The sequence below is a fragment of the Pseudomonas putida genome, assembly GCF_025905425.1.
Taxonomy (GTDB): domain Bacteria; phylum Pseudomonadota; class Gammaproteobacteria; order Pseudomonadales; family Pseudomonadaceae; genus Aquipseudomonas; species Aquipseudomonas putida_AF.
This window is the reverse complement of the sequence record NZ_CP109603.1, coordinates 3,154,771-3,211,060: the sequence shown is the minus strand read 5'-3', so window position 1 is coordinate 3,211,060 and position 56,290 is coordinate 3,154,771. Positions and strand designations below refer to the sequence as shown.

Sequence of the window (56,290 nt, the reverse complement as noted above, 5' to 3'; positions counted from 1 at the left end):
GGCCGATGACGGCCTTGTACCAGAGCGGTGACTGGCCCAGGAAATTGTGGGCGAGCGCGCCGGCCAGGGAGCGTGACATGAATATGTATCCTTATAATTCGGCGATGGCGCACGGTGCCGGATCGTGCCGCCTTAGGCAAGGTTTGCGGTCCTGCTTTTGGCATAAGTGCGGCACAAGCGCGGCCTGGTGGCTGGGTTAACATCCTGCGTCATCAACCCTTCCTCTGCAGGAGTGCCGCCCGTGAACCAATTGGTCCTCGAACCCGAGACGTACAGCGCCTTCAAGGTCGACCTGACCGATAACATCGCCCACGTCCAGATCAATCGCCCCGAGAAGATCAACGCGATGAACGCCGCCTTCTGGGAGGAAATCATCGACATTTTCCAGTGGGTCGATGACACCGATGCAGTGCGTGCCGTCGTCATCAGCGGCGCGGGTAAGCATTTCTCTGCGGGCATCGACTTGATGATGCTGGCTTCGCTGGCTGGCCAGATGGGCAAGGACGTCGGCCGTAATGCGCGCTTGCTGCGCAGCACCATCCTGCGTCTGCAGGCGTCGTTCAACGCCGTCGACAAATGCCGCAAACCAGTACTGGCGGCGGTTCAGGGCTACTGCATTGGTGGCGCCATCGACCTCATTTCGGCGTGCGACATGCGCTACTGCAGCCAGGATGCGCAGTTTTCGATCAAGGAAATCGACATGGGCATGGCCGCTGATGTCGGCACGCTGCAACGTTTGCCACGTATCATTGGCGACGGCATCATGCGCGAGCTGGCATTCACCGGGCGCAACGTCGAGGCCGATGAGGCACTGCGCATCGGCCTGGTCAACCGGGTCTATGATGATCAGGCCGCGCTGCTTGACGGGGTCTTTGCCATCGCCCGCGAGATTGCCGCAAAATCGCCGATCGCCGTGGCCGGCACCAAGGAAATGCTCAGCTACATGCGTGACCATCGCATTGACGATGGCCTGGAATACATCGCCACCTGGAACGCCGCGATGCTGCAGTCCGAAGACCTGCGCGTGGCCGTGGCGGCGCACATGAGCAAACAGAAACCGACGTTCGCCGACTGACAGTTCGGGGGGCGCGCAGCAAGGAACCCCCGACATGTCAGCACGCTGGACTACCGCAGTACTCGACCCGCAGATCACCGGGGGCTGGGCCGTGGCCCACAGCCCGGAAGGGTTTTTGGTGGACGACAACGGCGCGCTGTTCCCCCGCGAGTGGCTCAAGCGCCAGGACCTGGACGTGCTGTGTGAGCATGGCATTGGCCACTTCGATGGCGAGCCGGTGTTTCTGTTCGAACTGCGCAGTGCCACCGACCTGCCGGGCTGCGGCTGGCGCGGCCTGCGCGCGTTCATGCTTGAAGGCGACTTCGACCTGTACAAGGTGCTGGGTTATGCCGCGCAGATCGGTACCTGGGCCCGCGAGCACCGTTTTTGCGGCAGTTGCGGCCAGGCGATGACGCAAATCCATTGGGAGCGGGCAATGTACTGCCAGGCGTGCGACTTGCGCAGCTACCCGCGCATTTCGCCGAGCATGATCGTGCTGGTCACCCGCGGTGACGAGATCCTGTTGGCGCGTTCGCCGCGCTTCGTCACCGGTGTCTACAGCACCCTGGCGGGCTTTGCCGAACCGGGCGAGTCGGCCGAGGATTGCCTGGTACGCGAAGTGCGTGAAGAGGTGGCGGTCGAGGTGCAGAACATCCGCTACGTCGGCAGCCAGTGCTGGCCGTTCCCGCATTCAATGATGCTGGGGTTCCATGCCGAGTACGCGGGCGGGGAGATCGTCATGCAGCCGGACGAAATTGAGGACGCCCAGTGGTTCAGCGTGCATGACTTGCCGCCGCTACCGGCCGGGCGATCCATCGCCCGCTACCTGATCGATTTATACGTGGCTGAGCGATTAGGCCTGCCCGAACCAGTGCTGCCACGCTAGGCGCACGGTCAGCGCCAGCACCACGGTAATGAACACCGGGCGGATGAACTTGCTGCCGCCGCTGATTGCCGTGCGTGCGCCGAAGAAGGCGCCGACCATTACCGACAGGCCCATGGCCAGGCCGACGACGTAGTCCACCTGCCCTGAAATGATGAACACCGTCAGCGCCGCGATGTTGCTGACGAAGTTCATGCTGCGTGCTACACCGCTGGCGCGCACCAGGTCGATGGGGTAGAGCAGCAGGGTGCTCACGGTCCAGAACGCGCCGGTGCCGGGGCCGGCCACGCCATCGTAGAAGCCCAGGGTGAAGCCTTGGGGGAGCTGCCATTTCTTCTTGATCGGTGCATCGGCATCCAGCGGCGCCTTGGGCGTGCCGCCGAACAGCAGGTAGATGCCGCAAGCGAAGACCACCACCGGGAGCATCTTGTTCAGCCACTCGGCGGGCAGGTAGTGGGCGATCACCGCGCCCAGAGAGGCGCCTACCAGGGTCGCGAACAGTGCCGGGCGCCATTGTGCGGGGTGGAACAGCTTGCGCTTGTAGTAGGTGAAGCCAGCTGTGGCCGAGCCGAAGGTCGAGCTGAGCTTGTTGGTGCCTAGCACCAGGTGTGGCGGCATGCCGGCTGTGAGCAGGGCCGGGGTGGTGAGCAAGCCGCCGCCGCCAGCGATGGCGTCGATGAAGCCGGCGACGAAGGCGACCAGGGCCAGGATGAGTAGGGTGAGGGGTTCTACGGAGAGTTCGAAGGGCATGGGAGGTTTTCAAGCGGGAGGGCAGGGTTGAGACAAGTGATCTGATAAAACGGACATGATATCCCTGGTACCTGTGGCTGTCAGTCTTTGAATTTGCGTCCTTACTCAAGTCCAAACCTAGCTTCTGAGGAACAGAGTGCTCACTGAGGTGGGTGTGCCTATGAATGACGTATCTCTGACCTTGCCGTATGTGGAGGCGTTAAGCCGTCAAGCCTGCGTTCGAACTTGTCGAGCATTGACACTGTCCCTGCATAATGAATTCCTTCTTCAGTCTCCAGATACTTAGAATGGTCAAAATCGTAATTGATGGGGCCGTGCAATGGGCCTTGTTCGTCACCTTTTTGCTTGCGCCACTTTTCTTCGGCTGCCGTTTGGTAGTCGTTACGCATTGTCTCAAGCTTCGTTTTTTTGTAGATCGCTTTGAGGGTGCCAATGGTTACGTTATCAGCATCAACGAGAGCGGAATACTTTTCGAGCTCAGGATGCTCTGCGATTGCATCTCTGGCTTTATCGATATAGTGGATTCTCGGTTTCGAAAACGTAGCCTTGACCGTTTTCCATTTTTGTTGGATACGACTAAACATATGCCCCGAAGGATCGTGGCGATTCACTGGGTCACCCAAACAATAGGCATAGGCGTTGTGTGTGCGTGTCGTAAACGGACTCAGACTATCTGCTGATAAAAATCGCGATAGCCTTGGATTATAAACGCGATAGCCGTTACCCAGCAGATAGCAGTTTGTAGCGTCATCGTAGCGCTGCCCGGCGAATCCCATAAGAGAGGCAGTGCCGTGGCGGGTCTTGCTGTGTCCGTATGCTGTATACGCGAGCGCGTGAGTGCTGTCGCGATGGGAGTTGTTCAATACCGAAGATTGTAAATCCACGGCCAATAATGAAATCCTGGCCGAGCGTCCTTCTGAGCGCTGCTCTGCCAATAGCGTGTTTGAAACTGAAAACACCGTCACTGCATGATCACTGGCAATTTGCGAAGCCAGTTGTCCATTCTTGTAGAATAAATGCTGCTTTCTGTTCTGAGACATGGTCAGCCTGCGGCACGGAGCGTAATTAACTGAAGCTACCCTCAGGCAAAGTGGGCTGGCGCGCAACTGGTAGAATTGCCAGTTGCATACAGGCGCAAGATAAGTGTGGCGACAGTGTTAGCGCCTTCGCGGGCAAGCCCGCTCCCACATCAGACCTGTGGAGGGCCTGTGGGAGCGGGCTTGCCCGCGAAAGGGCCGGTACAGGTGATCACATCAACTACGGATAAACGCCAGCAAATCTGCATTGATCACATCGGCATGGGTAGTCGGCATACCATGCGGATACCCTTTGTAGGTTTTCAGCGTGCCGTTAGGCAGCAGCTTGGCCGACAACGGGCCTGAGTTCTCGTAAGGCACGATCTGGTCATCGTCACCGTGCATCACCAGCACCGGCTGACGGATGCCTTTGAGGTCTTCGGTGAAATCAGTCTGGGAAAACGCCACGATGCCGTCGTAATGCGCCTTGGCACTGCCGATCATGCCCTGGCGCCACCAGTTGCCGATGATGCCTTCCGAGGCTTGCACACCCGGCCGGTTGTAGCCATAGAACGGCCCGGCCGGTACATCGCGATAGAACTGCGCGCGATTGCTGGCGACCTGGGCCTGGAAGCCGTCGAACACCGACTTGGGCAGGCCGCCGGGATTGGCGGGAGTCTGTACCATCAGCGGTGGCACGGCGGCGATCAGCACGGCCTTGGCCACTGGGTCGGCGGGATGCCGAGCCATGTAGCGCACGACTTCACCGCCACCGGTGGAGTGGCCCACATGCACCGCGCCCTGGGTGCCGAGGTGTGCGACCACGGCTGCCACATCGTCGGCATAGTGGTCCATGTCATGGCCATCCCACACCTGGCTGGAGCGCCCGTGGCCTCGGCGGTCGTGGGCAACCACGCGAAAACCTTTGCCCAGGAAGAACAGCATCTGCGCGTCCCAGTCGTCGGCACTCAGCGGCCAGCCGTGGTGGAAGTGGATGACCGGCGCATCGCGCGGGCCCCAGTCCTTGTAGAAGATCTGAACGCCATCCTTCGTGGTTACGTAGCTCATGGTCGCGTCTCCTCTGTGCAGGGGGATTGCCAAGTGAGCTATTGAGAATAGGAGAGATTTCTGTGTTGTCAGTACTGGCCTCTTCGCGGGGCAAGCCCGCTCCCACAGGTCTACTGCCGTCTCTAACCTGGTAGTAAACCTGTGGGAGCGGGCTTGCCCCGCGAAAGGGCTGGCACTGGCAATCAAGCCATTACAGGAACCAGCGGTACTCCCTGGCGCTGACCGCGCTGAGCATGTCCTTGGGGAAGTCGATGCCGCTACCACGGTCTTCGTTCAAGGGTGCGATTGGCGTCTTCAGGCATGGTCGCGCATCCTGTACCACGCCTTGGCGGCGGCTTCCAGGGGGGCCGCCAGCAGGTCACCGCCAGGGAAGCGGCCGTTGTCGATGCCTTGGTACAGCGTCAGCAGGTCGTCGTTGCCGAGGATCGCATCGCTGACAGCCCGTGCTGCGGCCAGCGTCGGCAGCACGCCATGGCCGGAAAAACCCTGCAGCCAATAGCGCTGCCCTTCGCGCCCGACGTCTGGGGTGCGCTGCATACTGCAGTCGATATGGCCGCCCCAGGCATAGTCGATGGCCACCCCAGCCAGTTGCGGGAACACCCGTTCGAGGTAGGGGCGGGTGGCACCGGCCACATCCTTGGGGATGCCGCCCAGGTAGGTGCAGCCGCCGCCGAACAGCAGGCGGTTGTCGGGGGTAAGGCGGAAATAGTCGGGCACGAACTGGTTGTCGATCGCGCAGCTGTTGCGTGGCAGCAACGATTTGGCGAAGTCGGCTTCCAGTGGCGCGGTGGCGACCTGATAGGAACCGACGGGCAGCAAGCGGCGCGACAGGGCCGGGTCGAGGCGGTCGATGTAGGCATTGCAGGCCAGTACCAGGATTTGGCTGCGCACCTCGCCCTGTTCGGTACGGGTTACATAACCGTCGCCGGTCTGCTGGTAGCTGAGCACTTTGCTTTGCTCGAAAATGTGGCCGCCGGCTGCCTCGATGGTACTGGCCAGGCCCTGGGCCAACTTGAGTGGGTTGAGGTGGGCGCCTTTGGCGTCATACAGCGCGGCTTGGTAGCGCGGGCTGTCGATCCACTGGGGCAGCTCATCGCGACCGATCAGGCGCAGGGCGTCATAGCCCCACTTTGCCTCGGCATCGTGCAGGGCTTCTTCAAGCATCTTCACGCGGCGCGGGAGTACGGCTGTCCACAGGCTGCCAAGCCGATAGTCGATATCGAAGCCATGACGTTGCGGCAGTTCACGCATTTCGTCGGCGGCCCAGCACATGCTGTCCCACAAGCGCCGGGTGCGTTCAACGCCAAGTGCCTTTTCCAGCGGCGGCATGTCGCACGACCAGCCCAGCAATGCCTGGCCGCCGTTACGCCCGGACGCAGCCCACGCCACTCGGCTGGCTTCCAGCAGCGTTACACGCACGCCGGCCATGGTCAGGCGCAGAGCGGTATGCAGGCCACTGAAACCTGCGCCGACGATGAGCACGTCGGTGTCGTGGTGGCCTTGCAGGGTAGGGCGCAGGGGGATGCGGGTGGGGTAGGTCTGGGCGTAGTAGGTGGCGATGTGTTGCGCGGATTGCTTGAACATGCCGATGCCTCATGAAAATTATTGTGATTATTTTCATGAAAATTTAGCATGTAAATTTCACGACGCCAATTTGTTGGTCGGGTTTTATGATTTACCTGTGTTTTGGTGCTGCCTGTGCTGGCCTTTTCGCGGGCAAGCCCGCTCCCCCAGATACAGCACAGGCTTCAGGTGCGTGTAGGGCCTGTGGGAGCGGGCTTGCCCGCGAATAGGCCCTGCAATGGTTTCAGGTCGCAGCCTTTTTCCGAGGTTGCCTTGGCTTGCCTGTGGTCGCTTTGCTTCCAGTGGTTTTACTCTTCCCGCTGGCTCGGCGCTTCTTCTTCCAAGGTGGCGCTGCCCCTGCCGCCGGCCCGGTAATGGTCATGCGCATGCCGCTGCAGCGCTCGACCAGCTTGCCCATCCAGGCCGACTGCCGGGCGACGAACTCTTCCAGGCTCATTTCACCGCTTTGCACCATGTCCAGTGCCTGCTCCCAGATGGCCGTGGTACCGGGGTCGGCGATGGCGCGTGGCACGGCGTCGATCAGGCTGAAGGCCGCGGGCGTGGCGGACAAGGCCTTGCCGTTTTTTACCAGATAGCCGCGGTCGAGCAGGCCCTGGATGATGCTGGCTCGGGTCGCCTCGGTGCCGATGCCGGTGGTTTCCTTGAGCTTCTGTTTCAGCCGCGGGTCATCTACCAGCTTGGCGACGTTCTTCATCGCCTTGATCAGGTCACCTTCGGTGAATGGCTTGGGCGGCTGGGTCCACAGGTCCTTGAGGTGCAGGCCCTGCACGTTGCAGTCCTGGCCTTCGCGCAGGGCTGGCAGAACTTGGGCTGGCGGCGCCTCGCGGCCTTTGGCCGGGGTTAGCGCCTCGGGCAAGGCACGGCGCCAGCCAGGCTCGACGATCTGCTTGCCCACCGCGCGCAGGGCGTGGCCCGCACACTGGAAATCGGCTTGGGTGCGGTCGTACTCGTGGTTGGGCAGGAACTGCGCCAGGTAGCGGGCACGGATCAGGGTGTAGACCGCCTTGTACTTGGCGGGCAGGCGCGCGGGGTCGCTGGCGGCAGCGGTGGGGATGATGCCATGGTGGGCACTGACCTTGGCGTCGTTCCAGGCGCGGGAGCGCCGCTGTGGCTCCAGGTGCGCCTGCAGCGGCGCGAGGCTTGCATCGGCACGCTGCAGGGCGGCGAGGATGGCGGGGGCCTCGGCATGCTGGCTCAGCGGCAGGTAGCCGCAGTCGCTGCGCGGGTAGGTGATCAGCTTGTGGGTTTCGTACAAGGCCTGGGCGATATCGAGGGTTTCCTGGGCGCCGAAGCCGAACTTCTTCGAGCACAGCTCCTGCAGGGTACCCAGGTCGAAGGGCAGCGGGGCGGCTTCGCGCACGCGTTCGGTCGCTACCTTGGCCACTCGGGCAGTGCCTGCATTGCCCATGTCGGCGGCAGCCTGTTGCGCCAGTGCCTGGTTCAGGCATCGACCCTGGTCGTCACAGGCATCTTCCGGGGCCCGCCACTGAGCATTGAAACCTTGGCCTGCATGTTCGAGTTGCACGTCGATGGCCCAGAACGGCACCGGCACGAAGTCAGCGATGCTGCGATCACGGTCCACCACCAGTCGCAGGGTCGGGGTCTGCACCCGGCCTACGGGTAGCACCCCTTGGTAACCGGACTGACGGCCGAGCAAGGTGAACAGCCGGCTCATGTTCATGCCGATCAGCCAGTCGGCGCGGGAGCGGCCCAGCGCCGAGTGATAAAGGCTGAAGGTTTCCTGGCCGGGCAGCAGGCGCGCCAGGGCTTTACGGATGGAAGCGTCGTCGAGGGCCGACAGCCACAGGCGCTGGATCGGCCCGCGGTAGCGGCAGTGTTCGACCAGCTCGCGGGCGATCATTTCGCCTTCGCGGTCGGCATCGGTGGCAATCACCAGCTCGCGAGCTTCACCGAGCAAGCGCTTGACGGCCTTGAACTGGCTGGCAGTCTTGGGCTTGACCAGCATCTTCCACTTTTCGGGAATGATCGGCAGGTCGGCGAGGTTCCAGCGCTTGTAGCGTTCGTCGTAACTGTCCGGCGGGGCGGTTTCGAGCAGGTGGCCGATGCACCAGGTCACGCAGACATCGGTGCCTTGCCAGCAGCCGTCGGCCTTGCGCGTGGCGCCGAGCACTTTGGCGATGTCTTTTGCCTGGGAGGGTTTTTCGCAGAGGAACAGGCGCATGGCCGAGCACGCTTCATCGGGGGTGATGGGCACTAGGATGCGCAAGCAGGGGCGCGGAGGCAAGTTTTATCTGGATGGATGTACAGGTTTTTGTCAGTGGAGATGTATTGTCTTTGCTGGCCTCTTCGCGGGGCAAGCCCGCTCCCACAAGTCCTCCACTGCATTCAAGATCAGTGAAAGACTTGCGGGCTTGCCCCGCGAAGGGGTCAGTGAAACCACGGCTTATGGATCAGGCGATTTCGCGAGAGTCGCGCACCATGTCCACATGCGGGATGCCGGCTTCAAGGAACTCTTCGCTGACCACACGAAAGCCCAGGCGTTCGTAGAACGGCGTGGCGTGCACCTGGGCGCTGAGCGTTTGCTGCTTCAGGTCACGATGCTGAGCTTCGACGATGACCGCATTCATCAGCGCGTCGCCCACCTTCAGCCCGCGCCAGTCCTTGAGCACCGAGACCCGGCCGATGGTGCCGTCGGGCAGCAGGCGGGCAGTACCGATCGGGTAGTCGCCCTCAAGGGCCAGGAAGTGCACTGCGCTTGGATCATCCGAATCCCACTCGAGCTCCGGCGGAACGTGCTGTTCGGCAATGAACACCGCCTCACGGATACGGCGGATGTCGGCGTTGTCCTTATGCCAGTCGGCGAGGCGCACACGAATTTTATTCATTGGCGAATCCCAGGCTTCCTTGTTTGATCAACTGCTGTACCAGCATAAGGCCATCTTCATCCTCCAGCCACTCTGCAAGGTTTTCGATGTGTAACGCATCTGCGGCACAGACCAGCTTCAGCAGTTCACGCAGTTTGGCGGGCAACGGGCAGCTGCGGCCGCTGGCAAACAGCATCAGGTCGTCGTTGAGCTCGGACCAGGCCATGCGCGCGCTTGGGTTGCGGATCAGGATGGCGCCATCTTCCAGGGCTTCGATCAGCTCCTTCTCGCTCAGCTCTTCACCTGCGACCTGCTCTGGGTAGCGCGGCTCGGTCATGAACTGGCCGAACCAGGTCAGCAGCAGGTCTTTGTCACCCATGTGCTTGTCGAGCAGGCCTTTGAGGCGGTCGAGGGCATCGTGCTGGATCTGGTGCGGGTCGCTGACCGGCTGGGCGTCGGCATCGCTGTAGCGCTCTTCGTCCGGTAGGAACTGGCTGAGGAAGTCGGTGAAGTGGGTCAGCACTTCGGCGGCGCTTGGTGCACGGAAGCCGACCGAGTAAGTCAGGCAGTCATCCACGGCCACGCCGTAGTGCGCCAGGCGGGGTGGCAGGTACAGCATGTCGCCCGGCTCCAGGGTCCACTCATCGCTCTGCTCGAATTCAGCCAGAATGCGCAGGTCTGCGTGCTCCAGCAGCGGGCTCTCGCTGCTGCACATCTGGCCGATTTTCCAGTTACGCTGACCGTGGCCTTGCAGCAGGAACACGTCATAGTTGTCGAAGTGCGGGCCGACGCTGCCACCTGGGGCGGCGAAGCTGATCATCACATCGTCGATGCGCCAGCTGGGCAGGAAGCGGAAGTTCTCCAAAAGCTCGGCCACTTCCGGGACAAACTGGTCCACGGCCTGCACCAGCAGGGTCCAGTCCTTTTCCGGCAGTTCAGCGAAGGTGTCTTCGTTGAACGGGCCGCGGCGCAGCTCCCACGGGTGTGCGCCGTGCTCCAGCACGATACGCGACTCGACTTCTTCTTCCAGCGCTAGGCCGGCCAGTTCGTCGGGTTCGATCGGGCTGATGAAGTCGGGGAAGGCCTGGCGTACCAGCAGGGGCTTCTTCTGCCAGTAGTCGCGCATGAATTCGCGGGCCGAGATGCCGCCCAGCAGCTGCAGTGGAGTATCAGGATTCATGTTCAACCTATTGAAAAAACGTAATTTTCGTCCGGGAATAAAAACGCCCGGCTAAGCCGGGCGTTGAACGCGACGGTCAGCTTAGATGCGTTTGGCCTGCGCTGCCGCGTTACCGATGTAGGTGGCAGGGGTCAGTTGCTTGAGCTCGGCCTTGGCGTCGGCTGGCATATCCAGGCCGTCGATGAAGGTCAGCAGCGCTTCAGGGGTAATGCCCTTGCCACGGGTCAGCTCTTTGAGCTTCTCGTAGGGGTTCTCGATGTTGAAGCGGCGCATGACCGTCTGGATCGGCTCGGCCAGCACTTCCCAGCAGGCGTCCAGGTCGGCGGCGATGCGTGCGGTGTTGACTTCCAGCTTGCCGATGCCCTTGAGGCTGGCTTCGTAGGCGATGACGCTGTGAGCGAAGCCCACGCCCAGGTTGCGCAGCACGGTGGAGTCGGTCAGGTCGCGCTGCCAGCGCGAGATCGGCAGCTTGCTGGCCAGGTGCTGGAACAGCGCGTTGGCGATACCCAGGTTGCCTTCGGAGTTTTCGAAGTCGATCGGGTTGACCTTGTGCGGCATGGTCGACGAGCCGATTTCACCGGCGACGGTCTTCTGCTTGAAGTAACCCAGGGAGATGTAGCCCCACACATCGCGGTCGAAATCGATGAGGATGGTGTTGAAGCGGGCGATCGCGTCGAACAGCTCGGCGATGTAGTCGTGCGGCTCGATCTGCGTGGTGTACGGGTTGAACTGCAGGCCCAGCTCGTCTTCGATGAAGGCGCGGGCGTTGGCTTCCCAGTCGATCTGCGAGTAGGCCGACAGGTGGGCGTTGTAGTTGCCTACGGCGCCGTTGATCTTGCCCAGCAGCGGCACGGCGGCTACCTGGGCGATCTGGCGCTCCAGGCGGTACACGACGTTGGCCAGCTCTTTGCCCAGGGTGGTCGGCGAAGCCGGCTGACCGTGGGTGCGCGACAGCATCGGCACGTCGGCCAGGGCGTGGGCCTGGGCGCGGATGGCGTCGGCGATCTGGCGCATCAGCGGCAGCAGCACGTCGTCACGGCCGGCGCGCAGCATCAGGGCGTGGGACAGGTTGTTGATGTCCTCGCTGGTGCAGGCGAAATGGATGAACTCGCTGACCTTGGCCAGTTCAGGCAACTGGGCGGCCTGCTCTTTGAGCAGGTACTCGATGGCCTTGACGTCGTGGTTGGTGGTGCGCTCGATTTCCTTGACGCGTTCGGCGTGCTCGAGCTTGAAGTCGGTGGCCAGGGTGTCCAGCAGGGCGTTGGCTTCGGCGGAGAACGCCGGCACTTCGCTGATCTGCGGGTGGGCGGCCAGGCGCTGCAACCAGCGCACTTCGACCAGGGCGCGGAAACGGATCAGGCCGTATTCGCTGAAAATGGGGCGCAAGGCCTGGGTTTTGCCGGCATAACGGCCGTCTACAGGGGAAACCGCAGTGAGCGAGGAAAGCTGCATGGGGTGTTCTCGGACAGTCAGGCTTTTGGAAGGGCGCATATCATACATGAAAAATGCGCCCGGGTCGGGTGGCTGACCAAAGGTCGGGCCTATTTGATGCTGGTGGCAAACCCTGTGGGAGCGGGCTTGCCCGCGAACACCGGCGAAGCCGGTGCCATCCACCGAGTCGCCTGCTTCGCGGGCAAGCCCGCTCCCACAAGGATCAGCGCAGCCCCTCAGCTGGCGCTGCGCATCATGTCGTACAGTTCGTTGAGCAGCTTGCGACGGCTGAACACCAACTGCCAGCGATGGCCGCCAAGCTGGCGCCACAGGCGCGCGGCACGGATGCCGGCCAGCAGCAGGGCGCGGATTTTCGAGGCGTTGCTAGCCTGCTGCAGGAAACGCATGTCGCCGTGCACCTGGATACGCTGGCGCAAGGTACTCAGGGTGTCCTGGTACAAGGCTCCACTGGAAGCGATGACGTTTTCATGAACCAGGCCGAAATGGTCAGCTTGCGACTGGATTTGCGGCAAGCGGTTGCCGATGGTATCGAGCAGGTCGCCGCGCTTGGCCAGTTGGCGTTCCAGGCCCAGCATCGACAGGGCATAGCGCAGCGGTTCACGCTGCAGGCTGCTGGGGTCGCGCTCCAGTGCGCCGACCAGTGCACGGTAACCGTCGCGCAGGTTGAGGTCGTCACCGCCGAACACCTCCAGGGTGTCCTTGGGGTCGCGCACCAGCAGGCTGCCCAGCATGCAGCCGATGTTGGCCTCGCTGGCCTGGCCGGTGCGGGCGATGCGGTCGACCAGCACGGCGGCCTGGAACACGCCGCCCAGGGCAATCAATTGCTCCTGCAGGTTGCTCATGCGCGCGGGCTCCAGGGCTCTGCGGCCTCGATCACGCCGCCGCCCAGGCACACCTCACCGTCATAGAACACCACCGACTGGCCTGGGGTGACAGCGCGTTGCGGTTCGTCGAACACGGCACGGTAACCGCTCTCGGTCAGCTCCAGGGTGCAGAGCTGGTCGCTCTGACGGTAGCGCACCTTGGCTGTGAGCTTGCGCGGGCTGCTGAGGTCGATCGGGTTGACCCAGTAGATGTCCGAGGCGAGCAGGGCGCGGGAGAACAGCCAAGGGTGTTCATTGCCCTGGCCGACCACTAGCACATTGCGGGCCAAGTCCTTGTGCAGCACGTACCACGGCTCGTCGCCGGCGTCCTTCAGGCCGCCAATCCCTAAGCCCTGGCGCTGGCCGATGGTGTGGTACATCAGGCCATGGTGACGGCCGATCACTTCGCCGTCGGTGGTCTGAATTTCACCGGGCTGAGCCGGCAGGTACTGCTTGAGGAAGTCGCTGAAACGGCGTTCGCCGATGAAGCAGATACCCGTGGAATCCTTTTTCTTGGCCGTGGCCAGGCCATGCTTTTCGGCAATGGCGCGCACTTCGGGTTTTTCCAGCTCGCCGACCGGGAACAGGGTGCGGGCGATTTCCTTGCCGCCGACGGCATGCAGGAAGTAGCTCTGGTCCTTGTTCGGGTCCAGGCCCTTGAGCAGTTCGGTGAGTTCGCCGGTGTCGCGACGGCGCACGTAATGGCCGGTGGCGATCAGGTCGGCACCCAGCGACAGGGCGTAGTCGAGGAACGCCTTGAACTTGATTTCGCGGTTGCAGAGGATGTCCGGGTTGGGCGTGCGGCCGGCCTTGTATTCTTCGAGGAAGTGCTCGAACACATGGTCCCAGTACTCGGCGGCGAAGTTGGCGGTGTGCAGCTTGATGCCGATGCGATCGCACACGGCCTGGGCGTCGGCCAGGTCTTCGCGGGCGGTGCAGTATTCGGTGCCGTCGTCCTCTTCCCAGTTTTTCATGAACAGCCCTTCCACCTGGTACCCCTGCTCCATGAGCAGAAGGGCGGAGACGGAAGAGTCCACGCCGCCGGACATGCCGACGATGACGCGGGTCTTGGCGGGGTCTTTGAGTGCTGGGCTGGTCATGGCTACCGATGTGTATCAGAGGGGAAAAACGCCGATTCTATCAAACCCTAGGCCGCGCGTCAGTCGCGCAGCAGGGCGAGGCTGTGCAGGGGGCCTGCGAGGTAGTCGTCGATGCAGCGTGGCACCAGCTCGCTGCGCCAGCGCGTTGGGTCGGCCAGCAGTTCGTCGCGGGTCATCCAGACGGCGCGAACGATGTCGCTGTCCAGGCTCAGGTCGGCGTGGTGGCGTACGGGGCGGGCAGCGAAGCAGATGCGCTGGTAGGTGACGCCATTGCTTGGGGCGGTGTACAGGTAGATGCCAACGACGCCGGTCAGTTCGACTTCCCAGGCGGTTTCTTCGAGGGTTTCGCGCAGGGCGGCCTGGGGCAGGGTTTCGTTGGGCTCAAGGTGGCCAGCGGGTTGGTTGAAGACGTGCTGGTCGGCTTTGAATTCTTCGACGAAGAGGAATTTGCCTTCGTGCTCGACGACGGTAGCGACGGTGATGTGGGGTTGCCAGGTCATGCTTGTCTCCCATTTGATCGCTGGGGCCGCTTTGCGGCCCTTCGCGGGCAAGCCCGCTCCCACCGGTACTGCACAAGGCGCAGGTTTTGCGCGGTACCTGTGGGAGCGGGCTTGCCCGCGAAGGGCTGCGCAGCAGCTCCAATCCCAGAAAGCACAAACCCCGGTGCGTGGCCGGGGTTTGTGGGGTTACTTCAAGCGAACCTTACAGGGCGGCAATGGCGCTGTTGAAGGTTTGGCTCGGGCGCATCACCTTGGCAGTCAGCTCGGCATCCGGGGCGTAGTAGCCACCGATGTCGGCCGGCTTGCCCTGAACGGCGTTGAGCTCGGCGACGATGGTCGCTTCGTTCTCGGCCAGGGCTTTTGCCAGCGGGGCGAAGCGCGCCTGCAGGGCGGCGTCGTCAGCCTGAGCGGCCAGGGCTTCGGCCCAGTACAGGGTCAGGTAGAAGTGGCTGCCGCGGTTGTCGATACCACCGACTTTGCGCGAAGGCGACTTGTTGGTGTCGAGGAACTTGCCGGTGGCTTGGTCCAGGGTGTTGGCCAGGACCTTGGCACGCGGGTTGTCGTAGGTGTTGCCCAGGTGCTCCAGGGAAGCGGCCAGGGCCAGGAATTCACCCAGCGAGTCCCAACGCAGGAAGTTCTCTTCAACCAGCTGCTGCACGTGCTTGGGTGCCGAACCGCCAGCGCCGGTTTCGAACAGGCCACCGCCGTTCATCAGCGGGACGATCGACAGCATCTTGGCGCTGGTGCCCAGCTCCATGATCGGGAACAGGTCGGTCAGGTAGTCGCGCAGCACGTTGCCGGTCACCGAAATGGTGTCCTTGCCTTCGCGGATGCGGGCCAGGGAGAACTTGATGGCATCGACCGGTGCCAGAACACGGATGTCCAGGCCGGCGGTGTCGTGATCTTTCAGGTACTGCTGCACCTTCTCGATCATCACACCGTCGTGGGCGCGAGCCGGGTCCAGCCAGAACACCGCTGGGGTGTTGCTCAGGCGGGCACGGTTGACGGCCAGCTTGACCCAGTCCTGGATCGGCGCGTCTTTGGTCTGGCACATGCGGAAGATGTCACCGGCTTCGACGTTCTGCTGCAGCACGACCTGGCCTTTGCCATCGACCACACGTACCACGCCATCGGCCTGGATCTGGAAGGTCTTGTCGTGGGAGCCGTACTCTTCGGCTTTCTGCGCCATCAGGCCAACGTTCGGCACGCTGCCCATGGTGGTCGGGTCGAAGGCGCCGTTGACTTTGCAGTCTTCGATGGTGGCCTGGTAGATGCCGGCGTAGCAGCGATCCGGGATGACCGCCTTGGCATCTTGCAGCTCACCTGCGGTGTTCCACATCTTGCCCGAGTCACGGATCATGGCCGGCATCGAGGCGTCGACGATGACGTCGCTCGGCACGTGCAGGTTGGTGATGCCTTTGTCGGAGTTGACCATGGCCAGGGCCGGGCGAACGGCGTACAGGGCCTGGATGTCGGCTTCGATCTCGGCCTGCTTGTCAGCTGGCAGGTCCTTGATGCGGGCGTACAGGTCGCCGATGCCGTTGTTGGCGTTGAAGCCCACTTCAGCCAGTGCTGCGGCGTGCTTGGCCAGTACGTCGTTGTAGAACTCTTCGACGATGACGCCGAACATGATCGGGTCGGAGACCTTCATCATGGTGGCTTTCAGGTGGACCGACAGCAGTACGCCGGAGGCCTTGGCATCGGCGATCTGCTCGGCGATGAAGGCTTTCAGGGCCTTGCGGCTCATGGTGGCGCAGTCGACGATCTCGGCAGCCTTGACCGCAGTCTTGGCCTTGAGGACGGTGGTGGTGCCGTCTTTGGCGACCAGCTCGATGCGCAGGCTGTCGTCAGCCTCGATCAGTGCGGCCTTTTCGCTGCCGTAGAAGTCGCCTTGGGTCATGTGGGCAACGTGCGACTGCGAGTCGGCGGCCCAGGCGCCCATCTTGTGCGGGTGCTTGCGTGCGTAGTTCTTGACCGACAGCGGCGCGCGGCGGTCGGAGTTGCCTTCGCGCAGTACCGGGTTCACGGCGCTGCCCTTGATGCGGTCGTAACGGGCGCGGGATTCTTTCTCGGCCTCGGTGGACGGCTCGTCGGCGTAATCAGGGATGTTGAAGCCCTTGCCTTGCAGTTCCTTGATCGCGGCCTTGAGCTGCGGTACCGAGGCGCTGATGTTCGGCAGCTTGATGATGTTGGCTTCAGGGGTGGTAGCCAGTTGGCCCAGTTCCGCCAAGTGATCGCCTACTTGCTTCTCGGCGCCCAGTTGCTCCGGGAAAGCCGCGAGGATACGGCCAGCCAGGGAAATGTCGCGAGTTTCGACGGCGATGTCAGCCGAGGCGGTGAACGCTTCGACGATCGGCAGCAGCGAGTAGGTGGCGAGGGCGGGGGCTTCGTCGGTGAAGGTATAGATGATCTTGGAACGGGTGGGCATGCGGGTTAACTCTCTATGTGCTGAGCGTACTCGAGTCTCGAGGTGCGCAGGGTAGGCGCTTCGCCCTGGCGACGCCATGAGCGGAAAGTCGAGAGGCTGCGAGCGGTGATGGTGGATGCATCAGTCGAGCGTCAAGTGCTGAACTGCGGTAACAGCCCAGGCTTCGTGGCCATTCATGGCCAAGGGCGAGCCGCATTTTCCTAGGGTTCGCCCCGGTGACCCTTCGGTCGCGGCGCAGTATATCAAACCAATCGGGCTATTCAGCAAGGCGAAGTGACATCGGCGCCATTTATAAGACCAAAGACGTAGGGGCAATGTGGTGTGTTGTCGCAGTGCTTGCAGGTCGGCGGATGTGGTTTAGGCTCAGTGGGATCGCAGGATGTCCAATCACACCCGATAGCGGAGTAGTGCAAGCATGGGATACCAGAAAATCAAGGTTCCGACCGACGGCGCCAAGATCACCGTCAATGCAGACCATTCGCTCAATGTGCCTGACAACCCCATCATTCCTTTCATCGAAGGCGATGGGATCGGCGTCGATGTCTCGCCGGTAATGATCAAGGTGGTGGATGCCGCCGTGCAGAAGGCCTACGGCGGCAAGCGCAAGATCGCCTGGATGGAGGTGTACGCGGGCGAGAAGGCCACCCAGGTTTATGACCAGGACACCTGGCTGCCGCAGGAAACCCTCGACGCGGTGCGTGAGTACGTGGTGTCGATCAAAGGCCCGTTGACCACGCCGGTCGGTGGCGGCATCCGTTCGTTGAACGTGGCCTTGCGCCAGCAGCTTGACCTGTACGTGTGCCTGCGCCCGGTGGTGTGGTTCCAGGGCGTGCCGAGCCCGGTGAAAAAGCCTGGCGATGTGGACATGGTGATCTTCCGCGAGAACTCCGAAGACATCTACGCGGGCATCGAGTGGAAGGCCGGGTCGCCCGAGGCGAACAAGGTGATCAAGTTCCTCAAGGAGGAGATGGGCGTCACCAAGATCCGCTTCGACCAGGACTGCGGCATCGGCGTCAAGCCGGTCTCCCGCGAGGGCACCAAGCGCCTGGTGCGCAAGGCCTTGCAGTATGTGGTGGACAACGACCGTGAATCGCTGACCCTGGTGCACAAGGGCAACATCATGAAGTTCACCGAAGGGGCCTTCAAGGACTGGGGCTACGAGGTAGCACGGGATGAGTTTGGCGCCGAGCTGCTCGACGGCGGTCCGTGGATGAAGTTCAAGAACCCCAAGACCGGCCGCGAGGTCGTCGTCAAGGACGCCATCGCCGACGCCATGCTCCAGCAGATCCTGCTACGCCCGGCCGAGTATGACGTGATCGCCACGCTCAACCTCAACGGTGACTACCTGTCCGACGCCCTCGCGGCGGAGGTCGGTGGCATCGGCATCGCGCCGGGCGCCAACCTGTCCGACACCGTGGCCATGTTCGAGGCCACCCATGGCACCGCGCCCAAGTACGCCGGGCAGGACAAGGTCAACCCAGGCTCGGTGATTCTGTCGGCAGAGATGATGCTGCGCCACATGGGCTGGACCGAGGCGGCCGACCTGATCATCAAGGGCACCAATGGCGCGATTGCCGCCAAGACTGTGACCTACGACTTCGAACGCCTGATGGACGGGGCGAAGCTGGTGGGCAGCTCGGGCTTCGGCGATGAGATGATCAAGCACATGTAAGGCAAGAGAAAACCGGTCGCCTGGCTAAAGAGACGACCGGTTTTTTCGTATACCGGCAGGGAGCAGTGGTTCAGGCTCTCGCGGTTTCGCTCGCGGTCTGGCCTTGGGCCTTGGCCGCCGTAGCGGTAACGGCCTCCTTGCCCTTTATATTGACCGCGTGCAGGCCTTTGGGGCCTTGAATGATGTCGAACTCCACGGTCTGGCCGGCCTTGAGCGTCTTGTATCCGTCCATCTGGATGGCCGAGTAATGGGCGAACAGGTCTTCGGATTTACCTTCCTCGTTGATGAATCCGTAGCCCTTAGCATTGTTGAACCACTTGACTTTACCGCTTGCCATCCCTATGTCCCTCTGCAAAGGACTCCATCACTGGAGTATCATCCACTTCATCCGCATACGAACCATGCGAAAAATCTGGTTGACTGCGCGGATCTTTATCGACCACGGTGGGTTCTTATTGGTTGTAACACCGTTTTGCCGATAGTCAAGGTCATGCGGCGCGTGCGCTGGAGGCTGACTTTGCGCTCAACCCACAACTTTAACCTGTCGATCATGATGAAATTCTTTCCATGCATGCACCTAGTGAGATTCGACTAACATTCAATCAGGATCGCCCGCAATCGAATGAGGAGGACGGCTCCGGTCTCGCTGTCCAGGAAGCCAAGCCGATCCTGCAGGCGCCACCCATGTACAAGGTGGTTTTGTTCAACGATGACTACACACCAATGGATTTCGTCGTCGAAGTGCTCGAGACGTTCTTCAGTCTGAACCGCGAGCTGGCGACCAAGATCATGCTGACCGTCCATACCGAAGGGCGGGCAGTGTGCGGATTGTTTACCCGTGACATCGCCGAAACAAAGGCCATGCAGGTCAACCAATACGCCAGGGAAAGCCAGCATCCGCTACTCTGTGAAATCGAGAAGGACGGTTAATCGCCGACCACTTGGGTATGAGGTGAAGCTATGTTAAACCGCGAGCTCGAAGTCACCCTCAATCTGGCCTTCAAGGAGGCTCGTTCGAAGCGTCATGAGTTCATGACCGTCGAACATCTGCTGCTGGCACTCCTTGACAATGAGGCTGCCGCGACCGTTCTGCGCGCCTGTGGCGCCAATCTCGACAAACTCAAGCACGACCTGCAAGAGTTCATCGATTCCACCACGCCCTTGATTCCGGTCAACGACGAAGACCGCGAGACCCAGCCGACCCTGGGCTTCCAGCGCGTGCTGCAGCGTGCCGTGTTCCACGTGCAAAGCTCTGGCAAGCGCGAAGTGACCGGTGCCAACGTGCTGGTGGCGATCTTCAGCGAACAGGAAAGCCAGGCTGTGTTTCTGCTCAAGCAGCAGAGCGTGGCCCGTATCGACGTGGTCAACTACATTGCCCATGGCATTTCCAAGGTGCCGGGCCATGGCCCGAACACCGACGGCGAGCAGGAAATGCAGGACGAGGACGGTGGCGAAACGTCATCGTCGAGCAACCCGCTGGACGCCTATGCCAGCAACTTGAACGAACTGGCACGTGCCGGGCGTATCGACCCGCTGGTGGGCCGTGAGCAGGAAGTCGAGCGTGTCGCCCAGATCCTGGCGCGTCGGCGCAAGAACAACCCGCTGCTGGTCGGTGAGGCCGGGGTGGGCAAGACGGCCATCGCCGAAGGCCTGGCCAAGCGTATCGTCGACGGTCAGGTACCTGACCTGCTGGCCCAGAGCGTGGTGTACTCCCTCGATTTGGGTGCGCTGCTGGCCGGCACCAAGTACCGTGGCGACTTCGAGAAGCGCTTCAAGGCGCTGCTCGGCGAGCTGCGCAAGCGTCCGCAGGCGATTTTGTTCATTGACGAGATCCACACCATCATCGGCGCCGGTGCGGCTTCCGGTGGGGTAATGGATGCGTCCAACCTGCTCAAACCGCTGTTGTCGTCCGGCGACATTCGCTGCATCGGCTCGACCACCTTCCAGGAGTTTCGCGGCATCTTCGAGAAAGATCGTGCATTGGCGCGGCGCTTCCAGAAGGTCGATGTCAGCGAGCCTTCGGTGGAAGACACCGTGGGGATCCTGCGCGGGCTCAAGGGCCGGTTCGAGAGCCACCACAACATCGAGTACAGCGACGAAGCCTTGCGCGCCGCCGCCGAGCTGGCCTCGCGCTACATCAATGACCGGCACATGCCGGACAAGGCCATCGACGTGATCGACGAGGCGGGTGCCTACCAGCGCCTGCAGCCTGAGGCAAACCGGGTCAAACGTATCGAAGTGCCGCAGGTCGAAGACATTGTCGCCAAGATTGCGCGCATTCCGCCTAAGCATGTCACCAGTTCCGACAAGGAGCTGCTGCGCAACCTGGAGCGTGATCTGAAGCTGACCGTGTTCGGTCAGGATCCTGCCATCGACTCACTGGCTACTGCGATCAAGTTGTCCCGTGCAGGGCTCAAGGCGCCCGACAAACCGGTCGGCTCGTTCCTGTTCGCCGGGCCAACCGGTGTCGGCAAAACCGAAGCGGCGCGGCAGTTGGCCAAGGCGCTGGGTGTTGAGCTGGTGCGCTTCGACATGTCCGAGTACATGGAGCGGCATACCGTTTCGCGCCTGATCGGTGCGCCGCCGGGCTACGTCGGGTTCGATCAGGGTGGCCTGTTGACCGAAGCGATCACCAAGCAGCCGCATTGCGTGCTGCTGCTGGACGAAATCGAGAAGGCGCATCCGGAAGTCTTCAACCTGCTGCTGCAGGTGATGGACCACGGCACGCTGACCGACAACAACGGGCGCAAGGCGGACTTCCGCAACGTGATCCTGATCATGACCACCAACGCCGGGGCTGAAACCGCGGCGCGGGCTTCGATCGGGTTTACCCATCAGGACCATGCGTCCGATGCCATGGAGGTCATTCGCAAGAGCTTCACGCCGGAGTTCCGCAACCGTCTGGACACCATCATCCAGTTTGGCCGCCTGAGCCACGAGACGATCAAGAGCATCGTCGACAAGTTCCTTATCGAACTGCAGGCCCAGCTGGAAGACAAGCGTGTACTGCTGGAAGTCAGCGATGACGCACGCGGCTGGTTGGCGGCCTCGGGCTACGATGTGCAGATGGGTGCGCGGCCAATGGCGCGGCTGATCCAGGACAAGATCAAGCGGCCGCTGGCCGAGGAGATCCTGTTTGGCGAGCTGGCCGAGCATGGCGGCGTGGTGCACGTCGACCTGCGCGATGGCGAACTGGTGTTCGACTTCGAGACCACGGCTGAGGTTGCCTGATAGCGGGGCCGCTATGCGGCCCATTCGCGGGCAAGCCCGCTCCCACAGGTGTCACATGCCCTTGTGGGGGCGGGCTTGCCTGCGAATGGGCTGCGGAGCAGCCCCTTGCAATCTTGAGTGCACAAAAAAGCCCGGCACTTGGCCGGGCTTTTTCATGGCTTGGGCTTAGCGCGCACGGTAAGTGATGCGGCCTTTGCTCAGATCGTAAGGTGTCAGTTCGACGCGGACCTTGTCGCCAGTGAGAATACGGATGTAGTTCTTGCGCATCTTTCCGGAGATGTGCGCGGTTACGACGTGCCCGTTTTCCAACTCCACGCGGAACATGGTGTTGGGCAGGGTGTCGACGACAGTACCTTCCATTTCGAAGCTGTCTTCTTTCGACATGCAGTTGAGCCCTCGGTATCCAGTGTTGGCCCGACGCATAACCGCACCGGGCAAAAAAGTGGCGTGGATTATGCCGGAAAATAGTGTTTCAAGCCAATGCTTTCAGTTGAGGGTGACCCAGCGCTGGTTGATCAGCAGCTCGATGGGGCGATACTGCGTCTTGTAATTCATCTTCTTGCAGTTCTTGATCCAGTACCCGAGGTAAACCGCCTCAAGATTCTGCCGCAGGGCTTCGGTGATCTGCCAGAGGATGGCGAATCGGCCCAGGCTGCGGCGCTCTTCATCGGGCTCGTAGAAGGTGTACACCGCCGATAGGCCGTTAGGCAGCAGGTCGCACACCGCCACTGCCAGCAGGCGCCCCGCCAGGCGGAACTCGTAGAACCAGCAGAACGGCAGGTCGCGCACTAGGAAGGTGGAGAACTGGTCGCGGCTGGGCGGGTACATGTCGCCGTCGGCGTGACGGATCTCGATGTAGCGCCGGTACAGGTCGAAGTACTCTTCCTTGAACGCCGGGCGGGCAGCGGTTACGGTCAGGTCGGCGTTACGCTTGAGGATGCGTCGCTGCTGGCGGTTGGGGATGAAGCGCGCCGCCGGAATGCGTGCCGGTACGCAGGCGTTGCAGTTCTGGCAATGGGGGCGGTACAGGTGATCGCCACTGCGCCGAAAACCCATCTCCGAGAGGTCGGCGTACACGTTCACGTCCATCGGCTGGCTGGGGTCGAGAAACAGCGTGGTCGCTTGCTCCTCGGGCAGGTAGCTGCAGGAGTGGGGCTGAGTGGCATAGAACTTCAACCGCGCCAACTCTGTCATGATCAACCCCCTCGGTGAGACTTTGCCTTTAAGTGTAAGCCAGCTATGAGAACTCGCCTAGCGAACCCAGGTGGCGCTGTTGGGCTGATCGAGGTAGCGCTCCAGGTACCCGGCAAACTCGGCGCGGCTGATGGCGCGGGCGCCAAGGCTGTGCAGGTGGTTGGTCGGCATCTGGCAGTCGATCAGCACAAAACCGGCCTGGCGCAGGTGCGTGACCAGGGTCACGAAGCCGACCTTGGAGGCGTTGTCGGCGCGGCTGAACATCGATTCGCCGAAAAACAGGCGGCCCATGGCCAGGCCGTACAGGCCGCCGACCAGCTCACCGTCCTGGCGTACTTCCACCGAGTGGGCATGGCCGCGTCGGTGCAGCTCGCAGTAGGCGGCGCGCATGGTGTCGGTGATCCAGGTGCCGCCGCTGTAGTCGCGTGGCGCCGCGCAGGCGGCGATCACGGCGGCGAAGTCGGTGTCGAAGCTGACCTGGTAGCGGCCCTGGCGGATGAACTTGGCCAGCGAGCGCGAGACGTGCAGCTCGTCTGGCAGCAGCACGGTGCGGGGGTTGGGTGACCACCAGAGGATCGGCTGGCCGTCCTGGTACCAGGGGAAGCAGCCGTGGCGATAGGCCTGCACCAGGCGTTCGGGGCTCAGGTCGCCGCCGGCGGCGAGCAGGCCGTTGGGTTCATGCAGGGCCTTTTCCAAGGGCGGAAAGGTCAGCGAGTCGCGGGTCAGCCAGGTGAGCATGGTCTATTGTGCGGTGGGGGAGGGGAGCGGCCAGCATGGCGTGGCTGAAAAGCAGGGTCAATCGTTGAAATCCATTCGCTGTGACTCCAGGTATTTTCCCGCACATTCATGTGGCCACAGGCACCAACCGGGACATTTGCTGTCATACCTGTGCAAAAACACAGCATAAGCCTTTGTCACAAAAGAAAATGCATGCTCAAATTGCAGCTAAGTGAAAGTAGCACCCTCAAGCCCATGTGCGGCGCGCCGTCATGGCGGCTAGCGGGCAGTAATGTTAAAAGTAGTGGTTCATTGGCCGGGCACCGGCCGATCACTATTGGACGCGCAGCACGCGCAGGAATAGACGCGTTTTGAAGAAATCCACCGCAACTCCAGCTCCCTTGCCAGTGCCTATGTGGCGGCAGCAGCTGCACTATCGCCTGAAGGAAGGTGCGTTGATCGCCGTCGGCGCCATGTGCCTGTACCTGTGGATGGCGCTGCTGACCTACGACACCTCCGACCCTGGCTTCAGCCACACCAGCAACGTTGACCAGGTGCAGAACGCCGCCGGGCGAGCGGGCGCCTACTTCGCCGATATCCTGTTCATGGTGCTGGGCTATTTCGCCTATATCTTCCCGCTGCTGCTGGCGATCAAGACGTTGCAGATCTTCCGCGAACGCCACCAGCCCTGGGAATGGAGCGGCTGGCTGTTCTCCTGGCGCCTGATTGGGCTGGTGTTCCTTGTGCTGTCGGGCGCGGCCCTGGCGCACATCCATTTCCACCCGCCGGCGAGCCTGCCGTTCTCGGCGGGCGGCGCCCTGGGTGAAAGCCTCGGCGAGCTCGCGCGCAGCCTGCTGAACGTGCAGGGCAGCACGCTGATGTTTATTGCCCTGTTCCTGTTCGGCCTGACGGTGTTCACCGACCTGTCCTGGTTCAAAGTGATGGACATGACCGGCAAGATCACCCTCGACCTGTTCGAACTGGTGCAGGGTGCTGCCAACCGCTGGTGGGAAGCCCGCAACGAGCGCAAGCGCCTGGAGGCGCAGTTGCGCGAAGTCGATGAGCCGAGCTTCAACACGGCGCCAATGGCCGCGCAGAAGCGCGAGCCGGTCAAGCCACAGCTGCGCGAGCGCAACGTCGAACGCGACGAAGCGCCGGCCCGGCCTGCTGCGCCGCGCGAACCTGTGGTGCCACGCGAGACCTTGGTGGCCCGCGAGGCGGTGGCGCCGCGTGAGCAACCCGCAGCCCCGGTGATCATCCCTCCCGCCCCGGTTAAGGCGCCGGAGCCAAGCAAGCGGGTGATGAAGGAGAAGCAGGCGCCCCTGTTCGTCGACAGCGCCGTGGAAGGCACGTTGCCCTCCATTTCCATCCTCGATCCGGCCGAGCAGAAGAAGATCGAGTACTCGCCAGAATCCCTGGCCGGCGTTGGCCAGTTGCTGGAAATCAAGCTCAAGGAATTCGGCGTGGAGGTTTCGGTGGACTCCATCCACCCAGGCCCGGTCATTACCCGCTACGAAATCCAGCCGGCGGCCGGCGTCAAGGTCAGCCGCATCGCCAACCTGGCCAAGGATCTGGCGCGATCCCTGGCCGTGACCAGCGTGCGCGTGGTCGAGGTGATCCCGGGCAAAACCACCGTGGGTATCGAGATCCCCAACGAAAACCGGCAGATGGTGCGCTTCTCCGAAGTGTTGTCGTCGCCATTGTTCGACGAATCCAAATCGCCCGTCGCGCTGGCGCTGGGGCATGACATTGGCGGCAAGCCGGTGATCACCGACCTGGCCAAGATGCCGCACCTGCTGGTCGCCGGTACCACCGGTTCCGGTAAGTCGGTGGGTGTGAACGCGATGATCCTGTCGATCCTGTTCAAGTCCGGGCCGGAAGATGCGCGGCTGATCATGATCGACCCGAAAATGCTCGAACTGTCGATCTACGAGGGCATCCCGCACTTGCTGTGCCCGGTGGTTACCGACATGAAGGACGCCGCCAACGCGCTGCGCTGGAGCGTGGCCGAGATGGAGCGGCGCTACAAGCTGATGGCCGCCATGGGCGTGCGTAACCTGGGCGGCTTCAACCGCAAGATCAAGGACGCCCAGGAAGCGGGCGAGGTCATTCACGACCCGCTGTACCGCCGCGAAAGCATGGACGATGAGCCGCCTGCGCTGAAGACCCTGCCGACCATCGTGGTGGTGGTCGACGAATTTGCCGACATGATGATGATCGTCGGCAAGAAGGTCGAAGAGCTGATCGCCCGTATCGCCCAGAAGGCCCGTGCCGCTGGTATTCACCTGATCCTCGCCACCCAGCGCCCGTCTGTGGACGTGATCACCGGCCTGATCAAGGCCAACATCCCGACTCGCATGGCGTTCCAGGTGTCGAGCAAGATCGACTCCCGCACGATCATCGACCAGGGCGGCGCCGAGCAGTTGCTCGGTCACGGTGACATGCTCTACATGCCGCCGGGCACCAGCCTGCCGATTCGTGTGCATGGCGCGTTCGTTTCCGATGACGAAGTGCACCGTGTGGTGGAGGCCTGGAAGCAGCGCGGCGCGCCGGACTACAACGACGACATCCTCAACGGCGTCGAAGAGGCCGGCAGTGGCTTCGAAGGCGGTGGTGGTGGCGGTGACAGCGACGATTCGGAAAGCGATGCGCTGTATGATGAGGCCGTGCAATTCGTGCTCGAAAGCCGTCGTGCGTCCATTTCGGCGGTGCAGCGCAAGCTGAAGATCGGCTATAACCGCGCCGCCCGCATGATTGAGGCGATGGAGATGGCCGGCGTGGTCACCCCGATGAACAGCAACGGCTCGCGGGAAGTGATTGCCCCGGGCGGCCCGCGCGATTGATGAACACCTTGCCGGGCGCCAACGGTGGCGCCCGGCCTTTTCAATGCTCAATGAGGATTACCATGCGCGCGATTCGCATGCTGTTGGTTTCTGCCCTTGCTCTGGGCAGCGTTTCGGCTTTTGCCGGTGAGCAAGATGTACAACGCCTGACCCAGCTGCTGGAAAAGTCGCAGACCATCGAGGCCAACTTTTCCCAGCTGACCTTGGGTGCCGATGGCACCAGCCTGCAGGAAACTTCGGGCAAGATGACAGTCAAGCGCCCGGGCCTGTTCTACTGGCACACCGATGCACCACAGGAGCAGGTGGTGGTGTCGGACGGCAAGAACGTCACGTTATGGGACCCGGACCTGGAACAGGCCACCATCAAGAAGCTCGACGTGCGTCTGAACCAGACCCCGGCACTGCTGCTGTCCGGTGACGTCTCGAAGATCAGCCAGAGTTTCGACATCGCCTCGAAAGAGCAGGGCGAAGTAATGGACTTCACCCTCAAACCGAAAACCAAGGACACCCTGTTCGACTCGCTGCGCGTGTCGTTCCGCAAGGGCCTGATCAATGACATGCAACTGATCGACAGCGTCGGCCAGCGCACCAACATCCTGTTCAATGGCGTAAAGGCCAACCAGGCGGTGCCGGACAGCACGTTCAAGTTCGATGTCCCGAAAGGCGCGGACATCATCCAGGAGTAAGCGGAGCCCGTGATGGACCTGTTTCGAAGCGAACCCGTTGCCCAGCCTTTGGCCGCTCGCCTGCGCCCGTCCAACCTGGACGAGTATGTCGGCCAGGAGCACCTGCTGGCGCGCGGCAAGCCGCTGCGCGAGGCGCTGGAGCAGGGGGCATTGCACTCGATGATCTTCTGGGGGCCGCCCGGGGTCGGCAAGACCACCCTGGCGCGGCTGCTGGCGCAGTTCTGTGACGCTCACTTCGAAACGGTCTCGGCGGTGCTGGCAGGGGTCAAGGAGATCCGCCAGGCGGTCGAGGTGGCCAAGCAACAGGCGGCTCAGTATGGTCGTCGGACCATTCTGTTCGTGGACGAAGTGCACCGCTTCAACAAGTCGCAGCAGGACGCTTTTCTGCCCTATGTAGAAGACGGCACGCTGCTCTTCATCGGCGCCACCACTGAAAACCCGTCTTTCGAGTTGAACAACGCCTTGCTCTCGCGGGCGCGGGTGTATGTGCTCAAGAGCCTGGATGAGCCGGCCCTGCGCAAATTGGTCGACCGTGCGCTCACTGAAGAGCGCGGTTTGGGCAAGCACAACCTGCGGGTCGGCGACGAGGCGTTCAAGATGCTCATGGCGGCCGCTGACGGTGATGGCCGGCGCATGCTCAATTTTCTCGAAAATGCCTCGGACCTGGCTGAAGATGGCAGCGAAATTGGCGTCGAGCTGCTGCAAAGCCTGCTCGGCGACAGCCGCCGACGCTTCGACAAAGGCGGCGAGGCCTTCTATGACCAGATCTCGGCGCTGCATAAATCGGTGCGCGGCTCCAACCCCGATGCTGCGCTGTACTGGTTCGCGCGCATGCTCGATGGTGGTTGCGACCCGTTGTACATCGCTCGGCGCGTGGTGCGCATGGCCAGCGAAGACATCGGCAATGCCGACCCGCGTGCCCTGAGCCTGTGCCTGTCGGCCTGGGATGTACAAGAGCGCCTGGGCAGCCCCGAGGGTGAACTGGCAGTGGCCCAGGCCATCACCTACATTGCCTGCGCGCCGAAGAGCAACGCGGTGTACATGGGCTTCAAGACCGCGCTGCGCGAAGCCGCCGAGCATGGTTCGCTGGAGGTGCCGCTGCACCTGCGTAACGCCCCGACCAAACTGATGAAACAGTTGGGCTATGGCGATGAATACCGCTATGCCCATGACGAGCCCGATGCTTATGCGGCGGGCGAGGATTACTTCCCCGACCAGCTTGAGCCACGCCAGTATTACCAGCCCGTGCCCCGCGGCCTGGAGCTGAAAATCGGCGAGAAGCTACGGTACCTGGCCGAGCTGGATCGCAGCAGCCCCCGGCAAAGGAGAAAACCATGATTGCAGTGATCGCTGCTGTCAGCGCCGGGGGGATTGCGGGTACGCTGCTGCGATTTGCCACCTCGAACTGGGTGGTTGCCCACTGGCCACGGCACTTCTATCTCGGTACGCTGGCGGTCAACCTGATCGGCTGCCTGCTGATCGGCCTGCTTTATGGCCTGTTTTTGCACAAGCCGCTGGTGCCGGTCGAGCTGCGCGCCGGGCTGATCGTCGGCTTCCTTGGCGGCTTGACGACGTTTTCCTCCTTTTCGCTCGATACCGTACGCCTCATGGAAAGCGGGCAGATGCCCCTGGCTTTGGGCTATACCGGTATCAGCGTGGTGGGCGGGCTGCTCGCAACCTGGGCCGGCCTGTCCCTGACCCGATTCTGAACCAACACCTACACATAACGAGAGAACGATATGCTCGATTCCAAACTGTTACGCGGCCAACTTCAGGAAGTGGCGGATCGCCTGGCCTCCCGTGGCTTCAGCCTGGATGTCGCGCGCATCGAATCACTGGAAGAGCGCCGCAAGGCCGTGCAAACCCGCACCGAGCAGCTGCAGGCCGAGCGTAACGCCCGCTCCAAGTCCATCGGCCAGGCCAAAGCCAAAGGCGAAGACATCGCGCCGCTGATGGCCGACGTCGAGCGCATGGCCAATGAACTGGCCGCCGGCAAGGTCGAACTGGACGGCATCCAGGCTGAGCTGGACGGCATCCTGCTGACCATCCCCAACCTGCCGGACGCCAGCGTACCGGTCGGTGCCAGCGAAGACGACAACGTCGAAGTGCGCCGCTGGGGCACCCCTACAGCGTTCGACTTTGACATCAAGGACCACGTCGCCCTGGGCGAGATCAGCGGTGGCCTGGACTTCGAGGCTGCTGCCAAGCTGTCCGGCGCCCGCTTTGCCGTGCTGCGTGGCCCGATCGCCCGCCTGCATCGCGCCCTGGCGCAGTTCATGATCAACCTGCACACCGGCGAGCACGGCTACGAAGAGCACTACACCCCGTACCTGGTACAGGCGCCGGCCCTGCAGGGCACCGGCCAGTTGCCGAAATTCGAGGAAGACCTGTTCAAGATCAGCCGCGAAGGCGAAGCCGACTTCTACCTGATCCCAACCGCCGAGGTGTCGCTGACCAACCTGGTCGCCGGCGAAATCCTCGATGCCAAGCAACTGCCGCTCAAGCTGGTTGCCCACACGCCATGCTTCCGCAGTGAAGCCGGCGCTTCGGGCCGTGATACCCGCGGCATGATCCGCCAGCACCAGTTCGACAAGGTCGAGATGGTCCAGGTTGTCGAGCCGTCCAAGTCGATGGAAGCCCTGGAAGGCCTGACGGGCAACGCCGAGCGTGTGCTGCAACTGTTGGAGCTGCCTTACCGCGTGCTGGCCCTGTGCACCGGCGACATGGGCTTCGGTGCAGTGAAGACCTACGACCTGGAAGTGTGGGTGCCAAGCCAGGACAAGTACCGCGAGATCAGCTCTTGCTCCAACTGCGGTGATTTCCAGGCGCGTCGCATGCAGGCCCGCTGGCGCAACCCAGAAACCGGCAAACCAGAGCTGGTGCACACCCTCAACGGTTCCGGCCTGGCAGTAGGCCGCACCCTGGTGGCAGTGCTGGAGAACTACCAGCAGGCCGACGGTTCGATCCGTGTGCCTGAGGTGCTCAAGCCGTACATGGGTGGTGTCGAGGTCATCCGCTAAATGGATTACCTGCCACTGTTCCACAAGCTGCAGGGCGGCCGAGTACTGGTCGTCGGCGGCGGTGAAATTGCCTTGCGCAAGGCGCGCCTGCTGGCGGATGCCGGCGCCGCGCTGCGCGTGGTGGCGCCCGAGGTTGACGGCCAACTGGCCGTACTGGCCCGGGAAGGTGGTGGTGAGGTCCTGGTGCGAGGCTATCAGGCGGCCGACCTGGTCGGTTGCCGGCTGGTAATCGCGGCCACTGACGACACTGGGCTCAACGCCCAGGTGTCGGCCGATGCCCAGGCGCTCAACCTGCCGGTCAACGTGGTGGACGCGCCGGCCCTGTGCACGGTGATCTTCCCTGCCATCGTCGACCGCTCGCCGTTGGTGGTGGCAGTCTCCAGTGGCGGTGATGCGCCAGTGCTGGCGCGTTTGATTCGCGCCAAGCTGGAGGCGTGGATCCCTTCGGCTTACGGTGAACTGGCCGGGTTGGCAGCGCGTTTCCGGCACCAGGTCAAACGCCTGTACCCGGACGTCAACCAGCGTCGCGGCTTCTGGGAAAACGTGTTCCAGGGGCCGATCGCCGAGCGCCAGCTGGCCGGGCAGGGCGCCGAGGCCGAGCGCTTGTTGCAGGCGATGGTCGATGGCGCGCCGGTGCAGCAGGGCGGTGAGGTGTATCTGGTAGGGGCAGGGCCGGGCGATCCGGACTTGCTGACCTTCCGCGCCTTGCGCCTGATGCAGCAGGCCGATGTGGTGTTGTACGACCGCCTGGTGGCCCCGGCCATTATCGAGATGTGCCGGCGTGATGCCGAGCGTATCTACGTCGGCAAACGCCGCGCCGAGCATGCCGTGCCGCAGGACCAGATCAACCGTCTGTTGGTCGATCTGGCCAAGCAGGGCAAGCGCGTGCTGAGGCTCAAGGGTGGCGATCCGTTCATCTTTGGCCGTGGTGGCGAGGAAATCGAAGAACTGGCCGAGCAGGGCATCCCGTTCCAGGTGGTGCCGGGCATTACCGCCGCCAGTGGTTGCTCAGCCTACGGCGGTATTCCGCTGACCCATCGCGATTATGCTCAATCGGTGCGCTTCGTTACCGGGCACCTCAAGGACGGCACCAGCAATTTGCCTTGGGATGACCTGGTGGCACCGGCCCAGACCCTGGTGTTCTACATGGGGTTGGTGGGCTTGCCGACCATTTGCGCCGAACTGATTCGTCATGGCCGTGCGGCCAGTACGCCTGCGGCGTTGGTGCAGCAGGGAACGACGCGTAATCAGCGAGTGTTCACGGGCACCTTGGCGGATTTGCCGGCCCTTGTCGCCCAGCATGAAGTGCATGCCCCGACCCTGGTGATTGTCGGGGAAGTGGTGCAGTTGCGTGAGAAGCTGGCGTGGTTTGAAGGTTCGCAAGACAGCTGAAATCGTTGGGGCCGCTTTGCGGCCCCAACCTTATTAGCGGTTAACCCAGATCCCTTGGCCCGCCAACCGCTCCCGATCATGCGCCAGGCCAAAGTCCTGCAACGGCCCTTTGGGCACGATCCCATTCGGGTTGATGGTCTTGTGGCTCATGTAATAGTGCTTTTGGATGTGTTCCATATCCACCGTCTGTGCTACCCCCGGCCACTGGTACAGTTCACGCAGCCAGTTTGACAGGTTATGGTAGTCGCTCAGGCGCCGCAGGTTGCACTTGAAGTGCCCGTGATACACCGCATCGAAGCGCACCAGCGTGGTGAACAGGCGTACATCGGCCTCGGTCAGGTACTCTCCGGCAAGGTATCGCTGGCGGCTCAGCAGCGCCTCCAGGTAATCCAGTTCATTAAAAACCTCGTCGAATGCCGCTTCGTAGGCATCCTGGGTGGTGGCGAAACCTGCGCGGTATACGCCATTGTTCACTGCCGGGTAGATCCGCTCGTTCAGCGCTTCGATCGTTGGCCGCAAAGGCTCGGGGTACAGGTCCAGGCGGTTGCCGGTCAGCTCGTCGAAGGCGCTGTTGAAGATGCGGATGATCTCCGACGATTCGTTGTTGACGATGCGTTTCTCTTGCTTGTCCCACAGCACTGGCACGGTCACGCGCCCGGTGTAATGCGGGTCATCCTGGGTGTAGCGCTGGTGCAGAAACTCAAGCGCGTCTAAATGGTCGCCGCTAGAGCCTTGCTGCTGATCGAAGGTCCAGCCGTTTTCTTGCATCAGCCAGCTCACCACCGACACATCGATGAGTGGCTCCAGGCCCTTGAGGGCGCGGAAAATGAGGGTGCGATGAGCCCATGGGCAAGCCAGTGATACGTACAGGTGATAACGGCCGGCCTCAGGCGCGGGCAAAGGGTTGCGGCGCTGAGCGTTTTCGCGTTTGAAGGCCCCGTCCTTGCCTGTTTCATACCACTGGTCGTGCCAGCGGCCGTCGATCAAAAGGCCCATGTCGAGCTCCTCGGAACACAGTTGTTTGTCGTTGGAGCCCAGTCTAGGGAAAATCGTTCGAATAAATAGCGCAAAGACTCGGGGTATTTAATCGATTAAATCGATGTTTTGCGTTCGCTCCAGTAACGACGCGCCGTGGCGAAGGCCTGGTCGCGATCCTGCCCGAGGCCGCGCAGGGCCAAGGCCATGGTGGCGACCACGGCCATTTCGCCGTAGCTGTCCTCGGCGTCACCCTGCCACACCGTGATCAACTGCTGCGGTTGCAGGCTGGGCGGTTTTACATGGCGGCGTTCGCTCAAGGCCGGCCACTCTTCGTCCCAAGCCTGGCCCGCCGTGGTGCCGTAGAGGTGGCTGATGACGTCCGGGTTGACCTCGATCTCGCCGCCGTCGCCCTTGATCACCACGGCGTGGTCGCCGAGCAGGCGGCTGGCTTCGCGGTGCACCGCCTGATAGCCGGGGTGGAAGATGCTCTGCAGGCCACAGCGCGCCCCCAGTGGGTTGAGCACCCGTGCCAGGGAATGAATCGGCGAGCGCAAACCGAGTGTGTTGCGCAGGTCAATCATGCGTTGCAGCTGCGGCGCCCAGTCTTGCAGCGGGAAGAACGCGAGCCGTTGCTGGTCGAGCGCGGTGCCGACCGCCGACCAATCACGGCACAGTGGGATCTGCAGCAGTTCGAGCAGCTGTTCGGTGTACATGCGCCCGGCGGTGTGGGCGCCGCCGCCGTGCATCAGGATGCGCACGCCGTTGTTGGCCAGGCATTTGGCCGCCAGCAGGTACCACGGCAGGTGACGCTTCTTGCCAGCGTAGGTGGGCCAGTCCAGGTCCACGGCAATGTGTGGGGCCTGCAGGTGTGAACGCAGGGCCTCGGTGAAACCGGCCAGTTCTTCGGCGCTTTCTTCCTTGTGGCGTAGCAGCATCAGGAAGGCACCCAGTTGGGCGTCCTCGACTTTGTCCTCCAGCAACAAGGTCATTGCCCCATGCGCTTCCTCGCGGGTCAGGCCACGCGCGCCGCGCTTGCCTTTGCCAAGAATGCGCACGAATTCGGCGAACGGGTGTTCGGCAGGGGTTTGCAGGGTGAGCGGGCGTGGTTCGATCATATGCAGTTGGTCGGCTTGGGCAGGCCCGCCAGCTTGGCGGCAAGTTTGGCGGGAGTGCCGTTGAACAGGCGGTTAAGGTGTGGGCTGTTGCCCTTTTCCGGGCCCAGCTTGAGGGCGGTGTACTTGATCAGCGGGCGTGTCGCGGGTGACAGCTGGAACTCCTGGTAGAACTGGCGCAGCAGTTCGAGGATTTCCCAGTGGTCTTCGGTCAAGGGGATGCCTTCGCGTGCGGCGAGGGCATCGGCGACGGCCGGGGACCAGTCTTGCAGGTCTACCAGAAACCCGTCCTTGTCCAGGGCAACCGTGTGATCGCCAACGTTGAGCGTACTCATAACCAGCTGTTGACCTTGTCGTAATGCAGGGACAGTTCGACGAATGCGGCGTAGTCCACTGGTTTGGCCAGGTTGTTGGCAACTGCGCGGGCTTGCAGGTCTTCGTCGAGGGCGAACAGGCGCTGTTTCAGGTCTGCGGCCTGCAGCAGGCGTTGTGGTTCGCTGCCGGCATGCAGTGCATAAACCGCATCACCGCACAGGAGCAGTGCATCGTCAGCGCCAAGCAGGCGCAGGCAACTGGCCAGGCGGTCATCGCCGAAGGGCGAGTGGGCAATAACATGCAAGGTCGTCATCAGAGCGTTACCACCTGGTCGAATCGGGCAATCAATGCGCTCAGGGCTGCGTCGTCCAGCACCTGTACCGGCAGCTCCAGGGCGTCGGCGGCAAGGCCGCGCTGGCAGAGGCTATGGTGGCAGGCGAACAGTTCGTCGACGCCGAACATCGGCAAGGCCTGCAAGTTGGCGCCGAGGTTTTTCTGCTGCAGCGCGGTAGGTTGCTGGCCAGGGGCAAGCTGAAATACACCGTCATCGAGAAACAGCATGCCCAGCGGCAGGTCGAACGCACCGCCAGCCAAGGCGATGTCCAGCGCTTCACGGGCCGATGGGCCGTTCCAGGGGGCCTGGCGGCTGATGATCAACAAGGATTTGGCCATTTCAATCGCCTCCAAAGCAGATCAGGCGATCGGCACTTTGCGCCGCCTCGTGCAGTTGGCCGAGCCCCGACAGCTCCCAAGGTTTGGGCAGGTTCGCGGCCGGGCGCTGGTAGCGGCTTGCCTCGGCTTCGTCGAGCACGCCGCGGCGCAGGGCAGCCGCGATGCATACCACGGCGTCCAGCTGGTGGCTGTCGATGAAGGTGCGCCACTGGGCGGCGACATCCAGCTCATCCTGGGGCGCGACCACATTGGCCGAGGCACTGTGTACCCCGTCCTGGTAGAAAAACAACCGGGCAATCTCATGCCCGCCGGCCAGCACCGCCTCAGCAAAGCGCAGGGCGCGGCGCGAGGAGGGCGCATGGGCCGGGGAAAAAACCGCGATCGCGAATTTCATGGACAACTCATGCAAAGGAATGCCGCCATGATAAAGCAAAAAAGCCCACCCCCGCTCATACAAGGGCACGCGGCCTTGTGGAAAGGGATGGGCTTTTCAGATCAGGCCTGCGGGGCTCAGGCGTGTTGTTTGCTCTCTGGCAGGAACCAGTTCAGCAACAGGGCGCAGATACCACCGGTAGCGACGCCCGACTCCAGCACATTGCGGATTGCCGCCGGCATGTGGGCCAGGAACTCCGGCACCTGTGCCACGCCCAAGCCCAGGGCCAGCGACACGGCAATGATCAGCAGCGCGCGGCGGTCCAGCTGGGTGCTGGCCAGGATGTTGATACCCGAGGCCGCAACCGCGCCGAACATGACCATGGCCGCGCCACCCAGTACTGGCTCCGGTACCGCCTGGATCACGCCGGCAACCGACGGGAACAGGCCCAGCACCACCAGCATCACGGCGATCCAGATACCGATATGGCGGCTGGCGATACCGGTCAGCTGAATAACGCCGTTATTCTGGGCGAAGACCGAGCTGGGGAACGTGTTGAAAAGGCCAGCCAGCAACGAGTTGGCGCCATTGACCAGCACCCCGCCCTTGATCCGTTGCATCCACACCGGGCCTTCGACCGGCTGGCGCGAGACCTTGCTGGTGGCGGTGACGTCACCGATGGCTTCCAGCGAAGTCACCAGGTAGATCACCAGCATCGGAATGAACAGCGCCCACGAGAAGCTCAGGCCAAAGTGCAGGGGCGTTGGCACCTGGAACAGTGCAGCCTCGTGCATGCCGGTGAAGTCCAGGCGGCCCAGGTAGCCGGCCAGCGCATAGCCCACCGCCAGGGCGATGACAATGGCGCAGCTGCGCATCCACACCACCGGGATGCGGTTGAGGATGACGATGATCGCCAGCACCACGCCCGACAGAAGCAGGTTCTCGCCATTGGCGAAAGTGCCATTGGCCATCGCGCCAAAGCCTCCGCCCATGCTGATCAGGCCGACCTTGATCAGGGTCAGGCCGATCATCAGCACGACGATGCCGGTCACCAGTGGTGTAATCAGGCGTTTGACGAAGGGCAGGATGCGCGAAACACCCATCTCCACGAACGAACCTGCGATCACCACGCCAAAGATGGCGGCCATCACGCCTTCCACCGGTGTGCCTTGCTTGACCATCAGTGCGCCGCCGGCAATCAGCGGCCCGACGAAGTTGAAACTGGTGCCCTGAACAATCAGCAATCCCGCACCAAACGGCCCGAAGCGCTTGCACTGCACGAAGGTGGCAATACCGGAGATCACCAGCGACATGGACACGATCAGGTTGGTGTCCCGCGCCGATACGCCCAATGCCTGGCAAATCAGCAGGCCCGGCGTGACGATCGGCACGATGATCGCCAGCAGATGTTGCAGCGCTGCCAACAGGCCGATCAGCAGCCGTGGCTTGTCCTCAAGACCAAGCACCAGTTCATTGGCAGGCGCCGATACGCCTGGGCTGTGTTCGTGTGAGCTCATTGCAGAAAGCCGCCCCGGAAGAAAAAAGGAGCGCATTCTACGGGCTGATGAGTGATTGCGGTAGAGAAATGCAGGATGGCGGCACGTTCGGCGACCATTCGCTTAATTACCTGACCTTTAAGTCAATCTTGAGCGCACAAAAAAGCCCGCCGAAGCGGGCTTTTTCATCCAACACGGTATCAGTCGTCGCGACCCATGATGCCGAACAGCTGCAGCAGGCTGACGAACAGGTTGTAGATCGATACATACAGGCTGATGGTCGCCATGATGTAGTTACGCTCGCCGCCGTGGATGATCGCGCTGGTCTGGAACAGGATGCAGACCGACGAGAACAGCACGAAGCCAGCGCTGATCGCCAGTTGCAGGCCGCTGATCTGGAAGAAGAAGCTGGCAACCACCGCACCCAGCAGGACGAAGAAGCCGGCGGTGATGAAGCCGCTGAGGAAGCTCATGTCCTTTCGGGTAATCAGCACGTAAGCCGACAGACCACCGAACACCAGTGCGGTCATGGCGAATGCCGAGCTGACCACTTCAGCGCCACCGGCCATGCCCAGGTAGCGATTGAGGATAGGGCCGAGGATGAAGCCCATGAAGCCGGTGAGGGCGAAGGTGGACACCAGGCCCCAAGCCGAATCACGCAGCTTGTTCGTGAGGAAGAACAGCCCGTAGAAGCCGATCAGCACCACGAAGATGTTCGGGTACCCGACGCGCATCTGCTGGGCAATGAAGGCCATGACACCGCTGAAGGCGAGGGTGAGTGCCAGCAGGCTGTACGTGTTGCGCAGGACCTTGCTGATCTCCTGCTGCTCGACCTGCTGGCCGTGGTGTACGGCGTAATCCTGTTCGCGCATGGCGACACTCCTTGGTAAACCTGTGGTTTCGAACGTTCAGATGCTAGGAGTCTATCAGAGCTCCTGCAACCCGCGACACAGAGAGTTTGACAGCGTGTTTCATTACGGTATTATGGCGGCCGCAAAACCAGCTGGAAGCGTGGCCGAGTGGTTTAAGGCAACGGTCTTGAAAACCGTCGATGGGCAACTATCCTAGAGTTCGAATCTCTACGCTTCCGCCACTATTTATCACTAAAGCCCTGATTTTTCGGGGCTTTTTTGTGTCTGGTCGGTTTCAGCCCATACCCTAGCCCATACTTTGGGCGCTGGCTTTCAGTGAGCGTCCCTGGATTATTCTGCCCAACGGTCTCAGATCTCTGAAGAGCACGAGCGTTTCTTCTCCCGAGAAAATGAGCCCACAAGCACCAGGGCTATCGCGGATTAATCGTCTTCCGAGTAGACCTGGGTGTAGTGCATCCTGATGCTCCAGGCCGATTCCTTGCTGGTGTGGAATGTGATGGTGCTACCTATCACCTCAGCGCAACGGCACGGGATCGCGACAAGCTCCGAGCACTCGTGCTGAGAGGGCTAGGGTGGGAGATTGTCAGAATCTGGTCGATCGACTGGTGGGTGGATGCGGTTGGGACAGCGGAGAAAGTGCATCACCGTCTGAGCGAACTGCTTGCTGAGTCTCGTGCTAAACAAGCAGCCATCGATGCAGCGCAAGAGGCTGAGCGCTTGAAGGTCGATGGTGCGATGGCTGACGTTATCAGTAACACAATGCGGATGGTCATGTAAAAAGACGAACAGTTCTATGCGAATGTTCTAAATATCACGCCGTTCTGTCCGTCACAGTTAACCAACGTGTTTTTCAATGGCACCCCGAAGGATCTGATTGATCGGCAGGTGACTCTGGAGATCAAGGCGCTCCTTGCATACAGCAACCTAGCCATTGGCCAGATAGCGGATAAGCTCAACTTCGCCGACGCCTCCTACAAATTAATTATGGCTAGCATGTCTTCGTCGTCTGCATCCATACCAATCTCAACAAACCCAAAGCTAGAATAGAATCTTTTTGCCACTGGGTTTTTGGGGCTGTAGCAAATTTCAATTTCTTTTAGATTTGCGGTTTTCTTTATTTCTTCCAGTGCAAGATTTAAGGATTTTCTACCAATGGATTTCTGTTGATGATTTTTATCAATCATGAATCTCCAGATGGAAATTTTACTTGCTGATTCTTGAACCCACATAAAAAAACCGACGGGTTCTCCATTTGCGCAAATAGCCCGAGCTGAATATTCGCGATTGTATGCGGCCTCGACGAGTGACCAGGTATTACTGGCCACATAATCCTCTTGCTCCTCTGTGACTTCGAGTTCGCAAACTGCTTCATAGTTGTGTTTTGTGATTTTGGTTAGTGTTACTATCATTGGCAGCTCCTGAGTTGCTGGCATTGCATTTATGTTCTGCTGGGGAGTAGGTTTTATTGATTTCTCATCATCTTTTGGTTTTTTGTGGTGCGATGGAGGCCTACTAAATCTCCAGCGGAGATTATTTAATGTTAAGTGGATTTCGCTATCAAGTAATTGTTTGTAAAAGTTTGTCTGCGCGGGGGCTGTCGGCCTGCTGTGAGTCCGCAAGACGTACATCGTTTAGGGCTTATTGCATCATGCGGAGAGGCCAGCCTTGTTGCATGAACAAGTCGACAGCACTCGGCGGAAGCGCCTTCCTAGTGTTTACGGTACCTGACGATCCGAGCGATAGGATTTTGAATTGAATAATACCGACCGAGCAATCTCAAGTATCAGCATTAAAGGTCATGTTGGCGTCCTGCTCGCGTAGGGACGGTCGCTGCAACAGTCACGGACAGCAAATGCAGAGGTGGCGAAGCGGGTGAGGTGAGTTGAATTTCCCGTCCACTGCTGGTAGACCCGTGGATAAAAGCGCAGCAAACTTTAAGCGCATAGTGCGACTCTTCAGTTAATGTCGGTTCTGGCTATAGTCGCACAGGAGTGTCCTAAGGAGCAGCGCTGAGGGACACGGTACGCAATCTGCTGGGGCGGCAGGTAACTACCGTCCCTACCGCGACCCTTGTACGGTCGCTATTAGAGTGAGCATCTCAGGCATACTGCCAACGTCTTGTCATAGTGGCAGGCTCCCTTAGCCGTAGTAGATGTGCTCCAGTCGGCCCCCGCTGCCAATGCATGCTTGCGCGTGTTCGATCATGAGAAAAACTACAGTTGTGTGCAAAAAAAATGAGTTTGCCACATGATCATTTGTTCCTGACAATCCCTCTCTTGAATGTTTCGTCACTGACCACGGCCTCACCGGAGACTGAAGCAGCCCGGATGATCAGGCTTGGGGCCGCCCGTGAACTGCGTGGCGAAGCCCCTGATTCAGGAAGGATGTGCAAACGGGGCGCCTGGCGTCCCGTTGTGCTTTTGCGAGGAATGGCATGAGTATCATCGATCGACCAACACTTACCCTGCCGGACGGTGCTGATCGCCTGCTGCTGCACTCCTGCTGCGCGCCGTGCTCAGGTGAGGTAATGGAGGCCATTACGGCGTCCGGGATCGATTACACCCTCTTTTTCTACAACCCCAACATTCACCCCGAGCGCGAATACCTGCTGCGCAAGCAAGAGAACATCCGCTTCGCCGAACAGCACAACGTGCCGTTCGTCGATGCCGACTATGACACCGATAACTGGTTTGCCCGTGCAAAAGGCATGGAGCATGCACCAGAGCGTGGTGAGCGTTGCACCATGTGCTTCGATATGCGCTTCGAGCGCACCGCCTTGTATGCCCATGAGCACGGGTTCTCGGTAATCAGCAGCTCGCTGGGTATCTCACGCTGGAAGGACATGCAGCAGATCAACGGGTGTGGTCATCGTTCGGCGGCCAAGTATCCGGGTATCAGTTACTGGGACTATAACTGGCGCAAGGGCGGCGGGGCAGCCCGTATGGTCGAGATCAGCAAGCGTGAGCGCTTCTACCAACAGGAGTACTGCGGCTGTATCTACTCGCTGCGAGACACCAACCACCACCGCAAGGCTCAAGGCAGGGATATCATTCGTATCGGCGTGAGCTACTACGGCGATGAACAGGGCGATGAAAATCACGCTTGAACTTTGGTCGGCCTGTAGAAAGCCTCCACTCGCGCAGCCTCCAGCAATTATTCAGCAGGTAAAGACTACCGGCTACAGTATTGCCCGTTGCTTTGGGGGTATGTTTTTTGATGGGCATACTTATTCATATAGGGGTGCGCCACGCTGCCATCACCGCATGAATATGACTAAAGAGTTTGTGAAATCAATTCATTAGCACTCGCTCAGTGGGCGGGCCTAGAATGTCCCTTAATGACAGCGCAAACACGAGTGGGTTAACCGTTGGAAAAAGTCACAGGATGCGCTGAAAAAACATCAGGGATTAGGGTGCTAGACCAATGAGCAATGACTTTGCATTTGCTATTAAGAGTATTTGTTTTGATGAGCACTATCGCCCGTCGGACAATACACGTATCACCACCAACTTTGCCAACTTGGCGAGGGGCGAGAGCCGGCAGCAAAACTTGCGCAATACCTTGGGGATGATTGACAATCGCTTCAATGCGCTGGCGCATTGGGATAACCCCAATGGCGATCGTTATACGGTCGAGCTTGAAATCATTTCCGTTGAGATGCATGTCGGTGTCGAACGCAGTGGTCCTGCGCTGCCGTTGATTGAACTGTTGAAAACGACGATTGTCGATCGAAAAACCAGCGCGCGCATTGAAGGTATTGTCGGGAATAATTTCTCATCCTATGTGCGAGATTATGACTTTAGCGTGCTGTTGCTGGAGCATAATAAAAATCGACCTGAGTTCAGTGCGCCCGAGGATTTTGGGGACCTGCATGGGAAACTATTCAAGAGCTTCGTGAATTCAGATGCGTACAAGGATTACTTTAGTAAGTCGCCCGTGATATGCCTCAGCGTTTCGAGTAGCAAGACCTATCATCGAACGGAAAACCAGCACCCTGTATTGGGGGTTGAGTACGCGCAGGATGAATATTCGTTAACGGATGAATATTTCAAGAAAATGGGGTTGAACGTTCGCTATTTCATGCCGCCCAACAGTGCGGCACCGTTGGCGTTCTATTTTGCCGGCGATTTGCTCGCGGACTACACCAATCTTGAACTCATCAGTACCATCAGTACGATGGATACCTTCCAAAAAATTTATCGACCTGAAATCTACAACGCAAATTCTGCAGCAGGGCAATCCTACCAGCCAAGCTTGACGCACCAGGATTACTCGTTGACGCGCATTGTTTATGATCGAGAAGAGCGTGGCCGCCTGGCGGTTGAGCAAGGCAAGTTTGTTGAAACGCACTTCATCAAGCCCTATCAAGCACGTCTTGAGCAATGGGCGTCTAATTTCGCGCTTTGAATAATCTAAATGCACAAGGCCCTATGTCATGAAAAAACTGCTACCTACTTCAACTGCTGGCAGCTTGCCTAAACCCGCTTGGCTTGCACAACCTGAGACGCTCTGGTCGCCTTGGAAACTTCAGGGTGATGAATTGGCTGAAGGAAAACACGATGCGTTGCGGTTGTCGTTGCACGAACAGCAACAGGCAGGTATCGATATTGTCAGCGATGGTGAGCAAACGCGCCAACACTTTGTGACGACGTTTATCGAGCACCTCGGCGGCGTTGATTTCGAGAAACGTGAGACCGTAAGAATTCGTGATCGCTATGAGGCGAGCGTGCCGACGGTCGTGGGCGCGGTCACCCGTCAAAAACCGGTATTTGTTGAAGATGCGAAGTTCTTGCGTCAGCAAACCAAGCAGCCCATCAAGTGGGCGCTGCCGGGTCCGATGACGATGATTGATACGCTGTATGATAATCACTATAAAAGCCGCGAAAAACTGGCGTGGGAATTCGCGAAGATTCTCAATCAAGAAGCCAGGGAATTAGAAGCGGCGGGGGTTGATATCATTCAGTTCGACGAGCCTGCCTTCAATGTGTTCTTCGACGAGGTGAATGATTGGGGGGTGGCCACCCTGGAGAGGGCAATCGAAGGGCTAAAATGCGAAACGGCTGTGCATATTTGCTACGGTTACGGCATCAAGGCGAATACCGATTGGAAAAAGACGCTGGGGTCAGAGTGGCGCCAGTACGAAGAGGCTTTTCCCAAGCTGCAGCAATCCAGTATTGATATCGTCTCGCTGGAGTGTCACAACGCGCGTGTTCCCATGGACCTCATCGAACTCATTCGAGGTAAGAAGGTAATGGTCGGGGCCATTGATGTGGCAAACCACACCATCGAAACACCCGAGGAAGTGGCCAATACTCTGCGAAAAGCACTGCAGTTTGTAGAGGCCGACAAGCTCTACCCTTGCACCAACTGCGGCATGGCCCCTTTGCCTCGTCGCGTGGCAAGCGGCAAGTTAAAGGCGTTGAGTGCAGGCGCGGAAATTGTTCGAAGAGAACTTCAGAACCCGAACTGAGTTAAACCCAGAACGTGTGCGGGAAGGGGAGAGGCAGTCTACGGCTGCTTCAGAACTTCCTTGATGCGCTGGGTTGCACCCACTATTCAGGACTTACTATGTCTGTTGCAAGTACTGCTATCGAGCCCCTGCGCTTTCGCGAGGCGCTAGGGCACTACGCATCCGGTATCACGGTCATTACATCGCACCTTGATGACGCGCCGCTGGGCTTCACTTGCCAGTCATTCTACAGCGTGTCAATGAGCCCGCCGCTGGTGTCCTTCAGCGTGATGTCCAACTCGGCCAGCTACCCCAAAATTCGCCAGGCAGGCCGGTTTGCAGTCAATATCCTGTCGGGTGAGCAGGTCAAGATTTCCAACCAGTTTGCTCGGCGAGGCACGGACAAGTGGCGTGGCGTCGAATGGCAGCATTCGCCGCTTGGCAATCCGATCATTGCCGGCAGCCTGCATTGGTTTGATTGCGAGATTCATGCGGAACACACTGCCGGTGATCACCTGATTGTGATCGGTGAAGTGAAAGCGTTGAACCTGCAAGAGGCGGCTACTGCGCAGCCATTGCTGTATTTCAAAGGGCAGTATTTCAACCTCGCCGCACAGTGCACGGCTTGAGTGCTTATGATTGACTTGAGACACCTGCGCACTATCGATGCCTTGCGCGAAACGGGCAGCCTGCACGACGCCGCCGAACGCCTGCACCTGACACAATCGGCGCTGTCGCATCAGTTTCGGGATGTGGAAAATCGCATTGGCATGCAAGTGTTCGTGCGCAAGTCCAAGCCGGTGCGCTTCACCAGCGCCGGTCTCAAGCTGCTGCAGTTGGCTGACCAGGTGCTGCCGCTGATTCGCAAGACCGAGCGCGACCTGGGCAAGCTGGCTGGCGGCGTGGCCGCGCGGCTACACATCGCGATCGAGTGCCACAGTTGCTACCAATGGTTGATGCCGTCGGTTGATGAGTTTCGCAGTGCATGGCCGGAGGTTGAACTGGACCTGGCGTCCGGGTTGTCGTTCGCGCCACTGCCGGCGCTGGAGCGGGGGGACCTTGACCTGGTGGTGACCTCCGACCCTGTAACCCTGCCAGGGATCACCTACGTGCCGCTTTTCGGTTACGAGGCACTGCTGGCCATTGATAAGCATCATGCCCTGCGCGAAAAGCCGTACCTTGAACCCACCGACCTCGCCAGCCAGACCCTGATCACTTACCCGATCGAGCGCAACCGCCTGGACATCTTCACCCGCTTCCTTGACCCTGCCGACATCGAGCCGGCTCAGGTGCGCACCTCAGAGCTGACGGTCATGATGATGCAGTTGGTGGCCAGCGGCCGTGGTGTTTGCTGTCTGCCGAACTGGGCCGTGCATGAGTACACCTCGCGCGGCTATGTGATCGCCAAGCGTCTGGGGGAGGAAGGGTTGCAGGCCATGCTATTTGCGGCTGTTCGCAGCGACATGCTCGAAGTGCCTTATGTGAGTGATTTTCTGCTCACGGCAAAAGACATTTCATTTGCCACGTTAGCGGGCGTCAATGCTGTGCCGGGGCGCTGCGTCTGACTGCGACGACTCAAGACACAAGAAAGCCCGCCAAGGCGGGCAAGTGAGGTCCTGCTCTGGGGAGCAAGGCAGCAGGCTTGTCAGCGTTGGGCTTTTTGCTGCCGCGAGCGCTGGAAACGACTCACGACGATCTGGACGGCGGCTGCCACGAGGCACAGCAAGCCGATTCTCCAACTGCCCTGCACCTCGAAATGCTCGGCTACCTTCCCAGCGATGATTACGCAAACGAAGATGGCGACAGGCAGGATCAATTTATTCATTGGGGCTTCCAACAGCGAATGACAAAAGGCTAAAGGGGGAACACTACGGCTTGCGCACGATGACGTCTATCCGATGCCAGTTCACTGACTCGGAGTCGATGACCATAGCGGTTTCAGTTTCACGCAGCAGGAGAATGTCCAGCCCTTCTGCAAGCCTCTGAACAGTCGGTACGCCATGAAAAGACATCTGCTCCTGGCTTGCCCAGCTGTGCCTCATGCCGAAGAAATGCCCTACGAAAACACCCCCTGGTAGCAGGGCGTCGCGAATCTGGCCCCAGAGGTGATCGAACCGCGCAGGGTGGCAAAAGGGCAGGGCAAGCCCCGCATGAATCAGCATCGACGCCGGCAGCTGGGCGAGGTACTCAAAGTCCGCCACTTTTGCGTCGAGCATGGCCGCGTCGTTCATCGAGCACTTGCTGATCGTCCGCGCGACGGCCTCAGGCTCTTTGTCGATGGCCAGGACATGCCACCCAGCCTGGATCAGTTGCCACGCCTCGTTTCCGGCGCCGCAGCCCAGGTCTACGGCGTGACGCGGGTGTTGATGTTTGACGTGATCAATTGCGCAACTGAGCAGCGGTGAGGGGGCTCGTTTGTCCGTGCGCTCATAGAAAGCATTCCAGCTCGTCATGGATTCAAGCGTCCTTACCTTTCCATGTGAATTCAGGCCATGGCGGATAAAGCCAGGCTAAAAAAGGCTGATCATAGCCCAGGGAAACGCTTGTCTTGGTTTTGGCTGTATTTCCACACGTTTCCGATGTGCAGGGGAACGATGAGGATCGATGCCTTCGTCCACGGCTGCAAACGGTGGGGAACCCAGCCCCCACCTGCAGCCTTGCCCGGTTTGTTACAACCCGATCTCCATGAACCGCCGCGTGAAAATCTTCGCGTCAATGGGTTGGTCCAGCACTTGTTCAAAGCGCACATTCGTACTGTGGCCGGTCTCCAGGTTTTTCATCGAGAACAGGTTCGGCCGCCACTCGGTAGTGCCCCCTGCAGCTGGGAACGGGCGGATATCCGAGCTGGTGCGGACCTTGAAATGCTCGCCGTTCTTGTTGAAGTAGTGTTCCTGAATGGCTGTGTAGTACTGCTGCTCAACCCAGATGATGCGTTTGCCATACAAGCCCTGCGCGATCTGTTTCGCGCTGGTCGGGATGGCTTCGACCACCCAGCAGTGGCGGTCTACGCCACTGTTGTCCTTGATGGTCTCTTCGCGCAGGATCTTGTAGCTGTGGTTCTTGACCCCCACCACGCCATCGCTGATCGACATGTCTTCATAAGTGAAGTCGGTGCCGACAAAGCTTTGCGTCTGGTCTGCCCCGGCAATGCGCCGAACCTTGCGCAGCGCGGGCAGATAGATCCAGCGGTCTGCGTCTTCATCGGCATCGGCGTTCTCCAGCGCCAGCACCCGCGTGCCTTTCACATCCTTGGGTTCGACGAACTCCAGGTAGGATTTGCGCGCCGCCTTGTTGCCGTCGTCGATGCGCAGCTTCAAGGTCCGTTCACGCACATTGCCGCGGGCATCGGTCATGGTGATGAACACGTCGCTGCTTTCGGTCAGGCCTTTGCGCGAGTCTTCGTTGAGCAGCATGACCTGCTCGCCGGTGTAGGTCTGGGCAAAGGCTGACGGCAGTACGACGCTGAGCAGCAGTGCGGCCAGGTTGAGCTTTTTCATGTTTTTACAGTTCCATTGTGTGGGTTGGGTGGACGAGGCGGCGCAGCAGGTCGATGACCTGCCGCTCTTGCTCCAGGATGAAAAAGTGCCCGCCCTGGCAGTCATGCTGTTCGAAGTGGCGATGGGTGTGCTGTGCCCAGCGCTGCATCTGCCTGGGCGTCGCCAGGGTGTCGCCGGTGCCTGCCAGCGCCACCAGGTCGGCCTGCACGCGACCGAACCGGTGGCCTTGGGCATTGAGGTTCAGGCGCAGGTCGTCGCGGATGATCGGCAGGTACATCGCCATCGCCTCGGTGTCGGCCGCCAATTGCGGCGGCAGGCAACCCAGAGACACCAAAAACTCGATCATCTGCGCGTTTGAGCACTCAGGGTCGACGTCGGTGAGGCGGGTTTCGTCCGGCACCGTACGCGCGGAAATCAGCACTTTGCTGGCGTTGCGCCCGTGGCGGTTTTCCATTTCCTGGGCCACGGCGAAGCCCAGGGCGGCGCCCAGGCTGTGGCCAAAGAACGAATACTCACCACTGACCTGGGCGTGAATGTCATCGGCAAGCTGCGTCACCAACTGCGAGAAGTCGGTCACGCGCGCTTCACGGTGGCGCCCCTCGCGGCCGGGCAGGTGCACGGCCAGCAACTGCGTCGGCGCATCGAGCGACTTCGCCCAGCGGCGATAAAAGCTCGGACCACAGCCTGCAGGCCCGAAACACACCAGTACCGGTGCGCCTTGGGGCCGTTCGCCGAACGCCATCAACGTGCGGTTCAGTGGGGCGGTTTGCATCGCCGGCCGCTGGCCGCGATCAGCTGGCAACGGGTTCAAGATGATCTTCCCCCTGCTCGACGGGTACGAAGTTGACGCAGACGCGCAGCGTGGCCGGAATCAGCAACATCGTGAAGAAGGCGCAGGCCACCATCGAAACTGCGGTCAGCAAGCCAAGGTTGACGATGGCGGCGTAGCTCGAAAGGCACAGCACGGCAAAGCCGCTGGCCAGCGACAGCGAGTTGATCAGGATTGGGCGCCCTACCGACACGACAGTCTTGGCCAGCACTTGTTCATGATTGGTGCCGGGTACTTTTGCGTAGGTGTTGTAAACACTCAGGAAGTGAATCGTGTAGTCGATGCCCACGCCGAAGCAGATGCCGCAGATCATCGCCGTGCCGATGTCCAGCGGGATGTCCAGGGCCAGCATCAGCGTGCCAATGAGGGCCAGGGTGAAGGTCATGGGCACCATGCTGACGATGGCCATCTTCAACGAACGGAAGATGGCGAGCATCATCACGGCGATGATCAGGAACGAGAACCCGAAGCTGTAGGCCTGGCTTTTGACGATCTCGGGGATGTTGCTGGCCTGGAGCTCGCCGGTACCGTAGACCTCGACGGTGACGCCCTTGGGGACGACGGTCGCGGCATAATTGCGCACGTCATCGATGATCGCTTCCCAGGTGGTGCCCCGGTCGGTATACGCCGTGGCGATGATCCGGGCGCTGCTGTAGTTGTAGTCGACGACGTCTTTGATCTCGCTGCCGTTGCCGAATTCGTAAAGCAGGAAGTACTGCGAAATCAGCTCTTCCGAGGCGTTGGCGGGTAGCTGCGGGCTGCCGTCGTCGGCCATCAGTTCATTGATGCGGTTCAGGTAGTCGGCTGGCGAGAGGGTGTAGCCGATCTGCTCGTGCTGCTTCAGGCGTTGTTCGATCAGGCGCAGGGCGTTGATGAATTCTGGGCGCTTGACCATGTCTTTGGTTTCCGAGCGCAGCCAGATGGACGCAGGGACGGTGCCGCCAAAGTATTGGTTGAGCACGTCGTTGTCCTGGCGCACGGCGGTGGACTTGGAGAATGACGAGATGTTCTCGTTGTCGACGCGTACCTGGAAGCTCATGTAGGTAGCCGCCACCAGCAGCACCAGGCTCAGGCTCATCAGGGCCCACGGTGCCTTGCGCGACAAGCGGTTGGCTGCGCTGCTGAAGCGGTCGACGAGCAGCATGAAGCTGTTGTCGTTGGCTTTCTTGATCTGTTGCTTGGGCACCTTCAGGTACGGCAGCAGGGCAGGCAGCAAGGTGATGGTGATAGCGAAGGCGAAGGCCACGCCGATGGACACGAAGATGCCAAATTCGCTGATGAAGGTCAGGTTGGTGAAGGCCATGGCGGCAAAGCCGACCACCGTGGTGAAGGACCAGATGCTCATCGGGATGAGCAGGTGGTGCATGGTCTCTTCGATCGCGGTGTGCGGGTCGCTTTCGGCGGCGCGCTCGTAATAGGCGGTGATGAAGTGGATGGAGTCAGCCACCGCGATGGAGATGATGAACACCGGGATCATGTTGGTGATGATGTTCAGCTTGAATCCCGTCGCGCTGACCAGGCCCATGGTCCAGATCAGCGACAGCACGGCGATCATCAGTGGGATCCACACGCCCTGCCAGCGACGGAAGCTGATGTACAGCAACAGCGAGATCACCAGCACCACGAACGGCAGGAAGGTGTTGTTGTCCTTCTCGACGATGTCGGTGATGGCGGCGTAATACGTGGCGGTACCACCGATTGGGAAGGCATCCTGCGAGGCGATTTCGCTGACCTGGCGCAGTACCTCGGCGTAGGCGCGCTGCAGGTTGCGCGAGTCTTCTTCGTCCACGGCCAGTTCGATCTGGATCATCGAGGCTTTGCCCTTGGGCGAAATCAGCGAGTTGACGAACATCTCGTTGTCGAAGACTTCTTCTGCCAGCTTGCTCAAGGCCTGGGCATCGACCGGCACGTCGGTCATCAGGTCGTGAACGTCCAGCGCGTCGCCATTGAGTTCGATGTTCTCGACGTCGGCCAGGCTTCTGACATTCACCACCGGGGCCACGCGAATGGTCAGGTCTGCCACATAGTCCCTGACCGCCGGCGGGCAGTCGGGCAGGGTTGCCAGATGGGCCGACAGTGCTTTGAGGTCGTTCTTGTCCCGCGCGGTGATCCCGTCGGCCAGAATCCGCCCGACCATGGCCTGGCTTTGTGGGTCGAGTGCGGCACTGCCGAGCTGTTGTGCGTCATCCTCGTCCACCAGCGTCATTTCGCTGAACTGCTGGGTAAGTGTTTTGATTGCAGCCAGGGAACGGGGGTTGAAGATGCTCTCTTCGGAGGTGACGACACCGACCAGGATCTGTTCACCGGAACCGCTGAAGTGCTGGCGCGCCTCGGCCATGAGCACGCGGCCCTTGAAGTCCTTGCCCAGCAGGAACAAAGAGGGGTTCACCTGGAGCCACAGCAGTTGCACGCAGAAGAACAGCGTGATCAGGGCCAGCGTCCCGAGGGTGGCCTTCTTGTGCCTCAATATGAAAGCAGCGTAGCGCTGAGAATAGGACGTCACAGAACGGTTCCTTGTCGTGATGGGTGAGCAGGGCAGAAGCGCGCGGGGTGGCTCATTCGCTGGCCTCCAGCGCCGCAAGGGCTTCGCCGGCGTAGGTCGGTGTGCGGCGGGTGGGGTAGAACAGTGCGAAATAACGGTGCAGTTGCTCGACCTCTGCCAGCGGGCAATGCAGCGCCAGGTAGCCATCGGGCCTTACCAGCAGCAGGCGGCCGTGCTCGACGCCCAGGGTTTCGCGCAGGGTGTCGGTAAGGTCATAGCGGGTCGCCAGGCCGCGAGCCGCGGTGGCAGTCGTAAGGTTCGGTGCGCCCATCAGGTAGGTGCGCAAAAAGTCCTTGGGCCAGTTCGATGTCTCCAGCGCCCGCTTGATCGAGTCGAGCTGGTTTTTGCTGTCAGCGGCGGGCCCGGTGAACACGAACAGCGAGTAGTGGGTGCCCTGGAGCAGGTCGAAAATGCGCAGGGCGTTGCCGGCTTTATCGCGCAGCAGCGCATCGGGCATCCGTTGCCCGGCCTTGAGGGGCGAGGTGCCTGGCGTCGAAGCGGGAACGCTCAGGGCACTGGTGTGGTAGTCGATCTGGAAGCCGGTGGCCTGGTTGACGATGCGTGCTTGAAAGCGTGCGGTGCGGGCCAGTTTTGGCACCACGGCATCACGCAGAAAACGCAGCAACGGGCGCTTCACGTTCAGCATGCGCATTTGCTGGCTGGTGTTCTTCAGCACGGTTTGTGCCACCGGCCGTCGCTCTGCCTGGTAGCTGTCGAGCAGCGCCTGTCGGGCGCCATAGTTGAGTGTGTGGGCGAGCTTCCACGACAGGTTGTAGGCATCCTGAAAACCGGTGTTGAGCCCCTGGCCGCCGATCGGGCTGTGCACGTGGCACGCGTCGCCGGCCAAGAACACCCGGCCCACGCTGTAGTCGCTGGCCAGGCGATGCTGGAAGGTAGTCACCGACAGCCATACCGGGTCGCTCAGGCTGATGTCGCCGAAGCCACGCTGTTGCAGGCTGGCATTGACCTTTTCGCAGGTCAGGTCGGCGCTGGTCAACGTGGGGTCTTGGCAGTTGATCACCACGCGGTGCTTGCCACCGGGCAGTGGGAACAGCATCAGGTAGCCGTCACCTGAGGTGAAGACATGCCCGCTGCTGTTATCGCCGCGCCATGCCAGCGTGCCATCGGCAATGATGTAAGGCTGGGGGTAGATGCCCCCGTCGAAAGTGATCCCGGTCAGTTGGCGCACGTCACTCTGGCCACCGTCACACCCTGCCAGGCGGTCGCATTGCACCTGCTCAAGGTCCGCATCGATGCCTTTGAGGGTGACCGACACGGCCTGCTCGTTCTGCTCAAGGCTGAGCAGCTCAACGCCGCGCTCCACGTGCCCGCCTGCTTGCTGGTAGTGGGCTTCGAGGAGGTCTTCGACGGTGTTCTGGGCAATGCTCGCGGTGAACGGAAAGGGCACCTGGAGCTGGCCCAGGTCATAGCTGATCAAGCGCTTGCGCTTGCTGTAGATGTGCATCTGCTCAACCTGCACGGCACGTTCGAGCAGTGCGCCCAGCAGGCCCAGGTCTTCGAAGATTTCCAGGGTGCGCGAGTGAATCGCGAAGGCCTTGGAAAACGGCTGGCGCTGCAGGCGCTTGTCGATCAGCCGGTGTGGGATGCCGAAGCGTTGCAACTGGATGCCGAGCAGCAGCCCGACCGGGCCGGCGCCGACGATCAGCACTGCGGTGGTGGTGTGTTCTGAATGGCTCATGGATGACCTCCCTAGTCACTGGGTGCAGTGTTCGAACGACCGGTAGTAGGGGTACTCGGCGATGTCCAGCAGGTTGCGGTCGCCGTCGCTGTCACCGTAGGCATGGATCACGTAGTCGCTCGGGTTGCCGAGAATCTGCCGAACCCGGACGACCTTCTCTTCGGCCTGGCAGTGCGGGCCATCGAGTTCGCCGGTCAATACCCCGTTGTGCTCCTTGAAACGCGAACCACTGATGCCATCAAACCCTGCGGCCTGGCCCCAGGGCTCTAGGTAGACGTCTGCAGAATTGCTGATCAACAGGCAACGGTGGCCTTGGGCCTGGTGCCACTTGAGGCGTGCCAGGGCTTCGGGCTTGACCCAGGCATCGATGTCCTGGCGCGCGAACACCTGGCCCAGTGCGCGGTATTTCTCGGCGCTGACGCCGGTCATGCAGCGGCGGATCATCACTTCACGCGCCGCCATCAGCGGAATCACCTTGAGGGCCAGCAACAGCGCCGTGGGCACCAGGCTGATGGCGACCAGGATGAATCGCGGCGTGCCTACCAGGCGCTGTAGAAAGCGCCAGAAGGTGTGGCGGTCGGTGAGTGTGCGGTCGAAGTCGAAGATGGCGACGACGGGTTTTTCGGGCGTTTGTGCGTGCACGAAGGGGCCTCCTTGGAATGGGGTGAAGGGTTAATGGGCGCTTTGCGGGGCGCGTACCGATCGATAACTGTCCGGCTGCAGAATCAACCCGTGGCCTTCGATCGTGCCCAGCACATTGCCGTGCTGGACGATGTGGCACCGGCTGTGGCTGCGATGCAGGTGGCCGTCCTTGAACATCAGGTCGGTGTATTCGGCGAGCAGGTAGACCGGGCTGTCCTGCTCGGCGAAGGCGTCGAAACGGATACGCATGTCGTCCAGAACAAACGGGAATTCGTGGGGCACGCCCTGGAACAGGTGGGTGCAGGCGATGCCGAACTGGCGGGCTGCCTCGATCAGGTACAGGCCGGGGATATGGTCCTGGGCATGTTCGTAGAAGAACGGGTGAGCGGCGTCATGGAAGAGTTCGGCGGCATACCAACCGGTGTCGTCGACGGCAGCGATATCACCCAGCAGCACGTTGCGTTCACAGGCTTTGTGAACGTGGCGTTTGTCCATGCGTTCGACCTGCCCCGAGTCCTGTGGGCCTTTCCATCGGGCCAGCCAGTCCAGCGCCCGGCTTTGGTCATTATGTGCGTGCTCGGTGGGGTGAGCCTGAGCATTGCCTGCTGCCGTTTCGACGAAGCTCAGCAGTTCCCCGAGTGGCCCGCTGTGCAGCAGGTCGAGGGGAATCTTGACGGCGTTGGGGTACGCTTTTTCGACACGTGTGCGCAGTTCGGCCAGCATCAGTGAATCGAAGCCGATGTCGTCGATCAGCAAGCTGTCTTCGGGCAGCGGTTGGTCCTCCATCTTCGCCAGCAAGCGGATCAGGCCAGTCACGTAATCGCGGGCATTGAGGCTGGCCAGGGCCAAGGGCTCAGGCGTGGCTTGCGGCCGGGCGGTTGTCCGTGGCGCGTCCTCGGCCGCCGCGCTCAGCGGTTCGAGCCAGTAACGCCGCCCCTGGAAGGCATAGGTGGGCAAGGCCTGCTTGCGCCGTTGCGGGTGCTGGTCCCACGCCGCAGGGTTGATCGCAGCGCCCGCCTGGTACAGGGCGGCCAGTGTAGCGGCGAGGCTGGCCCAGGCAGCCTCATGCCCACTGGGCGCAATCGGTATCAAGCGTGGGGCGGCGTGATGTGCTGGGCCGGCGCACAGGGTGCATGCCTGGCCCATCAGCAATACGCTGCCGACGGTGTCGCTGGCCAACGCTTGTGCAAGCGCTTGCGGGCCCAGTGCCTGAGTCACCTGCGGGTCGCTTTTTGCGCCGTTGCCATAAAGGTGGGTCAGCCCCGGTGTATCGTTGGGCAGGCTGTCGATCGCGGTGATTGCCTGGTGCAGTGTCTGGTTGCCGGTGATGGCGGCCGCCACCGGCGCCATCGCGCCTTGCGCGAGGATCCAGCGCGGTTCGATCCCCAGCGAACGCCACAGGGTTGCAACGCCGTAGAACAAGGCGGCATCGAACAGGCGCAGGTCGCGGTGGTCGTGGGCCTGTGCCAGTGCGTCCTCGGGCAGGTCGCGGGCCAGTTGGTGCTGCGCAGTGTGCAGAAACTCATGGAGCGCTGGGCGGAACGCTGGATGCTGCTCGAACAACCGCTGGTAGTGCTGCCTGCTCTGCGCGTCGAATTCGCCAATGGCCCAGCCGGTCAGGGCAGCAGCGCCGTGCTGGCCGGTAGCAAGCGGCTCGCCGGCCAACGCTCGCTGCAACGCCTCGACCAGTTCGTTGCGGTTGTTGCCACTGACGGCGATACGCTTTTCGAATACCCGGCGCCCGCTGTTTTGTGAGTAGCAGATATCGGCTGCAGCTTGCTCGTCACTGGCCGCTAACAGGCCGAGCAACTGGCCGGCGTAGGCCTTGAGCGCGGCCTCTTCGCGGGCACTGATGCACAGCAGATGAGGCAGGTTCGCCTGGCCGGCATCGCTATGCGCCGGCGGGGTGTAGGACGCCAGGATGATGTGCGCGTTGGTGCCACTGAAGCCGAACGAACTCACCCCCGCCAGGCGCGGGGCAGCCGCTGCCTCAGCGGGCTGAGTGGAGCACGGCCAGGCCTGGCGCTCGACGCAGATCTGGATGTTCTCGGCGTGCAGGTCGACAAAGGGGTTGGCATCGTGAAAGTGCAGTTGAGGCGGGATCAGCCCCTGCTGCAAGGCTTTGGCCACCTTGATGATGCCGGCGACACCCGCGGCGGATTCGCTGTGGCCGATGTTGGTTTTAAGTGAGCCCACCAGCAACGGCGCGGCGCGCTCTGCGGCTTGCCCGTATACATTGCCCAGCGCTTGCAGTTCGATCGGGTCGCCGAGCTTGGTGCCGGTGCCGTGAGCTTCGACATAGGCGACATCCTTGGCGGCGACCCGGGCATTGGCCAGCGCACTGCGAATGACCCGGACCTGCGCAGGCCCGTTCGGGGCCATGATGCCCTGGCTCAAACCGTCCTGATTCACCGCAGAGCCGCGGATCACGGCATACACGCGATCGCCCTCGGCAATCGCCCGGGACAGGCGCTTGAGCACCAGCACACCACAGCCTTCGGCGCGTACATAGCCGTTGGCCGACGCGTCGAAGGCCTTACACTGGCCTTGCGGAGAGTGCATCATCGCCTGGGACTGGGCGATTGATGTGGCCGGCGCGAGCAGCACATTGCAGCCACCGGCCAGGGCGAAGTCACACTCGTTCTGACGCAGGCTCTGGCAGGCCAGGTGCACGCTGACCAGTGAGGACGAGCAGGCGGTGTTGAGGGTGATGCACGGCCCTTTGAAGTCAAAGGTGTACGACACCCGGCCCGAATGCACGCTTTCATGGTTGCCGGCATTCATGTGCGCGGCGATTTCATCCAGGCCCAGGTGGCGCACCAGCAGGTCGGAGTGGTCCTTGTTCATGATCCCGGTGAACACCCCGGCATTCGCACCGCGCACGGTGTCGGGCGCCATGCCGGCATCTTCGAGCGCCTGCCAGGTCACTTCGAGCAGGATGCGCTGCTGCGGGTCCATGCACTCGGCTTCGCGCGGGGTGATCCCGAACAGCTCGGCATCGAAGCGCAGCACGTCGTCGAGCAACCCGGCACTGGGGGAGTAGGTCTTGCCCGGCAACGGCATCTGCGCATCGAAATGCCGTTGCTGGTCCCAGCGCTGGTCGGTCAGCGGCGATACGCTGTCGACCCCTTCGCAGAGGTTGGCCCAGAACTGTTCGACACCGCTGTCGGCGCCGGGGTAGCGGCAACCGATCCCGACAATGGCGATGGCTTCGTGCTGTTGGTCCTTGAGCGTCTCCAGCTCATGGTTGAGCCGTTTTATTTTTCGCAGCGCGTTTTCCATGAGCGCCCGGCTATCGTTGTGTTGCGTCATGCGTGGGGTTCCTTTCACGTGGGGTGGGGGCGGCTCACAGGGCTTCATCGGCCAGCATGGCCAGGAGTTCGGCATCGCTCAGGTCGCTGAAATTGTCTTCGCTGACGGGGGCGGTCGCGGCTCGCGCTGGGGCCTGCGCATCACGCGGTGCGTCAAGCGGCGGGTACAGTTGGTCGGCGATGAACGCGCTCATCGCGCGCACGGTGGGGTAGTCGAACAGCAAGGTGGCGGGGAGTTTTCGGCCAAGGATCTGCGCCAACTTGTTGCGCAGCTCCAGTGCCATCAGCGAATCCAGGCCCTCCGATTGCAGCGGCTCGTTGACGTCCAGCAACTGGCGGTCGTTCATGGCCATGATGTCCCTGGCCATTTTCAACACGAACTGCTCGATGCAGGCCCGACGCTGCGGCGCGGCCAACTGATCGCACTCGCTGCGCAAGGCGGCCAGGTCGGCCAGGTAGCGGGTACTGTCGGCGGGCCTTCTGACCAACCCGGACAGCAGCGAATGTTGTGCGCGTTGGCTGACTGCCGCGTGAATCTGCGTCCAGTCGATGTCGATCACCGTGGGGTTGGCGTGCGCCGTGCCGGCCAAGGCCAGCATCGCCTCCAGCGCCTCCTGGGGGGCCAGCAAGCCCACGCCGGGGGCGCGCTGGAAGTTGGCCGCGCGGCCGGTCGCATGGGCCATGCCGTCACCCTTCCATGGCCCCCAGTTGATGCTCAGCCCGCACAGGCCGTTGGCCCGGCGCTGGGTGGCCAGTTGGTCGAGGAAGGCATTGGCCGCAGCGTAATTGCCCTGGCCTGGGGAGCCGAACACGGTGGCCGCCGAGGAGAACAGCACGAACCAGCTCAAAGGGCGTGCCTGGGTGGCCTGGTGCAGCCACCAGGCGCCTTGGGTTTTCGCGGCGAGCGGTGCCTGGAAGTCATCCCAGGTCTGCGCGCCGAGCAAGCCGTCACGCAGGCTGCCGGCGCAGTGGAATACCCCGTCTAGCGGCGGCAGGGTACGGTCGATCTCGTCGAACAGCGCCATCACGCGGGGCTGCTGGGCGA

51 protein-coding genes, 1 tRNA gene and 2 pseudogenes (2 of these 54 running past the window's edge) are annotated in these 56,290 nt (G+C 61.3%); 19 read left to right on the top strand and 35 right to left on the bottom strand.

The features are described from left to right. Positions 1-79, bottom strand: the 5' portion of a protein-coding gene (gene nhaB / locus OGV19_RS14320; RefSeq protein ID WP_264309376.1) for a sodium/proton antiporter NhaB. It extends 1,424 nt beyond the left edge of the window; the window shows 79 of its 1,503 coding nt (coding positions 1-79); the start codon lies at positions 77-79; the stop codon falls past the left edge of the window. A gap of 171 nt (positions 80-250) precedes the next feature. Here nhaB and OGV19_RS14315 point away from each other — a divergent pair, with 171 nt between their 5' ends. Together OGV19_RS14315 and nudC are read left to right on the top strand one after the other, a co-directional pair. After that, a complete protein-coding gene (locus tag OGV19_RS14315) occupies positions 251-1,075 on the top strand; it encodes a crotonase/enoyl-CoA hydratase family protein (protein ID WP_264313945.1) in 825 nt (274 codons plus the stop codon). Between the two features lie 34 nt (positions 1,076-1,109). Beyond that, a complete protein-coding gene (gene nudC, locus OGV19_RS14310; RefSeq protein WP_264309375.1) occupies positions 1,110-1,940 on the top strand; it encodes an NAD(+) diphosphatase in 831 nt (276 codons plus the stop codon). On the opposite strand, the gene OGV19_RS14305 is transcribed toward nudC, so the two are convergent. The 12 genes from OGV19_RS14305 to OGV19_RS14250 all read right to left on the bottom strand — a co-directional run bounded on the left by OGV19_RS14305 (position 1,908) and on the right by OGV19_RS14250 (position 16,703). Continuing rightward, on the bottom strand, positions 1,908-2,687 hold the full coding sequence (locus OGV19_RS14305) for a TSUP family transporter (protein ID WP_264309374.1): 780 nt from the start codon (positions 2,685-2,687) through the stop codon (positions 1,908-1,910). The two genes, nudC and OGV19_RS14305, sit on opposite strands and share 33 nt — an antisense overlap. Before the next feature lie 158 nt (positions 2,688-2,845). Then, positions 2,846-3,727 (bottom strand): RHS repeat-associated core domain-containing protein, encoded by an 882-nt coding sequence (locus OGV19_RS14300; RefSeq protein WP_264309373.1) that lies wholly within the window; start codon positions 3,725-3,727, stop codon positions 2,846-2,848. Between the two features lie 213 nt (positions 3,728-3,940). Next, complete coding sequence (locus OGV19_RS14295) at positions 3,941-4,771, bottom strand: alpha/beta fold hydrolase (RefSeq protein WP_264309372.1); 831 nt, start codon at positions 4,769-4,771, stop codon at positions 3,941-3,943. Positions 4,772-5,065: 294 nt separating this feature from the next. Next, positions 5,066-6,355, bottom strand: coding sequence for an NAD(P)/FAD-dependent oxidoreductase (locus tag OGV19_RS14290; protein ID WP_264309371.1), 1,290 nt, complete (start codon positions 6,353-6,355; stop codon positions 5,066-5,068). A 223-nt stretch (positions 6,356-6,578) separates the two neighbouring features. Then, positions 6,579-8,537 (bottom strand): DNA topoisomerase III, encoded by a 1,959-nt coding sequence (locus OGV19_RS14285; protein WP_264313944.1) that lies wholly within the window; start codon positions 8,535-8,537, stop codon positions 6,579-6,581. A 229-nt stretch (positions 8,538-8,766) separates the two neighbouring features. Then, positions 8,767-9,201 carry a GNAT family N-acetyltransferase gene (locus OGV19_RS14280; RefSeq protein WP_264309370.1) on the bottom strand — a complete coding sequence of 145 codons (435 nt, stop codon included), beginning with the start codon at positions 9,199-9,201 and terminating at the stop codon, positions 8,767-8,769. Continuing rightward, complete coding sequence (locus OGV19_RS14275) at positions 9,194-10,360, bottom strand: ribosomal protein uL16 3-hydroxylase (protein ID WP_264309369.1); 1,167 nt, start codon at positions 10,358-10,360, stop codon at positions 9,194-9,196. The genes OGV19_RS14280 and OGV19_RS14275 overlap by 8 nt, the downstream gene beginning before the upstream one ends. 81 nt (positions 10,361-10,441) lie before the next feature. Further along, positions 10,442-11,812, bottom strand: a complete 1,371-nt coding sequence (gene purB, locus OGV19_RS14270; protein ID WP_264309368.1) for an adenylosuccinate lyase — start codon at positions 11,810-11,812, stop codon at positions 10,442-10,444. A 215-nt stretch (positions 11,813-12,027) separates the two neighbouring features. Beyond that, positions 12,028-12,654 (bottom strand): high frequency lysogenization protein HflD, encoded by a 627-nt coding sequence (gene hflD / locus OGV19_RS14265; RefSeq protein WP_264309367.1) that lies wholly within the window; start codon positions 12,652-12,654, stop codon positions 12,028-12,030. After that, entirely contained in the window at positions 12,651-13,775 is a 1,125-nt protein-coding gene (gene mnmA, locus OGV19_RS14260; RefSeq protein ID WP_264309366.1) for a tRNA 2-thiouridine(34) synthase MnmA, read from the bottom strand. The genes hflD and mnmA overlap by 4 nt, the downstream gene beginning before the upstream one ends. A 59-nt stretch (positions 13,776-13,834) precedes the next feature. Then, a complete protein-coding gene (locus OGV19_RS14255; protein WP_264309365.1) occupies positions 13,835-14,275 on the bottom strand; it encodes an NUDIX hydrolase in 441 nt (146 codons plus the stop codon). 202 nt (positions 14,276-14,477) lie between these two features. Then, positions 14,478-16,703, bottom strand: coding sequence for an NADP-dependent isocitrate dehydrogenase (locus OGV19_RS14250; RefSeq protein ID WP_264309364.1), 2,226 nt, complete (start codon positions 16,701-16,703; stop codon positions 14,478-14,480). A 415-nt stretch (positions 16,704-17,118) separates the two neighbouring features. Here OGV19_RS14250 and icd point away from each other — a divergent pair, with 415 nt between their 5' ends. Then, positions 17,119-18,375 (top strand): NADP-dependent isocitrate dehydrogenase, encoded by a 1,257-nt coding sequence (icd, locus tag OGV19_RS14245; protein ID WP_264309363.1) that lies wholly within the window; start codon positions 17,119-17,121, stop codon positions 18,373-18,375. Between the two features lie 70 nt (positions 18,376-18,445). Here the strand turns inward: icd and cspD are convergent, their stop codons facing one another. After that, positions 18,446-18,712, bottom strand: coding sequence for a cold shock domain-containing protein CspD (gene cspD / locus OGV19_RS14240; protein ID WP_264309362.1), 267 nt, complete (start codon positions 18,710-18,712; stop codon positions 18,446-18,448). Between the two features lie 230 nt (positions 18,713-18,942). Here cspD and clpS point away from each other — a divergent pair, with 230 nt between their 5' ends. Next, positions 18,943-19,305: an ATP-dependent Clp protease adapter ClpS gene (gene clpS / locus OGV19_RS14235; RefSeq protein ID WP_264309361.1), complete on the top strand. Its 363-nt coding sequence runs from the start codon at positions 18,943-18,945 to the stop codon at positions 19,303-19,305. 30 nt (positions 19,306-19,335) lie between these two features. Then, a complete protein-coding gene (gene clpA / locus OGV19_RS14230; RefSeq protein ID WP_264309360.1) occupies positions 19,336-21,606 on the top strand; it encodes an ATP-dependent Clp protease ATP-binding subunit ClpA in 2,271 nt (756 codons plus the stop codon). Positions 21,607-21,771: 165 nt separating this feature from the next. Here clpA and infA read toward each other — a convergent pair whose 3' ends face one another. The 3 genes from infA to aat form a co-directional block, all read right to left on the bottom strand. Beyond that, the gene (gene infA / locus OGV19_RS14225) at positions 21,772-21,990 is read right to left on the bottom strand and encodes a translation initiation factor IF-1 (RefSeq protein WP_002553999.1); all 219 of its coding nucleotides are present in this window, start codon (positions 21,988-21,990) and stop codon (positions 21,772-21,774) included. 102 nt (positions 21,991-22,092) lie between these two features. Next, complete coding sequence (locus OGV19_RS14220; RefSeq protein ID WP_264309359.1) at positions 22,093-22,800, bottom strand: arginyltransferase; 708 nt, start codon at positions 22,798-22,800, stop codon at positions 22,093-22,095. Positions 22,801-22,857: 57 nt separating this feature from the next. Further along, positions 22,858-23,538 (bottom strand): leucyl/phenylalanyl-tRNA--protein transferase, encoded by a 681-nt coding sequence (aat, locus tag OGV19_RS14215; protein ID WP_264309358.1) that lies wholly within the window; start codon positions 23,536-23,538, stop codon positions 22,858-22,860. Between the two features lie 350 nt (positions 23,539-23,888). Here aat and OGV19_RS14210 point away from each other — a divergent pair, with 350 nt between their 5' ends. The 6 genes from OGV19_RS14210 to cysG all read left to right on the top strand — a co-directional run bounded on the left by OGV19_RS14210 (position 23,889) and on the right by cysG (position 31,458). Then, positions 23,889-26,360, top strand: coding sequence for a DNA translocase FtsK (locus tag OGV19_RS14210; protein ID WP_413470102.1), 2,472 nt, complete (start codon positions 23,889-23,891; stop codon positions 26,358-26,360). A 62-nt stretch (positions 26,361-26,422) separates the two neighbouring features. Further along, a complete protein-coding gene (lolA, locus tag OGV19_RS14205; RefSeq protein WP_264309357.1) occupies positions 26,423-27,046 on the top strand; it encodes an outer membrane lipoprotein periplasmic chaperone LolA in 624 nt (207 codons plus the stop codon). A 12-nt stretch (positions 27,047-27,058) separates the two neighbouring features. After that, positions 27,059-28,384, top strand: a complete 1,326-nt coding sequence (locus OGV19_RS14200) for a replication-associated recombination protein A (RefSeq protein WP_264309356.1) — start codon at positions 27,059-27,061, stop codon at positions 28,382-28,384. Continuing rightward, on the top strand, positions 28,381-28,755 hold the full coding sequence (gene crcB / locus OGV19_RS14195; RefSeq protein WP_264309355.1) for a fluoride efflux transporter CrcB: 375 nt from the start codon (positions 28,381-28,383) through the stop codon (positions 28,753-28,755). The genes OGV19_RS14200 and crcB overlap by 4 nt, the downstream gene beginning before the upstream one ends. Positions 28,756-28,785: 30 nt before the next feature. Beyond that, positions 28,786-30,066 (top strand): serine--tRNA ligase, encoded by a 1,281-nt coding sequence (gene serS, locus OGV19_RS14190; RefSeq protein ID WP_264309354.1) that lies wholly within the window; start codon positions 28,786-28,788, stop codon positions 30,064-30,066. Further along, positions 30,067-31,458 (top strand): siroheme synthase CysG, encoded by a 1,392-nt coding sequence (gene cysG / locus OGV19_RS14185; protein ID WP_264309353.1) that lies wholly within the window; start codon positions 30,067-30,069, stop codon positions 31,456-31,458. Between the two features lie 33 nt (positions 31,459-31,491). Here the strand turns inward: cysG and OGV19_RS14180 are convergent, their stop codons facing one another. The 8 genes from OGV19_RS14180 to OGV19_RS14145 form a co-directional block, all read right to left on the bottom strand. After that, complete coding sequence (locus OGV19_RS14180) at positions 31,492-32,454, bottom strand: glutathione S-transferase family protein (RefSeq protein WP_264309352.1); 963 nt, start codon at positions 32,452-32,454, stop codon at positions 31,492-31,494. Positions 32,455-32,549: 95 nt separating this feature from the next. Next, positions 32,550-33,551: a glycosyl transferase family protein gene (locus OGV19_RS14175; RefSeq protein WP_264309351.1), complete on the bottom strand. Its 1,002-nt coding sequence runs from the start codon at positions 33,549-33,551 to the stop codon at positions 32,550-32,552. Further along, on the bottom strand, positions 33,548-33,883 hold the full coding sequence (locus tag OGV19_RS14170; protein ID WP_264309350.1) for a TusE/DsrC/DsvC family sulfur relay protein: 336 nt from the start codon (positions 33,881-33,883) through the stop codon (positions 33,548-33,550). Before OGV19_RS14170 ends, OGV19_RS14175 begins: the two co-directional genes overlap by 4 nt. Beyond that, complete coding sequence (tusB, locus tag OGV19_RS14165) at positions 33,880-34,176, bottom strand: sulfurtransferase complex subunit TusB (RefSeq protein ID WP_264309349.1); 297 nt, start codon at positions 34,174-34,176, stop codon at positions 33,880-33,882. The genes OGV19_RS14170 and tusB overlap by 4 nt, the downstream gene beginning before the upstream one ends. Further along, positions 34,176-34,535, bottom strand: coding sequence for a sulfurtransferase complex subunit TusC (tusC, locus tag OGV19_RS14160; RefSeq protein WP_264309348.1), 360 nt, complete (start codon positions 34,533-34,535; stop codon positions 34,176-34,178). The genes tusB and tusC overlap by 1 nt, the downstream gene beginning before the upstream one ends. A gap of 1 nt (position 34,536) precedes the next feature. Beyond that, the gene (tusD, locus tag OGV19_RS14155) at positions 34,537-34,929 is read right to left on the bottom strand and encodes a sulfurtransferase complex subunit TusD (RefSeq protein ID WP_264309347.1); all 393 of its coding nucleotides are present in this window, start codon (positions 34,927-34,929) and stop codon (positions 34,537-34,539) included. Between the two features lie 116 nt (positions 34,930-35,045). Beyond that, positions 35,046-36,425, bottom strand: a complete 1,380-nt coding sequence (locus tag OGV19_RS14150) for a nucleobase:cation symporter-2 family protein (protein ID WP_264309346.1) — start codon at positions 36,423-36,425, stop codon at positions 35,046-35,048. A 179-nt stretch (positions 36,426-36,604) separates the two neighbouring features. Then, the gene (locus OGV19_RS14145; RefSeq protein WP_264309345.1) at positions 36,605-37,276 is read right to left on the bottom strand and encodes a Bax inhibitor-1/YccA family protein; all 672 of its coding nucleotides are present in this window, start codon (positions 37,274-37,276) and stop codon (positions 36,605-36,607) included. Positions 37,277-37,409: 133 nt separating this feature from the next. Here OGV19_RS14145 and OGV19_RS14140 point away from each other — a divergent pair. From OGV19_RS14140 to OGV19_RS14130, 3 genes and pseudogenes are all read left to right on the top strand, one after another. Further along, positions 37,410-37,497 (top strand) — tRNA-Ser (locus OGV19_RS14140). A 196-nt stretch (positions 37,498-37,693) separates the two neighbouring features. Continuing rightward, positions 37,694-38,053: pseudogene (locus tag OGV19_RS14135) on the top strand (hypothetical protein); the annotation flags it as partial. Next, positions 38,054-38,251 (top strand): annotated as a pseudogene (locus tag OGV19_RS14130) (helix-turn-helix domain-containing protein); the annotation flags it as partial. On the opposite strand, the gene OGV19_RS14125 reads toward OGV19_RS14130, so the two are convergent. Further along, on the bottom strand, positions 38,248-38,685 hold the full coding sequence (locus OGV19_RS14125; RefSeq protein WP_264309344.1) for a GNAT family N-acetyltransferase: 438 nt from the start codon (positions 38,683-38,685) through the stop codon (positions 38,248-38,250). The pseudogene OGV19_RS14130 and the gene OGV19_RS14125 sit on opposite strands and share 4 nt — an antisense overlap. Positions 38,686-39,710: 1,025 nt before the next feature. Between OGV19_RS14125 and OGV19_RS14120 the strand changes: the two genes are divergently transcribed. From OGV19_RS14120 to OGV19_RS14100, 5 genes are all read left to right on the top strand, one after another. Continuing rightward, positions 39,711-40,382, top strand: a complete 672-nt coding sequence (locus tag OGV19_RS14120; RefSeq protein ID WP_264309343.1) for an epoxyqueuosine reductase QueH — start codon at positions 39,711-39,713, stop codon at positions 40,380-40,382. Positions 40,383-40,699: 317 nt separating this feature from the next. Further along, a complete protein-coding gene (locus tag OGV19_RS14115; RefSeq protein ID WP_264309342.1) occupies positions 40,700-41,683 on the top strand; it encodes a DUF1852 domain-containing protein in 984 nt (327 codons plus the stop codon). A 28-nt stretch (positions 41,684-41,711) separates the two neighbouring features. Continuing rightward, entirely contained in the window at positions 41,712-42,746 is a 1,035-nt protein-coding gene (locus tag OGV19_RS14110) for a methionine synthase (protein ID WP_264309341.1), read from the top strand. Positions 42,747-42,844: 98 nt separating this feature from the next. Beyond that, a complete protein-coding gene (locus tag OGV19_RS14105) occupies positions 42,845-43,354 on the top strand; it encodes a flavin reductase family protein (protein ID WP_264309340.1) in 510 nt (169 codons plus the stop codon). 6 nt (positions 43,355-43,360) lie between these two features. Next, entirely contained in the window at positions 43,361-44,290 is a 930-nt protein-coding gene (locus OGV19_RS14100; protein WP_264309339.1) for a LysR family transcriptional regulator, read from the top strand. An 80-nt stretch (positions 44,291-44,370) separates the two neighbouring features. Here OGV19_RS14100 and OGV19_RS14095 read toward each other — a convergent pair whose 3' ends face one another. The 9 genes from OGV19_RS14095 to OGV19_RS14055 all read right to left on the bottom strand — a co-directional run. Continuing rightward, positions 44,371-44,550, bottom strand: a complete 180-nt coding sequence (locus tag OGV19_RS14095; RefSeq protein WP_264309338.1) for a hypothetical protein — start codon at positions 44,548-44,550, stop codon at positions 44,371-44,373. A gap of 43 nt (positions 44,551-44,593) precedes the next feature. Continuing rightward, a complete protein-coding gene (locus OGV19_RS14090) occupies positions 44,594-45,178 on the bottom strand; it encodes a class I SAM-dependent methyltransferase (protein WP_264309337.1) in 585 nt (194 codons plus the stop codon). A gap of 216 nt (positions 45,179-45,394) precedes the next feature. After that, a complete protein-coding gene (locus tag OGV19_RS14085; protein ID WP_264309336.1) occupies positions 45,395-46,222 on the bottom strand; it encodes an outer membrane lipoprotein-sorting protein in 828 nt (275 codons plus the stop codon). Positions 46,223-46,226: 4 nt separating this feature from the next. Further along, positions 46,227-47,033, bottom strand: coding sequence for a thioesterase II family protein (locus OGV19_RS14080; RefSeq protein ID WP_264309335.1), 807 nt, complete (start codon positions 47,031-47,033; stop codon positions 46,227-46,229). Beyond that, positions 47,014-49,554, bottom strand: a complete 2,541-nt coding sequence (locus tag OGV19_RS14075) for an efflux RND transporter permease subunit (RefSeq protein ID WP_264309334.1) — start codon at positions 49,552-49,554, stop codon at positions 47,014-47,016. The genes OGV19_RS14080 and OGV19_RS14075 overlap by 20 nt, the downstream gene beginning before the upstream one ends. A 52-nt stretch (positions 49,555-49,606) precedes the next feature. Beyond that, positions 49,607-51,292: an FAD-dependent monooxygenase gene (locus tag OGV19_RS14070; protein ID WP_264309333.1), complete on the bottom strand. Its 1,686-nt coding sequence runs from the start codon at positions 51,290-51,292 to the stop codon at positions 49,607-49,609. A 15-nt stretch (positions 51,293-51,307) separates the two neighbouring features. Beyond that, on the bottom strand, positions 51,308-51,934 hold the full coding sequence (locus OGV19_RS14065) for an HAD-IB family hydrolase (RefSeq protein ID WP_264309332.1): 627 nt from the start codon (positions 51,932-51,934) through the stop codon (positions 51,308-51,310). 30 nt (positions 51,935-51,964) lie between these two features. After that, complete coding sequence (locus tag OGV19_RS14060; protein ID WP_264309331.1) at positions 51,965-55,246, bottom strand: beta-ketoacyl synthase N-terminal-like domain-containing protein; 3,282 nt, start codon at positions 55,244-55,246, stop codon at positions 51,965-51,967. Between the two features lie 34 nt (positions 55,247-55,280). After that, positions 55,281-56,290 carry the end of a type I polyketide synthase gene (locus tag OGV19_RS14055; protein WP_264309330.1) on the bottom strand. 8,992 nt of this gene lie beyond the right edge of the window, so the window shows 1,010 of its 10,002 coding nt (coding positions 8,993-10,002); its start codon lies beyond the right edge, outside the window; the stop codon is at positions 55,281-55,283.

What these genes read in the sequence shown, in the direction of transcription:
- OGV19_RS14220 (WP_264309359.1), bottom strand. Translation starts at nt 22,800, where the DNA reads ATGACAGAGTTGGCGCGGTTGAAGTTCTATGCCACTCAGCCCCACTCC.
- clpS (WP_264309361.1), top strand. Translation starts at nt 18,943, where the DNA reads ATGCATGCACCTAGTGAGATTCGACTAACATTCAATCAGGATCGCCCG.
- lolA (WP_264309357.1), top strand. Translation starts at nt 26,423, where the DNA reads ATGCGCGCGATTCGCATGCTGTTGGTTTCTGCCCTTGCTCTGGGCAGC.
- purB (WP_264309368.1), bottom strand. Translation starts at nt 11,812, where the DNA reads ATGCAGCTTTCCTCGCTCACTGCGGTTTCCCCTGTAGACGGCCGTTAT.
- OGV19_RS14145 (WP_264309345.1), bottom strand. Translation starts at nt 37,276, where the DNA reads ATGCGCGAACAGGATTACGCCGTACACCACGGCCAGCAGGTCGAGCAG.
- OGV19_RS14120 (WP_264309343.1), top strand. Translation starts at nt 39,711, where the DNA reads ATGAGTATCATCGATCGACCAACACTTACCCTGCCGGACGGTGCTGAT.
- OGV19_RS14090 (WP_264309337.1), bottom strand. Translation starts at nt 45,178, where the DNA reads ATGACGAGCTGGAATGCTTTCTATGAGCGCACGGACAAACGAGCCCCC.
- OGV19_RS14095 (WP_264309338.1), bottom strand. Translation starts at nt 44,550, where the DNA reads ATGAATAAATTGATCCTGCCTGTCGCCATCTTCGTTTGCGTAATCATC.
- OGV19_RS14275 (WP_264309369.1), bottom strand. Translation starts at nt 10,360, where the DNA reads ATGAATCCTGATACTCCACTGCAGCTGCTGGGCGGCATCTCGGCCCGC.
- OGV19_RS14305 (WP_264309374.1), bottom strand. Translation starts at nt 2,687, where the DNA reads ATGCCCTTCGAACTCTCCGTAGAACCCCTCACCCTACTCATCCTGGCC.
- icd (WP_264309363.1), top strand. Translation starts at nt 17,119, where the DNA reads ATGGGATACCAGAAAATCAAGGTTCCGACCGACGGCGCCAAGATCACC.
- OGV19_RS14170 (WP_264309350.1), bottom strand. Translation starts at nt 33,883, where the DNA reads ATGAGTACGCTCAACGTTGGCGATCACACGGTTGCCCTGGACAAGGAC.
- OGV19_RS14280 (WP_264309370.1), bottom strand. Translation starts at nt 9,201, where the DNA reads ATGAATAAAATTCGTGTGCGCCTCGCCGACTGGCATAAGGACAACGCC.
- aat (WP_264309358.1), bottom strand. Translation starts at nt 23,538, where the DNA reads ATGCTCACCTGGCTGACCCGCGACTCGCTGACCTTTCCGCCCTTGGAA.
- OGV19_RS14110 (WP_264309341.1), top strand. Translation starts at nt 41,712, where the DNA reads ATGAAAAAACTGCTACCTACTTCAACTGCTGGCAGCTTGCCTAAACCC.
- tusC (WP_264309348.1), bottom strand. Translation starts at nt 34,535, where the DNA reads ATGGCCAAATCCTTGTTGATCATCAGCCGCCAGGCCCCCTGGAACGGC.
- OGV19_RS14125 (WP_264309344.1), bottom strand. Translation starts at nt 38,685, where the DNA reads ATGATAGTAACACTAACCAAAATCACAAAACACAACTATGAAGCAGTT.
- OGV19_RS14150 (WP_264309346.1), bottom strand. Translation starts at nt 36,425, where the DNA reads ATGAGCTCACACGAACACAGCCCAGGCGTATCGGCGCCTGCCAATGAA.
- OGV19_RS14180 (WP_264309352.1), bottom strand. Translation starts at nt 32,454, where the DNA reads ATGGGCCTTTTGATCGACGGCCGCTGGCACGACCAGTGGTATGAAACA.
- OGV19_RS14250 (WP_264309364.1), bottom strand. Translation starts at nt 16,703, where the DNA reads ATGCCCACCCGTTCCAAGATCATCTATACCTTCACCGACGAAGCCCCC.
- mnmA (WP_264309366.1), bottom strand. Translation starts at nt 13,775, where the DNA reads ATGACCAGCCCAGCACTCAAAGACCCCGCCAAGACCCGCGTCATCGTC.
- OGV19_RS14295 (WP_264309372.1), bottom strand. Translation starts at nt 4,771, where the DNA reads ATGAGCTACGTAACCACGAAGGATGGCGTTCAGATCTTCTACAAGGAC.
- cspD (WP_264309362.1), bottom strand. Translation starts at nt 18,712, where the DNA reads ATGGCAAGCGGTAAAGTCAAGTGGTTCAACAATGCTAAGGGCTACGGA.
- OGV19_RS14300 (WP_264309373.1), bottom strand. Translation starts at nt 3,727, where the DNA reads ATGTCTCAGAACAGAAAGCAGCATTTATTCTACAAGAATGGACAACTG.
- crcB (WP_264309355.1), top strand. Translation starts at nt 28,381, where the DNA reads ATGATTGCAGTGATCGCTGCTGTCAGCGCCGGGGGGATTGCGGGTACG.
- cysG (WP_264309353.1), top strand. Translation starts at nt 30,067, where the DNA reads ATGGATTACCTGCCACTGTTCCACAAGCTGCAGGGCGGCCGAGTACTG.
- hflD (WP_264309367.1), bottom strand. Translation starts at nt 12,654, where the DNA reads ATGAGCAACCTGCAGGAGCAATTGATTGCCCTGGGCGGCGTGTTCCAG.
- OGV19_RS14255 (WP_264309365.1), bottom strand. Translation starts at nt 14,275, where the DNA reads ATGACCTGGCAACCCCACATCACCGTCGCTACCGTCGTCGAGCACGAA.
- OGV19_RS14285 (WP_264313944.1), bottom strand. Translation starts at nt 8,537, where the DNA reads ATGCGCCTGTTCCTCTGCGAAAAACCCTCCCAGGCAAAAGACATCGCC.
- OGV19_RS14200 (WP_264309356.1), top strand. Translation starts at nt 27,059, where the DNA reads ATGGACCTGTTTCGAAGCGAACCCGTTGCCCAGCCTTTGGCCGCTCGC.
- nudC (WP_264309375.1), top strand. Translation starts at nt 1,110, where the DNA reads ATGTCAGCACGCTGGACTACCGCAGTACTCGACCCGCAGATCACCGGG.
- OGV19_RS14115 (WP_264309342.1), top strand. Translation starts at nt 40,700, where the DNA reads ATGAGCAATGACTTTGCATTTGCTATTAAGAGTATTTGTTTTGATGAG.
- infA (WP_002553999.1), bottom strand. Translation starts at nt 21,990, where the DNA reads ATGTCGAAAGAAGACAGCTTCGAAATGGAAGGTACTGTCGTCGACACC.
- OGV19_RS14070 (WP_264309333.1), bottom strand. Translation starts at nt 51,292, where the DNA reads ATGAGCCATTCAGAACACACCACCACCGCAGTGCTGATCGTCGGCGCC.
- OGV19_RS14175 (WP_264309351.1), bottom strand. Translation starts at nt 33,551, where the DNA reads ATGATCGAACCACGCCCGCTCACCCTGCAAACCCCTGCCGAACACCCG.
- OGV19_RS14085 (WP_264309336.1), bottom strand. Translation starts at nt 46,222, where the DNA reads ATGAAAAAGCTCAACCTGGCCGCACTGCTGCTCAGCGTCGTACTGCCG.
- tusB (WP_264309349.1), bottom strand. Translation starts at nt 34,176, where the DNA reads ATGACGACCTTGCATGTTATTGCCCACTCGCCCTTCGGCGATGACCGC.
- tusD (WP_264309347.1), bottom strand. Translation starts at nt 34,929, where the DNA reads ATGAAATTCGCGATCGCGGTTTTTTCCCCGGCCCATGCGCCCTCCTCG.
- OGV19_RS14060 (WP_264309331.1), bottom strand. Translation starts at nt 55,246, where the DNA reads ATGACGCAACACAACGATAGCCGGGCGCTCATGGAAAACGCGCTGCGA.
- OGV19_RS14105 (WP_264309340.1), top strand. Translation starts at nt 42,845, where the DNA reads ATGTCTGTTGCAAGTACTGCTATCGAGCCCCTGCGCTTTCGCGAGGCG.
- serS (WP_264309354.1), top strand. Translation starts at nt 28,786, where the DNA reads ATGCTCGATTCCAAACTGTTACGCGGCCAACTTCAGGAAGTGGCGGAT.
- clpA (WP_264309360.1), top strand. Translation starts at nt 19,336, where the DNA reads ATGTTAAACCGCGAGCTCGAAGTCACCCTCAATCTGGCCTTCAAGGAG.
- OGV19_RS14100 (WP_264309339.1), top strand. Translation starts at nt 43,361, where the DNA reads ATGATTGACTTGAGACACCTGCGCACTATCGATGCCTTGCGCGAAACG.
- OGV19_RS14290 (WP_264309371.1), bottom strand. Translation starts at nt 6,355, where the DNA reads ATGTTCAAGCAATCCGCGCAACACATCGCCACCTACTACGCCCAGACC.